The sequence below is a fragment of the Vibrio sp. 10N.222.55.C6 genome (assembly GCF_041473395.1).
In the GTDB taxonomy this organism is placed as follows: Bacteria; Pseudomonadota; Gammaproteobacteria; order Enterobacterales; family Vibrionaceae; genus Vibrio; species Vibrio crassostreae_C.
Genome location: NZ_JBFRSD010000015.1, coordinates 1 through 56,984 on the forward strand (window position 1 = coordinate 1; position 56,984 = coordinate 56,984).

59 protein-coding genes, 1 tRNA gene and 1 riboswitch (1 of these 61 running past the window's edge) are annotated in these 56,984 nt (G+C 44.8%); of the genes, 33 read left to right on the forward strand and 27 right to left on the reverse strand.

Annotation, left to right across the window (positions count from 1 at the left end; translation table 11 throughout):
- Nucleotides 1-155 precede the first annotated feature (155 nt).
- From AB4486_RS11840 to AB4486_RS11850, 3 genes are all read right to left on the reverse strand, one after another.
- Nucleotides 156-1,409 (reverse strand): HD-GYP domain-containing protein, encoded by a 1,254-nt coding sequence (locus AB4486_RS11840; protein WP_017063746.1) that lies wholly within the window; start codon nt 1,407-1,409, stop codon nt 156-158.
- Between the two features lie 83 nt (nt 1,410-1,492).
- Complete coding sequence (locus tag AB4486_RS11845; RefSeq protein ID WP_017055297.1) at nt 1,493-1,900, reverse strand: VOC family protein; 408 nt, start codon at nt 1,898-1,900, stop codon at nt 1,493-1,495.
- 356 nt (nt 1,901-2,256) lie between these two features.
- Nucleotides 2,257-2,341: transfer RNA gene (locus AB4486_RS11850), tRNA-Leu, on the reverse strand.
- 194 nt (nt 2,342-2,535) lie between these two features.
- Here AB4486_RS11850 and AB4486_RS11855 point away from each other — a divergent pair.
- Complete coding sequence (locus AB4486_RS11855) at nt 2,536-3,012, forward strand: RDD family protein (protein WP_102394274.1); 477 nt, start codon at nt 2,536-2,538, stop codon at nt 3,010-3,012.
- A gap of 64 nt (nt 3,013-3,076) precedes the next feature.
- Here the strand turns inward: AB4486_RS11855 and lptG are convergent, their stop codons facing one another.
- On the reverse strand, nt 3,077-4,147 hold the full coding sequence (gene lptG, locus AB4486_RS11860; RefSeq protein ID WP_017058938.1) for an LPS export ABC transporter permease LptG: 1,071 nt from the start codon (nt 4,145-4,147) through the stop codon (nt 3,077-3,079).
- Nucleotides 4,148-4,150: 3 nt separating this feature from the next.
- A complete protein-coding gene (gene lptF, locus AB4486_RS11865) occupies nt 4,151-5,251 on the reverse strand; it encodes an LPS export ABC transporter permease LptF (protein WP_017058937.1) in 1,101 nt (366 codons plus the stop codon).
- Nucleotides 5,252-5,443: 192 nt separating this feature from the next.
- Here lptF and pepA point away from each other — a divergent pair, with 192 nt between their 5' ends.
- The 5 genes from pepA to AB4486_RS11890 all read left to right on the forward strand — a co-directional run bounded on the left by pepA (nt 5,444) and on the right by AB4486_RS11890 (nt 11,664).
- On the forward strand, nt 5,444-6,964 hold the full coding sequence (gene pepA / locus AB4486_RS11870) for a leucyl aminopeptidase (RefSeq protein WP_017058936.1): 1,521 nt from the start codon (nt 5,444-5,446) through the stop codon (nt 6,962-6,964).
- A 99-nt stretch (nt 6,965-7,063) separates the two neighbouring features.
- A complete protein-coding gene (locus AB4486_RS11875) occupies nt 7,064-7,513 on the forward strand; it encodes a DNA polymerase III subunit chi (RefSeq protein WP_017066664.1) in 450 nt (149 codons plus the stop codon).
- Nucleotides 7,514-7,615: 102 nt separating this feature from the next.
- Complete coding sequence (locus AB4486_RS11880; protein ID WP_372117241.1) at nt 7,616-10,489, forward strand: valine--tRNA ligase; 2,874 nt, start codon at nt 7,616-7,618, stop codon at nt 10,487-10,489.
- 228 nt (nt 10,490-10,717) lie between these two features.
- Nucleotides 10,718-11,122 carry a DUF2061 domain-containing protein gene (locus AB4486_RS11885; protein WP_017058933.1) on the forward strand — a complete coding sequence of 135 codons (405 nt, stop codon included), beginning with the start codon at nt 10,718-10,720 and terminating at the stop codon, nt 11,120-11,122.
- Between the two features lie 47 nt (nt 11,123-11,169).
- Nucleotides 11,170-11,664: a GNAT family N-acetyltransferase gene (locus AB4486_RS11890; protein ID WP_017066666.1), complete on the forward strand. Its 495-nt coding sequence runs from the start codon at nt 11,170-11,172 to the stop codon at nt 11,662-11,664.
- Between the two features lie 49 nt (nt 11,665-11,713).
- Here the strand turns inward: AB4486_RS11890 and AB4486_RS11895 are convergent, their stop codons facing one another.
- Nucleotides 11,714-12,508 (reverse strand): glycosyl hydrolase 2 galactose-binding domain-containing protein, encoded by a 795-nt coding sequence (locus tag AB4486_RS11895; RefSeq protein WP_017058931.1) that lies wholly within the window; start codon nt 12,506-12,508, stop codon nt 11,714-11,716.
- A gap of 125 nt (nt 12,509-12,633) precedes the next feature.
- Complete coding sequence (gene rraB, locus AB4486_RS11900; RefSeq protein WP_017058930.1) at nt 12,634-13,050, reverse strand: ribonuclease E inhibitor RraB; 417 nt, start codon at nt 13,048-13,050, stop codon at nt 12,634-12,636.
- A 577-nt stretch (nt 13,051-13,627) separates the two neighbouring features.
- On the opposite strand from rraB, the gene arcA reads away from it, so the two are divergent.
- From arcA to AB4486_RS11925, 5 genes are all read left to right on the forward strand, one after another.
- Complete coding sequence (gene arcA / locus AB4486_RS11905; RefSeq protein ID WP_372117243.1) at nt 13,628-14,848, forward strand: arginine deiminase; 1,221 nt, start codon at nt 13,628-13,630, stop codon at nt 14,846-14,848.
- A gap of 157 nt (nt 14,849-15,005) precedes the next feature.
- Nucleotides 15,006-16,010 carry an ornithine carbamoyltransferase gene (locus AB4486_RS11910; protein WP_017063738.1) on the forward strand — a complete coding sequence of 335 codons (1,005 nt, stop codon included), beginning with the start codon at nt 15,006-15,008 and terminating at the stop codon, nt 16,008-16,010.
- 287 nt (nt 16,011-16,297) lie between these two features.
- Nucleotides 16,298-17,227 carry an aspartate carbamoyltransferase gene (gene pyrB, locus AB4486_RS11915; protein WP_012604860.1) on the forward strand — a complete coding sequence of 310 codons (930 nt, stop codon included), beginning with the start codon at nt 16,298-16,300 and terminating at the stop codon, nt 17,225-17,227.
- A 12-nt stretch (nt 17,228-17,239) separates the two neighbouring features.
- Nucleotides 17,240-17,701 carry an aspartate carbamoyltransferase regulatory subunit gene (pyrI, locus tag AB4486_RS11920; protein WP_017058927.1) on the forward strand — a complete coding sequence of 154 codons (462 nt, stop codon included), beginning with the start codon at nt 17,240-17,242 and terminating at the stop codon, nt 17,699-17,701.
- Nucleotides 17,702-17,837: 136 nt separating this feature from the next.
- The gene (locus AB4486_RS11925; RefSeq protein WP_004735319.1) at nt 17,838-18,227 is read left to right on the forward strand and encodes a RidA family protein; all 390 of its coding nucleotides are present in this window, start codon (nt 17,838-17,840) and stop codon (nt 18,225-18,227) included.
- Nucleotides 18,228-18,352: 125 nt separating this feature from the next.
- Here AB4486_RS11925 and AB4486_RS11930 read toward each other — a convergent pair whose 3' ends face one another.
- The 8 genes from AB4486_RS11930 to mlaF all read right to left on the reverse strand — a co-directional run bounded on the left by AB4486_RS11930 (nt 18,353) and on the right by mlaF (nt 23,832).
- Nucleotides 18,353-19,078, reverse strand: a complete 726-nt coding sequence (locus tag AB4486_RS11930; RefSeq protein ID WP_017058926.1) for a 1-acylglycerol-3-phosphate O-acyltransferase — start codon at nt 19,076-19,078, stop codon at nt 18,353-18,355.
- Between the two features lie 152 nt (nt 19,079-19,230).
- Nucleotides 19,231-20,496 carry a UDP-N-acetylglucosamine 1-carboxyvinyltransferase gene (gene murA, locus AB4486_RS11935; RefSeq protein WP_017058925.1) on the reverse strand — a complete coding sequence of 422 codons (1,266 nt, stop codon included), beginning with the start codon at nt 20,494-20,496 and terminating at the stop codon, nt 19,231-19,233.
- Nucleotides 20,497-20,504: 8 nt separating this feature from the next.
- On the reverse strand, nt 20,505-20,759 hold the full coding sequence (gene ibaG / locus AB4486_RS11940; protein WP_017058924.1) for a BolA family iron metabolism protein IbaG: 255 nt from the start codon (nt 20,757-20,759) through the stop codon (nt 20,505-20,507).
- 13 nt (nt 20,760-20,772) lie between these two features.
- Nucleotides 20,773-21,081, reverse strand: coding sequence for a lipid asymmetry maintenance protein MlaB (locus AB4486_RS11945; RefSeq protein ID WP_017058923.1), 309 nt, complete (start codon nt 21,079-21,081; stop codon nt 20,773-20,775).
- Nucleotides 21,081-21,710: a phospholipid-binding protein MlaC gene (locus AB4486_RS11950; protein ID WP_120459707.1), complete on the reverse strand. Its 630-nt coding sequence runs from the start codon at nt 21,708-21,710 to the stop codon at nt 21,081-21,083. The genes AB4486_RS11945 and AB4486_RS11950 overlap by 1 nt, the downstream gene beginning before the upstream one ends.
- 52 nt (nt 21,711-21,762) lie before the next feature.
- Nucleotides 21,763-22,254 (reverse strand): outer membrane lipid asymmetry maintenance protein MlaD, encoded by a 492-nt coding sequence (mlaD, locus tag AB4486_RS11955; RefSeq protein ID WP_017058921.1) that lies wholly within the window; start codon nt 22,252-22,254, stop codon nt 21,763-21,765.
- Nucleotides 22,255-22,256: 2 nt separating this feature from the next.
- Nucleotides 22,257-23,036 (reverse strand): lipid asymmetry maintenance ABC transporter permease subunit MlaE, encoded by a 780-nt coding sequence (gene mlaE, locus AB4486_RS11960; RefSeq protein WP_017058920.1) that lies wholly within the window; start codon nt 23,034-23,036, stop codon nt 22,257-22,259.
- Between the two features lies 1 nt (nt 23,037).
- Nucleotides 23,038-23,832: a phospholipid ABC transporter ATP-binding protein MlaF gene (mlaF, locus tag AB4486_RS11965; RefSeq protein WP_017058919.1), complete on the reverse strand. Its 795-nt coding sequence runs from the start codon at nt 23,830-23,832 to the stop codon at nt 23,038-23,040.
- A 264-nt stretch (nt 23,833-24,096) separates the two neighbouring features.
- Between mlaF and AB4486_RS11970 the strand changes: the two genes are divergently transcribed.
- The 12 genes from AB4486_RS11970 (at nt 24,097) to mgtE (ending at nt 33,369) form a co-directional block, all read left to right on the forward strand.
- Nucleotides 24,097-25,062, forward strand: a complete 966-nt coding sequence (locus tag AB4486_RS11970; protein ID WP_017063737.1) for a calcium/sodium antiporter — start codon at nt 24,097-24,099, stop codon at nt 25,060-25,062.
- A 34-nt stretch (nt 25,063-25,096) separates the two neighbouring features.
- Complete coding sequence (gene kdsD, locus AB4486_RS11975; protein WP_017058917.1) at nt 25,097-26,068, forward strand: arabinose-5-phosphate isomerase KdsD; 972 nt, start codon at nt 25,097-25,099, stop codon at nt 26,066-26,068.
- Entirely contained in the window at nt 26,068-26,625 is a 558-nt protein-coding gene (gene kdsC / locus AB4486_RS11980; RefSeq protein WP_017058916.1) for a 3-deoxy-manno-octulosonate-8-phosphatase KdsC, read from the forward strand. The genes kdsD and kdsC overlap by 1 nt, the downstream gene beginning before the upstream one ends.
- Entirely contained in the window at nt 26,622-27,185 is a 564-nt protein-coding gene (gene lptC, locus AB4486_RS11985; protein WP_017058915.1) for an LPS export ABC transporter periplasmic protein LptC, read from the forward strand. The genes kdsC and lptC overlap by 4 nt, the downstream gene beginning before the upstream one ends.
- Complete coding sequence (lptA, locus tag AB4486_RS11990; protein WP_372117245.1) at nt 27,166-27,660, forward strand: lipopolysaccharide transport periplasmic protein LptA; 495 nt, start codon at nt 27,166-27,168, stop codon at nt 27,658-27,660. Before lptC ends, lptA begins: the two co-directional genes overlap by 20 nt.
- A 2-nt stretch (nt 27,661-27,662) precedes the next feature.
- Nucleotides 27,663-28,388, forward strand: a complete 726-nt coding sequence (lptB, locus tag AB4486_RS11995; protein ID WP_004735304.1) for an LPS export ABC transporter ATP-binding protein — start codon at nt 27,663-27,665, stop codon at nt 28,386-28,388.
- A gap of 54 nt (nt 28,389-28,442) precedes the next feature.
- Nucleotides 28,443-29,903 carry an RNA polymerase factor sigma-54 gene (locus AB4486_RS12000; protein ID WP_017058913.1) on the forward strand — a complete coding sequence of 487 codons (1,461 nt, stop codon included), beginning with the start codon at nt 28,443-28,445 and terminating at the stop codon, nt 29,901-29,903.
- Between the two features lie 62 nt (nt 29,904-29,965).
- A complete protein-coding gene (gene hpf, locus AB4486_RS12005) occupies nt 29,966-30,253 on the forward strand; it encodes a ribosome hibernation promoting factor (RefSeq protein ID WP_009847742.1) in 288 nt (95 codons plus the stop codon).
- Nucleotide 30,254: 1 nt separating this feature from the next.
- Entirely contained in the window at nt 30,255-30,716 is a 462-nt protein-coding gene (gene ptsN / locus AB4486_RS12010; protein WP_004738707.1) for a PTS IIA-like nitrogen regulatory protein PtsN, read from the forward strand.
- Nucleotide 30,717: 1 nt separating this feature from the next.
- Nucleotides 30,718-31,587: an RNase adapter RapZ gene (rapZ, locus tag AB4486_RS12015; protein ID WP_017063735.1), complete on the forward strand. Its 870-nt coding sequence runs from the start codon at nt 30,718-30,720 to the stop codon at nt 31,585-31,587.
- A 2-nt stretch (nt 31,588-31,589) separates the two neighbouring features.
- Complete coding sequence (locus tag AB4486_RS12020; RefSeq protein WP_017066670.1) at nt 31,590-31,865, forward strand: HPr family phosphocarrier protein; 276 nt, start codon at nt 31,590-31,592, stop codon at nt 31,863-31,865.
- A 148-nt stretch (nt 31,866-32,013) separates the two neighbouring features.
- Complete coding sequence (mgtE, locus tag AB4486_RS12025; RefSeq protein ID WP_017058911.1) at nt 32,014-33,369, forward strand: magnesium transporter; 1,356 nt, start codon at nt 32,014-32,016, stop codon at nt 33,367-33,369.
- Nucleotides 33,370-33,465: 96 nt separating this feature from the next.
- On the opposite strand, the gene pmbA is transcribed toward mgtE, so the two are convergent.
- A complete protein-coding gene (pmbA, locus tag AB4486_RS12030; RefSeq protein ID WP_017058910.1) occupies nt 33,466-34,809 on the reverse strand; it encodes a metalloprotease PmbA in 1,344 nt (447 codons plus the stop codon).
- A 118-nt stretch (nt 34,810-34,927) separates the two neighbouring features.
- Between pmbA and yjgA the strand changes: the two genes are divergently transcribed.
- Nucleotides 34,928-35,452 (forward strand): ribosome biogenesis factor YjgA, encoded by a 525-nt coding sequence (gene yjgA / locus AB4486_RS12035; protein WP_017058909.1) that lies wholly within the window; start codon nt 34,928-34,930, stop codon nt 35,450-35,452.
- Nucleotides 35,453-35,560: 108 nt separating this feature from the next.
- Here the strand turns inward: yjgA and thiQ are convergent, their stop codons facing one another.
- The 5 genes from thiQ to mpl form a co-directional block, all read right to left on the reverse strand.
- Nucleotides 35,561-36,265 (reverse strand): thiamine ABC transporter ATP-binding protein, encoded by a 705-nt coding sequence (thiQ, locus tag AB4486_RS12040; protein WP_017058908.1) that lies wholly within the window; start codon nt 36,263-36,265, stop codon nt 35,561-35,563.
- The gene (thiP, locus tag AB4486_RS12045; RefSeq protein ID WP_017058907.1) at nt 36,265-37,878 is read right to left on the reverse strand and encodes a thiamine/thiamine pyrophosphate ABC transporter permease ThiP; all 1,614 of its coding nucleotides are present in this window, start codon (nt 37,876-37,878) and stop codon (nt 36,265-36,267) included. Before thiP ends, thiQ begins: the two co-directional genes overlap by 1 nt.
- Before the next feature lie 91 nt (nt 37,879-37,969).
- Nucleotides 37,970-38,962 carry a thiamine ABC transporter substrate binding subunit gene (thiB, locus tag AB4486_RS12050; protein ID WP_372117247.1) on the reverse strand — a complete coding sequence of 331 codons (993 nt, stop codon included), beginning with the start codon at nt 38,960-38,962 and terminating at the stop codon, nt 37,970-37,972.
- 53 nt (nt 38,963-39,015) lie between these two features.
- A riboswitch (TPP riboswitch) is annotated at nt 39,016-39,135 on the reverse strand.
- 43 nt (nt 39,136-39,178) lie between these two features.
- Nucleotides 39,179-39,802, reverse strand: a complete 624-nt coding sequence (locus AB4486_RS12055; RefSeq protein ID WP_016787846.1) for a flavin prenyltransferase UbiX — start codon at nt 39,800-39,802, stop codon at nt 39,179-39,181.
- Nucleotides 39,803-39,840: 38 nt separating this feature from the next.
- Entirely contained in the window at nt 39,841-41,199 is a 1,359-nt protein-coding gene (mpl, locus tag AB4486_RS12060; protein WP_372117248.1) for a UDP-N-acetylmuramate:L-alanyl-gamma-D-glutamyl-meso-diaminopimelate ligase, read from the reverse strand.
- A gap of 270 nt (nt 41,200-41,469) precedes the next feature.
- Here mpl and fbp point away from each other — a divergent pair, with 270 nt between their 5' ends.
- A complete protein-coding gene (fbp, locus tag AB4486_RS12065; RefSeq protein WP_008220458.1) occupies nt 41,470-42,480 on the forward strand; it encodes a class 1 fructose-bisphosphatase in 1,011 nt (336 codons plus the stop codon).
- Between the two features lie 87 nt (nt 42,481-42,567).
- Here fbp and AB4486_RS12070 read toward each other — a convergent pair whose 3' ends face one another.
- Genes AB4486_RS12070 through AB4486_RS12080 form a run of 3 tightly spaced genes read right to left on the reverse strand, consistent with a single transcriptional unit; the run spans nt 42,568 to nt 48,410 of the window.
- Nucleotides 42,568-42,924: a gamma-glutamylcyclotransferase gene (locus AB4486_RS12070; protein ID WP_017069403.1), complete on the reverse strand. Its 357-nt coding sequence runs from the start codon at nt 42,922-42,924 to the stop codon at nt 42,568-42,570.
- An 18-nt stretch (nt 42,925-42,942) separates the two neighbouring features.
- The gene (locus AB4486_RS12075; RefSeq protein ID WP_372117250.1) at nt 42,943-46,701 is read right to left on the reverse strand and encodes a translocation/assembly module TamB domain-containing protein; all 3,759 of its coding nucleotides are present in this window, start codon (nt 46,699-46,701) and stop codon (nt 42,943-42,945) included.
- On the reverse strand, nt 46,698-48,410 hold the full coding sequence (locus tag AB4486_RS12080; RefSeq protein ID WP_372117251.1) for an autotransporter assembly complex family protein: 1,713 nt from the start codon (nt 48,408-48,410) through the stop codon (nt 46,698-46,700). The genes AB4486_RS12075 and AB4486_RS12080 overlap by 4 nt, the downstream gene beginning before the upstream one ends.
- A gap of 195 nt (nt 48,411-48,605) precedes the next feature.
- Between AB4486_RS12080 and msrA the strand changes: the two genes are divergently transcribed.
- Nucleotides 48,606-49,235, forward strand: coding sequence for a peptide-methionine (S)-S-oxide reductase MsrA (gene msrA / locus AB4486_RS12085; RefSeq protein ID WP_017058899.1), 630 nt, complete (start codon nt 48,606-48,608; stop codon nt 49,233-49,235).
- Nucleotides 49,236-49,345: 110 nt separating this feature from the next.
- Here the strand turns inward: msrA and AB4486_RS12090 are convergent, their stop codons facing one another.
- Nucleotides 49,346-49,546, reverse strand: a complete 201-nt coding sequence (locus AB4486_RS12090; protein WP_017058898.1) for a DUF1107 family protein — start codon at nt 49,544-49,546, stop codon at nt 49,346-49,348.
- Between the two features lie 253 nt (nt 49,547-49,799).
- Here AB4486_RS12090 and AB4486_RS12095 point away from each other — a divergent pair, with 253 nt between their 5' ends.
- From AB4486_RS12095 to AB4486_RS12125, 7 genes are all read left to right on the forward strand, one after another.
- Nucleotides 49,800-50,351 carry a YtfJ family protein gene (locus AB4486_RS12095; protein ID WP_017058897.1) on the forward strand — a complete coding sequence of 184 codons (552 nt, stop codon included), beginning with the start codon at nt 49,800-49,802 and terminating at the stop codon, nt 50,349-50,351.
- A gap of 91 nt (nt 50,352-50,442) precedes the next feature.
- A complete protein-coding gene (locus tag AB4486_RS12100; RefSeq protein WP_017063722.1) occupies nt 50,443-50,733 on the forward strand; it encodes a DUF2607 family protein in 291 nt (96 codons plus the stop codon).
- Nucleotides 50,734-50,773: 40 nt separating this feature from the next.
- Complete coding sequence (locus AB4486_RS12105; RefSeq protein ID WP_372117252.1) at nt 50,774-51,514, forward strand: DUF2796 domain-containing protein; 741 nt, start codon at nt 50,774-50,776, stop codon at nt 51,512-51,514.
- A gap of 141 nt (nt 51,515-51,655) precedes the next feature.
- On the forward strand, nt 51,656-52,372 hold the full coding sequence (locus AB4486_RS12110; protein WP_372117253.1) for an ABC transporter ATP-binding protein: 717 nt from the start codon (nt 51,656-51,658) through the stop codon (nt 52,370-52,372).
- Nucleotides 52,369-53,628, forward strand: a complete 1,260-nt coding sequence (locus AB4486_RS12115; RefSeq protein WP_017067558.1) for an FtsX-like permease family protein — start codon at nt 52,369-52,371, stop codon at nt 53,626-53,628. The genes AB4486_RS12110 and AB4486_RS12115 overlap by 4 nt, the downstream gene beginning before the upstream one ends.
- Before the next feature lie 14 nt (nt 53,629-53,642).
- Nucleotides 53,643-54,158 carry a DUF3299 domain-containing protein gene (locus AB4486_RS12120; RefSeq protein ID WP_017058892.1) on the forward strand — a complete coding sequence of 172 codons (516 nt, stop codon included), beginning with the start codon at nt 53,643-53,645 and terminating at the stop codon, nt 54,156-54,158.
- A gap of 514 nt (nt 54,159-54,672) precedes the next feature.
- Nucleotides 54,673-55,581 carry a TIGR03899 family protein gene (locus AB4486_RS12125; RefSeq protein ID WP_102320277.1) on the forward strand — a complete coding sequence of 303 codons (909 nt, stop codon included), beginning with the start codon at nt 54,673-54,675 and terminating at the stop codon, nt 55,579-55,581.
- A gap of 163 nt (nt 55,582-55,744) precedes the next feature.
- Here the strand turns inward: AB4486_RS12125 and cysC are convergent, their stop codons facing one another.
- Both cysC and AB4486_RS12135 read right to left on the reverse strand, forming a co-directional pair.
- The gene (cysC, locus tag AB4486_RS12130) at nt 55,745-56,365 is read right to left on the reverse strand and encodes an adenylyl-sulfate kinase (RefSeq protein ID WP_017083764.1); all 621 of its coding nucleotides are present in this window, start codon (nt 56,363-56,365) and stop codon (nt 55,745-55,747) included.
- 24 nt (nt 56,366-56,389) lie between these two features.
- Nucleotides 56,390-56,984 carry the 3' end of an SLC13 family permease gene (locus tag AB4486_RS12135; protein ID WP_372117254.1) on the reverse strand. Its footprint extends 1,130 nt past the window's final position, so only the last 595 of its 1,725 coding nucleotides appear in the window; its start codon lies beyond the right edge, outside the window — the gene reads right to left on this strand; its stop codon occupies nt 56,390-56,392.

The following is a 56,984-nucleotide window of genomic DNA, read 5'->3' on the forward strand; positions in this document are numbered from 1 at the left end:
GAGGCGGCATTATAGAGATGCCGCTCATATTGGCAAGCAATAAATGCGTTTTTTATTAAAAAAAGAGGTTAAGCGAAGACATTTCAACCAAGGGCTTATTTATACCACTTTCACCCCAAGTTTCGAACAAATTACCCACAACGACCTGTGGATAACTACTCTCCACTATCAAAAAAGTAAGATAAACGAGCCCTAGGGTTTAGATACTCTCGAACTTGTTCAGGTAATTTGCTTGGATGAACGGCATTAACGATTTTGATCTCTTTAATAAAGAGGTCAATGATCGGAGCTTGGGTTCTTGGCACGCTAGGATCATAGATAAGTACATTTGGATAAAGCATATGTTTAGCGTTAACGGATATCACAATCCCAATCGAGTCATTTGAAAGCTGTACTACAGTTCCTGGTGGATAGACTCCCATGAACTTAACTAACAGCCCCAAGTTATCTTGGCTATATAGATGCTTGCAGCTCTTATATAGGTGGGACAGTGCCAAATACGGGATCATTTGTTGAGATTGCGTTTTACCATGGCAAAGGTTATCAAATGCATTAGCCACGGCGACTATCTTGGCAAATTCATCAATCTCATGTTCTTTTAAGCCCTCGGGGTAGCCAGAACCATCATTCATCTCATGATGTTGAGCGATCACCTTTTTAGCACTTTCAGGAAAGTCATCAATTGCCGATACAATATCCGCACCGTATTTAGTATGAAGCTTCAGGTAGTTCTCTTCTGGCACCGTTAGTGCACTCTGCTTTCTTAGTATCGCGACTGGTATTTTGATCTTGCCTACATCGTGAAACAACGCTGCGAATGAGAGGTCTTTCAATTGCTGTGTGTTATAGCCTTTGGCCTTTCCTATCATCAGTGCAACAACCGAAACATTTAGAGTATGAAAGTAAATATCTTCGAAATCTGCTTTAGCATTCATAAGGTGCAAGGTGACGTTATCATCGCTCACTAGAGTTTCAACGATATCATCAACAAGAGCCTTAACCTCCCCTACCGCATCTAAAGGTCTGTTACGGATCTTGGTCATCACAGATCGCATTCGAGCAAGCGAACGTTCAAACTCTCTCTCACAATGACTCACCCTGCGGCGGTAAGAGCTAAGGGTTTCGATACGCTCATGCTTATCTTTCCACATTCTTTCCGTTTCAAGGCTTACCTGTGAATCAATATCGACTTCTTGTTCACCTACGTGATTAACAGGTAAAGGTGAGGTATCACTTTGACTCAGGTTTATATAGACGTGCTTAATCCCAAGATGTCGAATTACTTTTACTTGAGCGTCATCTTTGATTTTAAAGCTGTTGAATAAAAATGGGTGTTCATTCCATTTTACGGGGAGTCGTATATGCAGACCGGGCTGAATGCGATCTACGGTAATCTTTATGCTGCCCATTTTTATATATAATATTGATGATTAATCTCTATTTATAATTCTAATAAAACCAAGCAGCAATTTCACTATCCAATTTCACAGGCTCAACTTAAAGAGTCGCAGTGCACCATCCAGCGTATACCGAATTTATCTTCTACTTTGCCAAATCGAGCCCCCCAAAAAGTATCTGCGAGTGGAGTCATTATCCGCCCTCCCTTCTTGAGCTTTTCAAAGATTTGTTCTTGAGTCGCGGTATCTTCAGTCACAAGAGAGAGAGCGAGATTGTTGCCTTCAAGTTCTTTTGCCTTAACACCATCAGACATCATCAGCTTCATACCAAACGCTTCGAACTCAGCATGCATAACCCAATCAGGTTGAGCGCCCTCGATTACCTGTGGTGCATCACTAAAAAGCTGCTTAGATAAAACCACACCACCAAAGCACTTGTGATAAAAATCCAACGCTTCATTACAACGACCATCAAAAAACAAGTAAGGGGTTACTGTCAGCATATCTATCTCCTCTGTTAGTCCTTTAAACATAGACAATAGAAAAGAGAATGACAGGTAACATCATGATTTAAGATAATTAATTCATTATCAGATCGAATAGCGAAGGGAAATTATGAGATTTATGAGTGAAACATCAAGATCTGTCTGATTGAAGAGCAACTGCAACGACACGCCGGATTTCAAATTCACATACGTCCAAAACATAGAAAGGTCGCTATAAAAGCGACCTTTCTATGTTTGGTACCGATAGGCGGACTGATTGGACAGGCATTCTTGCCGCCACCGCGAAGGCAACGCTTCCTATATCCCAGATACAACAAAGCCCCGACTTTCGTCGAGGCTTTGTCATTTAAATATGGTACCGGTAGGCGGACTTGAACCGCCACGCCCGAAGGCAACGGATTTTGAATCCGTCGTGTATACCAATTTCACCATACCGGCATTATCTTGGGGCATTGCCCTTTCGATGTTTGGCATTATACGTATGCGAACTGATGTGGCAAGTATAAAAACTTGAATTCATGTGTGTTTGCCGATAATTTCGCCACTAAGTCATAAGCTGTGCGTCATGTCTCTTTTCAGGCTAAGCCTTAAACTATATTCTGACGCCTCAATTTTTAAAGAAGTAATAACACATGACATCAACAAACACTCTGCCACCAGCAGGAGTCATGCGCCGATTTGGTGCCTTGTTCTACGACGCTCTGATCGTAATCGCTATTGAAATGTTGGCGGCTGGCGTCATTGTCGCTCTACTGCACGCGCTCATGGCTCTCGGCATTTTTAACCACAGCGGTTATGCCGATGTTAGTGACTTCTTAACCAACCATCCGATTTGGAGCCCTGCATATACCTTTTACTTAGTCGCCGTTTGGGTATATTTCTTCGTGTTCTTCTGGACTAGAGCTGGTCAAACTCTCGGCATGAGAGCTTGGAAGCTGCGCGTTCAAAACAAAGATGGCTCAGCGCTCACAGTAACTCAGGCGCTGATTCGTTTAGGTACTTCAGGTTTTGGACTGGCAAACCTATGTGTTCCATTCGATCCTGAAAAACGTGGCTTTCACGATATCTGGGCAAAGACCGAAGTCGTTGTGTTACCACAAGCACGATAATGTGATTTAAGTTAGCTCCAATCAAGATCAAAAAAGGAAGGCGTTATGCCTTCCTTTTTACTATTTACAGTTTCCGCCTCAAGAGCATGATGGCAATTCCAAGGAACACCACGCTCGGGGCTATTGCGCCAAAGGCGGGTGGTATTTGATAAACCAAACTCACTGGGCCAAAGAACTCACTGGATATATAGAAGGTAAAGCCAGCAATAACACCTGACAAAATCCTCGCACCCATGGTCACACTACGCAAAGGACCAAAGATAAACGACAGTGCCATCAACATCATAACCGCGATCGAAATTGGCTGGGTTATCTTTCTCCACAGCGCCAATTCATAGCGTGATGCATCTTGCTCTGACGCCTTCAGATAAGAAACATAATCATACAACCCACTTAACGATAGCTCTTCTGGTTTAACCGTTACTATCGCCAACTTATCTGGAGCTAATGACGTTTCCCAAGAGTAAGTCGGTAAACTTTCTTTAGTAATTTGAAGTTCGTTTTCAAAAGACGTGATCTCTACATCCTTCATCGTCCACACGTTGTCTCCAACGTAATCAACTTCGTCAGAATAAATAGCGGTTTTAAGTGCCTTGTTTTCATCAAAGCGCCACATGTTCATTCCATATAGCTTCTGGTCATCGATTTTGACAATGAAGATGAAGTCATTGGCATCACGAGCCCAGACACCACTTTGCGTCGAAATAATATTACCACCAGCAATCGAGATAGTTCTTAAATCACGAGCCATTTTCTGCGCTTGCGGTGCTCCCCATTGACCAAGCAATGTCACCACGATCATCAGTGGAATAGCTGTTTTAAGTACTGATAGGCCGATATCTAACTTAGAGAAACCAGCTGCCTGCATAACGACAAGCTCAGAACTTGCAGCAAGCATACCAAGCCCTATCAATGCGCCAAGCAATGCAGCCATTGGAAAGAACATTTCGATATCACGAGGGATACTCAATAAAACGAAATACAGCGCTTGTAATAGATCGTATGTACCACGGCCAACTTTTCTTAGCTGTTCTACATATTTGATGATCCCAGAGAGACCAACAAACGTCACCAATACCAGTGACGTCGTTGCGATGATGGTTCTGCCTATATATAAATCGAGAATCTTAAACACGGCTTAAGCCAACCTCTTATTCTTGAATTTTTCTTTCAAACGCCTTACTGGCACGCTATCCATAAAGTTGGCACCAATCGCGACAAATAACAATAACGCATTGATTGGCCACATGCCGATTACCGCAGGAATGCTCCCCTCTTCGATTGAAGACTTGGTTGCACTGATTGCTAAGAAATAGGTGAGATAAATCAGTATTGCTGGGCCGATTTTCGCAAAACGACCTTGTCGAGGGTTTACCGCAGACAGTGGCACGACAAGCATGGTCAACAATGGAATACAAAGTACCAAAGAAATACGCCACTGCAACTCTGCTTTCGCACTATTATTTGAGTTACCAATCAGTTCAAGCGTAGGGATCGCTTCCCAGTCTCGACCTTTCTTCTCAACTTCACGCTGACCAATCAGGCCTTCGTATTCTTCAAAGTGCGTCACCCTGTAGTCGAGGCGAGTCGGAATGCCTTCATGACGAGTACCATCGTACATTACGATCACTTGGCGACCATCACTGAGCTCTTTTACATCACCTGACTTCGAGAACATCACACTTGGCAGTACAGAATCACGCGGACGCATTTGAGCTACGAACACGTTTTCTAACTTATTACCGTCGATATCATCAATAAACACGACAGAAGAGCCATCCGGCGTACCTTCAAACTTACCTTTTGGTAGCAAATCAACGCTGTTCTCTGCAGCTACTTCTTCATACATTTGTTCAACTTTGTCTTGTGACCAAGGAGATAACCAAAATGAGTTAAAGGCTGCAACAGATGCCGTAATTAAAGCGAGGTAAAGCGCAGATTGGATCAGGAATTTATTACCGATACCGGTGGCGTTCATGACCACTATTTCACTTTCAGCGTAAAGGCGGCCAAAAGTAAGCAAAATACCAATATAGATACTGAGTGGAAGCATCAATAGGCCCATCGCTGGCATATTTAAGCCAACAATCGACAATATAAGACTCGCAGGGATATCACCATCAGAGGCATCCGCTAAAACACTGATGAATTTTTGGCTGAGAAACACGAGAAAGAGAACAAAAAAGATCGCAAATTGGCTCTTGATTGTCTCGCGGATCAAATATCTAACAATAATCACGCTCAAATTACCTATACAAAACTTGTTTTTTTGATTGAATCACTATAATTTCCCGTTGAACCTTTTATTTTTTTAAATTTTTAGCTAAGTGTTAGCGTTCTTCTTTAAGGTTAGTTCCATTATAGGATCCAACAAGTAAGAACCCATTATCTAACATTTAGTTCGATTTGTCTTCAGGATGTAGGAGTACGCATGGAGTTCAGTGTAAAAAGTGGCAGCCCAGAGAAACAGCGCAGCGCATGTATCGTTGTCGGTGTATTCGAACCGCGCCGCCTTTCTCCAGTCGCCGAGCAATTAGATAAGATTAGCGATGGCTACATTAGTTCACTGCTTCGTCGCGGTGATCTAGAGGGTAAACCTGGCCAGATGCTACTACTGCATCAAGTACCTGGTGTACTTTCAGAACGTGTTCTACTGGTAGGCTGTGGTAAAGAACGTGAGCTAGGCGAGCGTCAATACAAAGAAATTATCCAAAAAACCATCAGTACACTAAACGAAACAGGTTCTATGGAAGCTGTATGTTTCCTTACAGAACTTCACGTTAAAGGTCGCGACACTTATTGGAAAGTTCGCCAAGCGGTAGAAGCGACTAAAGATGGTCTTTACACATTTGACCAATTCAAGAGCAACAAGCCAGAGACTCGTCGCCCACTACGTAAATTGGTATTCAATGTACCAACACGTCGCGAATTGAGCCTGGGTGAGAAAGCAATCTCTCACGGCCTTGCTATTGCTTCAGGTGTAAAAGCGTCTAAAGATCTAGGCAACATGCCACCAAACATCGCAAACCCTGCTTACCTTGCTTCTCAAGCTCGTCGTTTAGCCGACGATTACGAGACAGTGAAGACTAAGATCATTGGCGAAGAAGAGATGGAAAAACTGGGTATGACATCATACCTAGCAGTTGGCCGTGGCTCTAAAAATGAATCGATGATGTCTATCATGGAATACAAAGGCGCTCCGGATCCAGATGCGAAGCCGATTGTATTAGTAGGTAAAGGTCTGACTTTCGATTCAGGCGGTATCTCGCTTAAGCCTGGTGAAGGCATGGATGAGATGAAGTACGACATGTGTGGTGCGGCGTCTGTATTCGGTACAATGAAAGCACTGGCTAAGCTGAACCTGCCTATTAACGTGGTTGGTATCCTAGCCGGTTGTGAAAACATGCCGGGCAGCAATGCTTACCGTCCAGGTGATATCCTAACGACAATGTCAGGCCAAACGGTTGAAGTACTCAACACTGATGCTGAAGGTCGCTTGGTTCTATGTGATGCTCTAACTTACGTTGAGCGTTTTGAACCTGACTGTGTTGTCGATGTTGCTACGCTAACTGGCGCATGTGTTATCGCTCTAGGTCACCACATCAGTGGCGTTCTATCGAACCACAACCCACTTTCTCACGAACTTGTTAATGCTTCAGAGCAAGCAAGTGACCGTGCATGGCGTCTACCAATGGCAGACGAGTACCATGAGCAGCTAAACAGCCCATTCGCTGATATGGCGAACATCGGTGGCCGTCCTGGCGGCACAATCACTGCTGGTTGTTTCCTGTCTAAATTCACTAAGAAGTACCACTGGGCACACATCGACAGTGCTGGTACAGCTTGGAAGTCAGGCGCAGCGAAAGGCTCGACAGGTCGTCCTGTCTCAATGCTAGTCCAATTCTTATTGAACCGCAGCGGCCAAGAGACTGAAGAGCAATCTTCAAAATAATAAAAAGGGCCTACGGGCCCTTTTTTAATAAGCGCTATTTGTTAGACCCTGTTAACCAAGTAACATTGATATCCACGATTTTCAGTTCGAGTATTAAGTATGCAGACTGCTACATTTTACATTGTGCCTTCAGACAGCCCGCAAGCCAGCGAAGATGGTTTTGCTCACTATGTGCTGTTTCTTGCTCAGCACTTTGCAAAACAAGGCGCTAAACTTTATCTCAACTGTAATGACAAAGAGCATGCCGAGCGTATTGCTGAAGTTTTCTGGCAAGTCGAACCCTGTGATTTTATTGCGCACAACTTGGTTGGCGAAGGCCCGAAGTATTCAACCAACATCGAAATTGGCTATCAAGGCGTAAAACATAATTGGAATCGTCAGCTAGTAATTAATCTGGCCGATAATCATACAACCTTTGCGAACGCCTTTGCTCAGGTGATAGACTTCGTCCCTTGCGAAGAAAAAGCTAAGCAACTCGCTCGAGAAAGGTATAAAATTTACCGTCAAGCTAGATATCAGCTACAAACTATCGAGATTCAACATCCATAGTCAAACCTCATAGTTAAAGCTATCTTTGGATTTAGATTCAAGAAGCTTCACTTATGAAGTTTGACCACGATTAACCATTCACAGTATCCGTTTAAGAGCACTATGGAAAAGACATACAACCCAACATCAATCGAACAAGCTCTGTATAAGACTTGGGAAGAGAAAGGCTACTTTAAGCCACACGGTGACACATCAAAAGAAGCTTACAGCATCATGATCCCGCCACCGAACGTCACTGGCAGCCTACACATGGGTCACGCGTTCCAAGATACGATCATGGATACGCTTATCCGTGCTCAACGTATGAAAGGCAAAAACACGCTTTGGCAAGTGGGTACTGACCACGCAGGTATCGCAACTCAAATGGTTGTTGAGCGTAAGATTGCTGCCGAAGAAGGCAAAACAAAACACGACTACGGCCGTGAAGCTTTCATCGACAAGATCTGGGAATGGAAAGGCGAATCAGGTGGCACGATCACTCAACAACTTCGTCGTCTTGGTGCATCTGTAGATTGGGATCGTGAACGATTCACTATGGATGACGGCCTATCGGCTGCGACTCAAGAAGTGTTTGTTCGTCTATACGAAGAAGACCTAATCTACCGTGGTAAACGTCTAGTAAACTGGGATCCTAAACTGCACACTGCAATCTCGGATCTTGAAGTTGAAAACAAAGACAAAAAAGGTTTCATGTGGCACTTCCGCTACCCGCTAGCGAACGGTGTTAAAACGGCAGATGGTAAAGACTACATCGTTGTTGCGACTACTCGTCCTGAAACCATGCTTGGCGATACTGGTGTTGCTGTTAACCCAGAAGATCCTCGTTACAAAGATCTTATCGGCAAAGAAATCCTACTTCCTGTTGTAAACCGTCTTATCCCTATCGTAGGCGATGAGCACGCAGACATGGAAAAAGGCACGGGTTGTGTGAAGATCACTCCAGCTCATGACTTTAACGATTACGAAGTGGGTAAGCGCAACAACCTACCAATGATCAACATCCTAACGTTCAATGCTGATATCCGTGATGCTGCTGAAGTCTTCACGACTAACGGCGAAGAAAGCGATGTTTACTCAACAGGTATCCCTGCTAAGTACCAAGGTATGGAGCGTTTTGCTGCACGTAAAGCTATCGTTGCTGAATTCGATGAGCTTGGTCTTCTTGAAGAGATCAAAGATCACGACCTGACTGTCCCTTACGGCGACCGTGGTGGCGTGGTTATCGAACCAATGCTGACTGACCAATGGTACGTGCGCACAGCACCTCTTGCAGAACCTGCAGTTAAAGCGGTTGAAGATGGTCAAATCCAATTCGTACCTAAGCAGTACGAAAACATGTACTTCGCGTGGATGCGTGACGTACAAGACTGGTGTATCTCTCGTCAACTTTGGTGGGGCCACCGTATCCCAGCATGGTACGACAACGATGGTAAAGTTTACGTAGGTCGCACTGAAGAAGAAGTTCGTGAAAAGAACAACCTAGCGCCTGTTGTTGTGCTTAAGCAAGACGACGACGTACTGGATACTTGGTTCTCTTCTGCACTTTGGACGTTCGGCACACAAGGCTGGCCTGAAGATACTGAAGCACTGAAAACATTCCACCCATCTGAAGTACTAGTATCTGGTTTTGATATTATCTTCTTCTGGGTTGCTCGTATGATCATGATGACCATGCACTTCGTGAAAGACGAAGATGGCAAGGCTCAAGTACCTTTCAAAACTGTTTACATGACAGGTCTTATCCGTGATGAAAACGGCGATAAGATGTCTAAGTCGAAAGGTAACGTACTTGACCCAATCGACATGATTGACGGCATCGGCCTTGAAGAGCTAGTAGAGAAGCGTTGTGGCAACATGATGCAACCTAAACTGGCTGCTAAGATCGAAAAGAACACACGTAAAACATTCGAAAACGGTATCGAACCCTACGGTACTGACGCACTGCGTTTCACTCTTGCTGCTATGGCTTCAACTGGCCGTGACATCAACTGGGACATGAAGCGTCTTGAAGGTTACCGTAACTTCTGTAACAAGCTATGGAACGCAAGCCGTTACGTACTGATGAACACAGAAGAGCACGACTGTGGCATGTCACTGTCTGTAGAAGACCGTGCAAACATGGAATTCTCTCTAGCCGATAAGTGGATTGAGTCTCAGTTTGAAGTTGCAGCGAAAGAGTTTAATGCTCACCTAGACAACTACCGTCTAGACATGGCAGCAAACACGCTTTACGAATTCATCTGGAACCAATTCTGTGACTGGTACTTAGAGCTAACTAAACCTGTTCTTTGGAAAGGTACTGAAGCTCAACAACAAGCGACTCGTTACACGCTTATCACGGTTCTTGAGAAGACTCTGCGTCTTGCTCACCCTGTTCTTCCTTACATCACTGAATCTATCTGGCAGAGCGTTAAGCCGCTAGTAGACGGCGTTGAAGGCGAGACAATCATGACTCAAGCGCTTCCTCAGTTTAATGAAGCTAACTTCAATGCTGAGATCGTTGACGACATCGAATGGGTTAAGACTTTCATCACTGCTATCCGTAACCTACGTGCGGAATACGACATTGCACCAAGCCAAGGCTTAGAAGTAATGATCAAGGTTGCTGATGAGAAAGATGCCGCTCGTATCGAAGCGAACAAGATCGTTCTTACTTCTCTAGCTAAGCTAGACGATATTAAAGTTCTAGCAGACGGCGAAGCGACTCCAGCTTGTGCAACTAAACTGGTTGGCAAATCTGAGTTGATGATCCCAATGGCGGGTCTTATCGACAAAGATGCAGAGCTTGCTCGTCTAGATAAAGAAGTCGCTAAGACTCACGGCGAGATTAAACGTATCGAAGGTAAGCTAGGTAACGAAGGTTTCGTTGCTAAAGCACCAGAAGCAGTTATCGCGAAAGAGCGTGAAAAGCTTGAAGGCTACAAGGAAACTCTTGTTAAGCTTGAAGAGCAAAAAGCGACAATCGCTGCGCTTTAAAACCGAGTGAACGAGAAGGCTTCAAACTTCTCGGTCTAAATAGAAAGGTTGGTCTTGGTGACCAGCCTTTTTTTATGTCCCTGATTCCAATATTCCAATGCTTCTCACTCTAGCCGCACTGATTGATAGGTTTCATCTATCAAATTAATCTCTACTTCCCATTATACTTAATGATAATAATTCTCAATAATAGACCTATCAAAACAACACAACGACTGAGTAATTATCATGAAAAAGACACTAACCTTTGCTGCATTACATTTTACTATCGCATTTAGTGTCGCTTATGTACTAACAGGCGACATCTTAATTGGTAGCTTAATCGCTATGATTGAGCCCTCTGTGAATACTGTTGCCTTCTATTTTCATGAAAAGGCGTGGGCTCAAGTTCCAGCTCTTAAAGCTCGCCAGTGGATGACCAAATTAAAAACAGCAAGCTTTGCTACCATCCACTTTAGTGTTGCCTTTACCGTTGTCTACTTGTTGACTGGAGATGCTTTCATAGGCGGCGTGATGGCTTTGCTAGAGCCAACTTTAAATACCGTTGCTTACTACTTCCACGAGAAAGTCTGGTTACGTAAATCAGGCGACCAAATGGCACAACAACAATTCTGTTTGCACCAACATGCTTAGTCACCATATATTGGGTCACATATTAGTGACCCTTTCATAGGCAGATCATGGAACAAATTGCTGAGTTCACCCTTAGACCCATTACACCGCAAGACAACCCAAGCATCGCACAAATCATTCGCCAAGTTTCGGCTGAGCATGGACTCACAGAAGATAAAGGTTATGGCGTAGCCGACCCAACACTCGATGATATGTACTCTGTCTATAGCCAAGCGAATGCAATGTACTGGGTTATCGAACACAACGGAAAGATCGTCGGAGGCGGTGGCTTTGCCCCTCTAGCAGGTAAACCCAATGTGTGTGAGCTACAAAAGATGTACTTCTTACCGCAAACTCGAGGGCATGGCCTAGCCAAGCGAATTGTCGCTTTGAGCTTAAAGCAAGCCAAGCAACTTGGGTATCAACACATGTATTTAGAAACGACGAAGTGCTTGGGTGCTGCGGTCAAACTCTATGAGAAGCTTGGGTTTGAGCATCTTGAGTCAGCTTGGGGAGAAACAGGCCACGACGCTTGTGAGGTTGTCATGGCCAAGTCGTTATAAGCAGAATGCGCCGCTATAGCGAAAGAAGATAACGCTAAAATATACGGAGTTAACGTAGAAAGTTACTGACGCAAGAAGTTGGGTTCAAGGCAACAAAAGAACTCTCTTCTTGCCCATCAAGTACCACTTCTAATGGGTATAGATACTTGGGGTTAGGATTCTCAATATCAAAAATGATAGGAGCTTCGACCTGGAACACGACGCCAGTATGTTCAGCGCGTACATCAATCGGCATCACGAGAGTCATACCATTAAACTTGATGGATGCCGATACTAACCCCGCCTTTAGCGTTTGATAGATAACATCCACTTTAAACTCACAGCCACCACCGTGGTGCCAGATCTGCTCTGTGACAACTTGCTCTAGCTTGACGTTTCGAACGAACTGCAGGTATGGCGCTTGCCAAATCCCGATGCGTGAATCAGATTTAGCGATAGCCTGTGAAGATACAGAGTCATCCATGTCTTCTTCAAGCAATAGGCTCTCCTCTTCTTCAAGGAAAAGGATCTCGAAACGGTTTCGGCCGGACTGCATATAAGGACGGATATCTTTACGGTATTCAGCTTGGCTACCATCACAATCAAAAACAGCCACACCATTAAGTCGAACTTCAGCAAAATAATCGACTCCAGCCATCACTAACTCAACAAATGGACACGCTAACATAGCGTCATCCACTTCGATGTCGTGCATCAGGTGCCACTCTTGCTCTGCAATTTGACTTTCACTCAAGCTATCAGGGAGCTTTGAGCTTAACGGAGCCGGAAAGGTGATGTCATCTTGTGGGATAGAGAGATCCGTCAGTGGCGAAATTTGCCAAAGACCATCGAGAAGCAACCGCATATCATTCCTTGAGCTAGATCAATTTTGACCGCATTATAATGAATGAATGCATATAAAGACATTTATTTTTCTGAGGGTAAAAAAATGCCAGCTCGAGGCTGGCATTTTTTAAAATTGGGAAAGAATTACTCTTCGCCTTCATCATCTTCGTCTGGGTAGATAGCATCTTCACCTTCGTAGTAAGTGCCCCAACCGTCGTAGATAATGTCAAACTTCTCTGCAAGGTTTACAAGCTTCTCAACTTGCTCATCAATCGCTTCTGCATTCAGAGTACATTGCATCGTTGCATCACAACAAAGTAGCTTATTGCCATCTTCGTCTTCTGTCTCTTCAGCTTCAAGCACTTCAAAGCCCATTTTGAATGCTTCAACAACCGCTTTCTCAAGCACATCGAAATCTTCAGCAAATAGGTGATGCTCGATATCGTATAGAGCTTCAGGATCGCTACCATCTTCAATTAATGCTGTAATGATGTCGCGAGTCTCTTCCTTTTGAAATTCAATTAATTCCGCTACTGATAGATATTCATCTTCGTGAGACATGTGTCTGCTCCAGAGTGTTGACTATGAAAAGATCAAATTTGATTGCCACGAAATATGGCACGGATCGTCCAGAAAAGCCACCCAGATCAGGCCTAGAAAGGTAAGTTTATCGCGAGATCGCAGCGCCAATATCAATTCAAAAGTGAAATCAAAATCACAGAAACAAATTTTCAACATTTTATTAACCAACGTGTGTTTTAGCATTTCATTTTTATTGTTACTTTTCGCCTTACTTCTCTAAAACTGAGTGGTTAGTCATATCAAATGCATACTGACGATCACTTCATTGGTGCATAAGATCTCATTTAAAAGTAGATAATTGCATAAATTTTGAATGAAAAATCATGTTCACCAAGCAAAATGGATTATCGAATTACTGAAATTTGAGCATAGAACCGCAAAAAGTTTGTTCTAGCATTGAGTCTTTCAATTGGATTTTAATATTGCTAATTTTCAATTAATTAGCATTAAAAACCAATAACTGAGAAATAACACAACCTTTACACAATTTTCAAAACTTGCATATTACGAACAAGCTTGTCATAAATAGACGCTGGATTAATAGTAAGGATGCAAAATGAGTAAGCTGTACGTTGGCTCCGAAGTCGGTCAATTAAGACGAGTTCTCCTAAATCGACCTGAAAGGGCACTCACCCACCTCACCCCTTCTAACTGTCATGAGTTACTCTTTGATGATGTACTTGCAGTAGAAGCCGCAGGTGAAGAACACGATGCCTTTGCGACAACACTTCGTAACCAAGACGTTGAAGTGTTATTACTGCATGACCTACTGGTTGAGACTCTCGCTGTGGCTCAAGCTCGTGAGTGGCTACTGACTACTCAAATCTCTGATTTCCGTTACGGCCCTACATTCGCACGTGATTTAAGAGAATACCTTGCTCAAATGGACAATGAGCACTTGGCTACGATCCTACTTGGTGGTTTAGCCTACTCTGAGCTTCCTATTAAATCTTCTTCAATGCTACCGAAGATGCACCGCCCACTTGATTTTGTTATTGAGCCGCTGCCCAACCATCTATTTACCCGCGATACTTCTTGCTGGGTTTATGGCGGTGTCTCTCTTAACCCTATGATGATGCCTGCTCGTCAACGAGAAACGAATCACTTGCGAGCAATTTACCGCTGGCACCCTGTATTCGCAGGCCAAGATTTCATTAAGCACTTTGGTGATGAAGATCTTCACTATGACAACGCGAATATTGAAGGTGGAGATGTTCTGGTTATCGGTAAAGGTGCGGTACTGGTTGGTATTTCAGAGCGTACGAAACCACAAGGTGTCGAAAACCTAGCGGCTAGCCTATTTAGATCAGGCCAAGCGAGCGAAGTGATTGCGATCGATCTACCAAAACACCGCTCTTGTATGCACCTTGATACGGTGATGACACACATGGATATCGACACGTTCTCTGTCTATCCAGAGATCGTTCGTAAAGACCTCGACACTTGGCGCTTAACGCCAAAAGAAAACGGCGAAATGCGTGTCGAGAAAGCTGAAAACTACCTGTCAGCGATTGAAGGCGCACTAGGCCTTGATCAACTGAAGATCATCACTACCGGCGGTGATAACTACGAAGCTGAGCGTGAACAGTGGAATGACGCTAACAACGTACTGACAGTGAAACCTGGTACCGTGATTGGTTATGAGCGTAATGTTTACACCAATGAGAAATACGACAAAGCGGGTATCGAAGTTCTAACGATTCCTGGCAACGAGCTAGGCCGTGGTCGTGGCGGCGCGCGCTGTATGAGTTGCCCTATCGAAAGAGACGGTATCTAAGTCAAAGAGCTCAGTCAAACAGACTCAATAGTCTTATCTAGGCCAGTATTCATTTACTGGCCTTTTTTATCAAATTAATAAAATAAATATTCACAAATATAGCATTTTTATGTTTAACTAAGTTCTTCATTGATTCTATATACGCAAGGAGCGAGAGATGGCCTTTAATCTTCGCAATCGTAACTTTCTAAAACTTCTCGACTTTACTCCTAAAGAGATTCAGTTTTTACTCGACCTGTCTGCTGACCTAAAAAAAGCTAAGTATGCAGGCACTGAGCAGAAGAAACTCAACGGCAAAAACATTGCTTTGATCTTCGAGAAAGCATCAACTCGAACACGATGTGCGTTTGAAGTGGCCGCCTTTGATCAAGGTGCTCAAGTCTCTTACCTTGGCCCTTCTGGTTCTCAGATTGGTCAAAAAGAATCAATGAAAGATACGGCGCGTGTATTGGGACGCATGTACGATGGCATTGAATATCGTGGCTTTGGCCAAAGTATCGTTGAAGACTTAGGCGCTTATGCGGGCGTGCCGGTTTGGAATGGCTTAACCGATGAGTTCCACCCTACTCAGATCTTGGCTGATTTCCTCACTATGCTTGAGCATGGCCGCGGGAAGCATCTACACCAAATCAGCTTTGCTTATCTAGGCGATGCACGCAATAACATGGGTAACTCTCTGTTAGTCGGAGCCGCGAAGATGGGCATGGATATTCGCCTTGTCGCGCCAAAAGCCTTTTGGCCAGAAGAGCAGCTTGTTGAAGAGTGCCAAACCATTGCGCAAAACACTGGCGCAAAAATCACGTTAACTGAAGACGTTGCTGAAGGCGTGAAAGGTTGTGATTACCTATACACCGATGTTTGGGTTTCGATGGGCGAAGCCCCTGAAGCTTGGGACGAACGTGTGGCGGTAATGAAACCATACCAAGTGAATATGGATGTCATTAAGCTAACTGGTAACCCTCAAGTGAAGTTCATGCACTGCCTACCCGCTTTCCACAACAATGAAACTGTGATTGGTCAGCAAGTCTCTGACAAGTATGGAATGAACGGCTTGGAAGTGACTGACGAAGTGTTTGAATCTGACTACTCGATTGTATTTGATGAAGCTGAAAATCGCATGCACACCATCAAGGCGGTGATGGTCGCGACGCTTGGTCAATAGACAATAATGAAAGTAAACAAAAGCTTGATGTAATCGCTTGCGCTCACAAATTGAAAGCGTATAATTCTCGGCAATTTGTCTGAGAGTAGTGAAAATGACGCCAAGCAATGTTGTGATAAAACATAATGATATTGTGAAAACACATAGTAATATTGTGAAAACACCAAATATTGCTCGTAAGCTAAGATGCTTACCAGGCCGTCTATTCTGCTTTTCAGCACTTTTTTAAAGCCTCCCATTATGGGGGGCTTTTTTATGGCCAATACATTATTGTGGGGAAGAAGATCATGGCGAATTCGCTCTATCAAAAGCACATCATCTCAATTCCAGAGCTTTCTCGTGAAGAGCTAGAATTAATTGTTCAAACGGCAGGTCAGCTAAAGGCTGAGCCAAACCCAGAACTCATCAAGAACAAAGTTGTTGCCAGCTGCTTCTTCGAACCTTCTACGCGAACTCGTCTCTCTTTTGAAACTGCGATTCAACGCATCGGTGGTGATGTGATTGGTTTCGACAGTGGTGGTAACACTTCTTTGGCAAAGAAAGGCGAAACGCTAGCGGACTCGGTACAGGTTATCTCTTCATACGTTGACGCTTACGTGATGCGTCACCCTCAAGAAGGCGCAGCGCGTCTGGCTTCTGAGTTCTCAAACGGTGTACCTGTTATTAACGCAGGTGACGGCGCAAACCAACACCCAACACAAACGTTACTAGACCTATTCTCTATCGCTGAGACACAAGGCCGCCTCGACAACCTAAACGTTGCATTCGTTGGTGACCTTAAGTACGGCCGTACGGTTCACTCATTGACTCAAGCACTAGCGAAGTTCGACAACATCTGTTTCTACTTCGTGGCTCCAGAAGCTCTAGCGATGCCAGACTACATTTGCGAAGAGCTTGATGAAGCGGGCATCAAGTACCAACTATTGACGGACATGGAAGATGTGATTCCTGAGCTCGATGTCTTGTACATGACTCGAGTTCAAAAAGAGCGCTTCGATGAGTCAGAATACGCGCACATAAAATCCGCATACATCCTGACCGCTTCGATGCTGGAAAATGCACGCGATAACCTGAAGGTTCTGCACCCTCTTCCTCGCGTTGATGAAATTACTGTCGATGTCGATAAAACACCTTACGCTTACTACTTCCAGCAAGCAGAGAATGGTGTTTACGCCCGTGAAGCATTGCTAGCCCTTGTTCTTAACGAAACGCTGTAGAGGAGAGATATAATGTCTAAAGAGACTCAATTAAAAGTTGAAGCAATCAGAAACGGTACTGTTATCGACCATATCCCAGCCAATATCGGGATCAAGGTTCTAAAACTGTTCGACATGCACAATTCTCATCAGCGCGTGACGATTGGCCTGAATCTACCGTCTTCTGCACTAGGCGGAAAAGACCTGCTCAAGATTGAGAATGTGTTTATCACAGAAGAACAGGCGAGCAAGCTGGCACTTTATGCGCCTCACGCAACAGTGAATCAAATCGAAGATTACGAAGTGGTTAAGAAACTACCACTAGAACTTCCTGAGCAAATCAACGATGTGTTCGAGTGTCCAAACACCAACTGTATTACTCACAATGAACCGGTTGAAAGTAGCTTTAAGATCTTTGAAAAGAAAGAAGATATTCGATTGAAGTGTAAGTATTGCGAAAAAGTCTTCTCTCGCGAGATCGTAACAGAAAGATAACGTCATACGGCAAAGCAGACCGAATGTAAAAACTATCAAATACCTCGCCTGTGCGGGGTATTTTGCGCTTTACCTATCCAAAGTTTGAAGGCACACTGAAAATTGATTTTTATCTAATAACTGATGGAATAAACCAATGACTAAAGTACTTCACACAGAATCTGCTCCAGCTGCAATCGGCCCATACGTACAAGGCGTTGACCTTGGCAACATGGTACTGACTTCTGGTCAAATCCCAGTAAATCCAGCAACTGGTGAAGTATCTGCTGATATCGCAGAGCAAGCTCGCCAATCTCTAGACAACGTTCAAGCGGTTGTTGAAGCTTCAGGCCTGACTGTAAAAGACATCGTAAAACTAACGGTATTCGTTAAAGACCTAAACGACTTCGGCACAGTAAACGAAGTTTACGGTAAATTCTTCGATGAGCACGGCGTTGCAAACTACCCTGCACGTTCATGTGTTGAAGTAGCTCGTCTGCCAAAAGATGTAGGTATCGAGATCGAAGCTATTGCGGTTCGCAAATAGGTTTTAATCTTTAGATTAAACACCTTCTAATAAACGACTTAGCGTAATACTGGGTGTTTATTAGATACAAAAAAAGGTTGCCCAGTTGGCAACCTTTTTTATTGTTCATCGTTTCGCTTAGATAATTACTTTTTATTAAGCTCAACCACTTCTTTGTCTAACTCTTCAAGTTTCGCAGCCATCTGCTCACGAGCTAGGTTAGCCAGTTCACGAACATTAGACTTGTCGTAGCCTTCAGTGCTGATTGGTGGCAGCATTTCAACAATCACGTGACCATTGTTCCAACGGTTTAGCTTCACGCCACCGGTTGAGCTACACACGATAGGGATGATAGGCAAGCCAGCACCAATCGCAGCATGGAATGCACCTGTTTTGAATGGCAGCAGACCACGGCCACGAGAACGAGTGCCTTCAGGGAACATCCAAACTGAAACATCGCTCTCTTTTAGACTCGTCACGACCTGATCAATCGTACCTACCGCTTTGCTACGGTTAGCACGGTCAATTAGGATGTTACCCGTCAACCAGTAAAGCTGACCAAATAGAGGCATCCACACTAGGCTTTTCTTACCAACAGTTACCACTTTTGGCGTTACCGCTGATGAAATCGTGAATAGATCCCAGCTGTTTTGGTGGTTCGCCACATAAACATGTTGGCCGCGAGAGTAGGCATCTTCTGGGATGCGAAGCTCTAACTTCATGCCGAAGATCTTCGACATGCGACCGAAATAACGGCCAAAGGTAAATACGTGTTTCGGGTTGCGTGGACTTAATAGGCAGTAACCACAACCAAATACAAACATAAGAATCGCAAATATCGCCACTGCGAAAATACGTAATATTGCTATCATTTTGTTCCTCACCGACCGCCAAGTTGATTCATCTATTCGCGCAAAAATGAGCAATAGATTTACTCGCGGTAAATACAACTATAAAAAAGCCGAAACCAAGGTTCCGACTTTTATGTTTTCATCTTACTGATTCATGAATCCACTAACCTAGGTTAGTTCGACTCACTAAATCGTGTAATGTTTGCGCCTAAGGCTGACAATTTATCTTCAATCTTATCGTAGCCACGATCGATGTGATAAATACGGTCAACGATGGTTTCACCTTGAGCAATACAGCCAGCAATAACAAGGCTCGCAGATGCGCGAAGGTCCGTTGCCATTACTTGAGCGCCGCTCAGTTTTTCCGTTTCACCACAGATAGCCGTGTTTCCTTCGATTTCCGCTTTTGCACCCATTCGCTGTAACTCAGGAATGTGCATAAAACGGTTTTCAAAGATAGTCTCAGTGATAACACCACTGCCCTTCGCCATCATGTTAAGCAGAGTAAACTGTGCTTGCATGTCGGTTGGGAAACCAGGGTGAGGTGCCGTTACGATTTTCACCGCTTTCAGTTCACGACCCGTCATATCAAGACTGATCCAGTCTTCGCCCGTTTCAACCTTCGCACCCGCTTCTTCAAGCTTCGCTAAGGCAGCTTCAAGAAGATGAGCGTTGGTGTTGCGACAAACCACTTTACCGCCAGAAACAGCAGCAGCAACCAGGAAAGTACCTGTTTCAATACGGTCAGCAACCACAGAGTGTTGGCCACCACCAAGACGTTCAACGCCTTCGATAGTAATCGTATCTGTACCTGCGCCAGAAATTTTAGCACCCAGTTTGTTTAGGAAGTCAGCCGTATCAACAATCTCAGGCTCACGCGCTGAGTTATCGAGTACTGTTGTTCCTTCCGCTAGCGTTGCTGCACACATGATAGTAATGGTGGCACCCACACTTACTTTATCCATCACGATGTGCGCGCCTTTCAGACGGCCATCAACACTTGCTTTCACATAGCCATCTTCCAACTTAATGGTCGCACCTAGTTGCTCTAGGCCGTGGATATGCAGATCAACAGGTCGAGCACCAATTGCACAACCGCCTGGAAGTGACACTTGGCCTTCACCAAAACGAGCGACTAGAGGACCTAAAGCCCAGATAGAAGCACGCATTGTTTTCACTAAATCGTAAGGCGCACAAAATTCATTAATTTCGCTGCCATCAACATGAACACTACCATTACGCGATACTTTTGCGCCTAAACGCTTAAGCAGTTCCATCGTAGTATCGATGTCACGTAGGTGAGGAACGTTACTTACTTCCACTGGCTCTTCAGCAAGAATTGAAGCAAATAAGATAGGTAGCGCTGCATTTTTTGCGCCTGAGATCGTCACTTCACCGCTTAGCGGCTTATCCGATCCAATAACTCGAAACTTTTCCATCATAAACCTTAAAGTGACATCAGTTTCTTATCACGTTCCCACTCTTCCGGCGTGAAAGCCTTAATAGAAAGAGCATGGATGTCATTGCGTTGAATGTATTCCATTAGTGGGCCGTAGATTAGTTGCTGCTTCTTAACTCGATTCATGCCGTCAAAACATGGATCAACCGCAACAACTTCGTAATGACTGCCTTCCCCTTTCACGAAAATTTCCTGAAGGTTCAGTGCTTCTGCTAATAATTCTTGTACTTTTGTGCTGTCCACAAATAGCTCCTGCCTAATTTTTTATGTGTTCTGCCATCATTGGCTGGATATTGCTCAATTGGAACAACGTTCGTAATTGTTCTGGCACGAAACTGAGCATTATATGACAGTTTTGATTTTTTGCATGCTCTAATAAGTGAATTAGCATCACCATTCCTGCTGAATCGACTCGATTTATATGGCTAAGGTCAATTTCAACGCTCGATTCCGTCGTTTGCCACTTTTCCAATATACGCCAGATTGCAGGGACACTGTCTCGGTCTAAATCACCGAACAGTTGATACTCTTTAGAGCTTAGTGCTTGCCATTGAGAATGGCTCATTATTTGTTACTCTCAAAACGAATCGGTTGTGCGGCTAATTTCTCTAGTTCGTCTGCAACTTGTAAGATGCCTTCTTGACGAATCTTAGTATTCCACTCCGATTGCTTGCTCGACAACAAGCTAATACCTTCGGCAACCATATCAAATGCTTTCCACTCGCCAGATTTCTTGTCTTTGCGAAGCTTAAATTCAAGCTTAATGTTTGGTCGCGGCGTATCGATGATGTCGACCTTGATACTGGTAATGCGGCTATCCGCTTTGATTTTTGGTTCTGGACCAAATTCAATCGTCTGATCTGTGTATTGAGTCAGCACTTGGGCATAAGAAGAAACAAGGTATTTACGGAATGAATCGATAAACACGCCCACGTCTTTTCTATCCGCGCCTTTCAAGTTTGGTCCAAGTAACTTAAGAGCTGCATATTGTGCATTCACATAAGGCATCAACTCTTCTTCCACGATGACCTTCAATAACTCTGGATCTTGGTGGATGTTGTCTTGTTCACTCTTCAAACGCTCAAATGCCACTTCGGCAACTTGAGTCATCATCTGGTAAGGCTGAGTACGGTCAATCGATTCTGCAGCAAAGGCTTGGGTAGAAATAAGCAACGCCATTGCCGCCATAAACATTGATTTCAAGTAACCAATAGCTTTTAAATAACTAATAGTTTTCAACATTATCTTATTCCTTAGCTTCGCTGTCATTAGAACCACCAACGCTATACAGCACTTGGCCAATCAAATCTTCTAGTACCAATGCTGACTTAGTGTCTTCAATTGAATCACCATCGACCAACATCTCTTCATCATCAAAAATGAAGCCTGGAACCAGACTAATGTACTGCTCACCAATTAAGCCAGATGTTAAAATTTGAGCACTAGAGGTATCTGGAAATTGTGAGTACTTCCCGTCAATAGACAGTTCAACGACAGGAAGGTAGCTCTCGGTATCAAGCTCAATGCTTTTAACTCGTCCAACAACGACGCCACCCACTTTCACTGGAGAACGAACTTTTAGGCTGCCAATGTTGTCAAAGGTCGCTTTTAGATTGTAAGTATGGTTCGAACCTATGCCTTTTACGTCAGCGACTTGAAAGATCATGATTAAGATTGCGCAAATTCCGGCAATAACAAAGGTGCCGACCCATAATTCTAATTTTCGAGTTTGTTGCATGATTAATTCCCAAACATCAATGCGGTAAGAACAAAATCTAGCCCTAGTACCGCTAGAGAAGAGTGCACTACAGTGCGTGTGGTTGCCTGACTGATACCTTCTGAAGTCGGTACTGCGTCATAACCATTGAAAAGTGCGATCCAAGTTACGGTGATAGCGAAGACCATACATTTGATCATGCTGTTACCAATATCTCGGCCAAGTTCTACTGAAGACTGCATCGCAGACCAGAAACTGCCGTGATCAATGCCTTTCCAATCAACACCAACCAGTTGACCGCCCCAAATACCTACCGCCATAAAAATCATAGCAAGCAATGGCATTGAGATAAGCCCGGCCCAAAGACGTGGTGCAATAATGCGTTTAAGAGGGTCAACGGCCATCATCTCAAGGCTTGAGATCTGCTCTGTTGCCTTCATTAACCCAATCTCTGCCGTGAGTGCTGAACCGGCTCGACCTGCAAATAATAACGCAGTCACCACAGGCCCCAACTCACGTAACAGTGAAAGCGCGACCATTTGACCAAGGTTTCCCTCAGCGCCGTAGTCAATTAACACGACATAGCCCTGCAGGCTGAGCACCATGCCGATAAACAGACCCGAAACTAAAATAATAGCCAATGACTGAACGCCAACGCTATAAAGTTGTTTTACTAATAAGGGGAAGTTTTTTAGTCGCGGGATGCCAAACAAAGCCCCAAATAACATCAGGCTTGCTCGACCAAATGACTCACAGCTCGCAAGTGTACGCTTACCGACACCCGCAATAGTTTTAACAATCATATTAAAACAAATCCTTTTCTAAGCTCTTCGCAGGGAATCTAAATGGTACTGGACCATCGGCTTCGCCTTGCAAAAATTGCTGCACTCTCGGATCGCTATTGTTGTACAACTCATCAGGTGTTCCAGCGGCAATAATCTTGCTATCTGCCATGAGGTAAACCCAATCAGCAATACTCATCACCTCTGGCACATCGTGAGAAACAACAATCGAGGTTAAGCCCAAGGCTTGATTGAGATTTCGTATCAATTCAACCAATACGCCCATGGTGATGGGATCTTGGCCAACAAACGGCTCATCGTACATGATAAGTTCTGGATCCAGTGCGATTGCGCGCGCCAGTGCGGCACGCCTAGCCATTCCGCCAGACAACTCACTCGGCATCAATTGCGCAGCACCACGTAATCCTACCGCTTCAAGCTTAAGTAATACGATGGTACGAATGAATTTTTCATTAAGTTCAGTGTGCTCTCGCAGCGGAAACGCCACATTATCAAAGACATTGAGATCCGTAAAAAGCGCACCCGATTGGAATAGCATGCTCATTTTCTTACGTGCTTGATACAGCTTTCGGCGTGATAATGCAGGGATATTGTCACCATCAAACCAAACTTCGCCTTCATCTGGCGGCAGTTGCCCACCGATCAAACGCAGTAAAGTCGTTTTGCCGATCCCAGACGGCCCCATGATGGCGGTTATCTTGCCTTGAGGCACCTCTAAACTGATGTCATCAAAGATAACGCGGTCACCGCGTGAGAAGCTGAGGTTCTTAACTTTCACAAGCTCAGTGTTCAACATATTTTTGTTGTTTCCTTGCTTTAAAAAACGCCAATTATGGCTGCAATAATAATGAGTCTACTTTAGAATTAAAAGCACTGTTCAATTAATTCATATTAAACAGGAATCTATGCAGGGATTTGAAAGCATTAGGAAATTATCTATTGATCTCTCTTTCTTGCCTGCTAACTGGTAATTAATTTGCCGAGTGACTTCCCTTTTATCTAGCAACAGGTCAAAATTAGCGGTTAATTCTCCGTTTTTATTAATTTTTTAGGAATCATCATGCTTGAAGCGATTGCGTTTCTTATTATCGGTCTAGGTTTTTTGGTGTGGAGTGCAGATAAGCTGGTTTACGGTGCCGCTGCTCTTGCTCGCAACTTCGGTATTTCACCACTAGTTATCGGTATGACGATCTTAGCAATGGGGTCTTCGGCTCCTGAAATGATGGTTTCTGCGACAGCAGCCCTTGATGGCAAAACAGATACAGCTGTAGGCAACGTACTGGGCTCTAACATCGCCAACATCGCGCTGATTTTAGGTATTACAGCCCTTATCAAGCCGTTATCGATTAGCTCAGGCGTGATTCGTCGTGAACTACCATTAATGATCGGTGTCACTCTGCTAGCGGGCGCCCTATTGTGGGATAACCATTTAGGCTTCTATGAAGGCGTGTTGTTGTTTGTTCTTTTTGCCGCGTTTTTGTTTGCTATGTTGCAAATCAGCCGCAGCGAGAAAAAGAACGGCGATGCTTTCCTTGATGAGCAAGAATCAGAGATCCCTGAAGGCGTAAGTAACCCTAAGGCTGCAATGTGGGTCGTGATTGGTCTAATCGTCCTACCTTTAGCTGCTGATATGCTGGTAGATAACGCTGTGATCATCGCGAAGTTCTTCGGCATGAGCGACCTTGTCATTGGTTTAACCATCATTGCTGTTGGTACTAGCCTTCCTGAACTTGCAGCATCACTAGCCGGCGTTATGAAGGGTGAAGATGATATGGCTGTAGGTAATATCATTGGTTCAAACGTATTCAACATCCTTGCTGTTATGGGTATCCCGGGCATCCTAAACCCTTCGATCTTGAGCGAGTTCGCTATGGGTCGTGACTTCTGGGTAATGCTAGGCGTATCGCTACTACTTGTTGTGATGGCACTAGGAAAATCTCGTAGTGTGAATCGTATTGAAGGCGGCGTGTTAATTGTGACGTTCGTGGCCTACCAAAGTTACCTATTAATGAACATGTCGGCTTAATTGTTGATTTAACTTCCCGTACTTGGAGTATTTGATGTCTCAGCCATTTGATTACCGCAGCGTTGCAAAACAAGTTTTGGAAACCGAAGTTGCAGGTCTCACTCAATTAGACCAATATTTTAATGATGATTTTTGTAAAGCTTGCGACCTTATCCTGAACAACAAAGGCAAAGTCGTTGTGATGGGCATGGGTAAATCAGGCCACATTGGCAACAAAATCGCAGCAACATTGGCAAGTACCGGGACATCGGCTTTCTTTGTTCACCCAGGCGAAGCGGCGCATGGCGACTTAGGCATGATCGAACCTGGTGATATTGTGATTGCAATATCCAACTCCGGCGAATCGGGAGAAATCCTCAGCCTATTTCCTGTGTTAAAGCGTCTGAGCATCAAGATCATCAGCATGACAGGCAAGCCAGCATCAAACATGGCAACCCTGTCTGATATCCATTTACAAATTTCAGTACCGGAAGAAGCTTGTCCGCTGGGCTTAGCACCAACAACCAGCACAACAGCTACCTTAGTAATGGGTGATGCATTAGCCGTTGCACTTTTGCAGGCTCGAGGCTTCACCGCTCAAGACTTTGCCCTGTCTCATCCTGGTGGCGCTTTAGGTCGTCAGCTGCTGTTGAAGCTCGACGACATCATGCACACAGGCGATTCACTTCCTGTTGTAGCACCCGACGCACTAGTAAGAGACGCTCTACTAGAGATATCTCAGAAAGGCTTAGGCATGACAGCAATCGTTGGTGAAGATGGCCAAATGGCCGGTATTTTTACCGATGGTGATTTACGCCGTATCTTAGACAAACGCGTTGATATCCATAACACGCAGATCGGTGATGTGATGACGCTAAACCCGACGGTAGCCGAGCCAAACATGCTCGCGGTTGAGGGCTTAAACTTGATGCAAGCGAAGAGCATCAATGGCCTGATGTTATGCCAAGAAGGTAAATTAGTCGGAGCGTTAAACATGCATGACTTACTGAAAGCAGGAGTAATGTAATGACACAGACAGTCGAAACTCTATACGGCACTGTTAATTCAGATGTATTTGCAATTGCAAAAGAGATCAAACTGCTGATTTGCGATGTCGATGGTGTCTTCTCTGATGGTCGCATCTACATGGGCAACAACGGTGAAGAGCTGAAAACCTTCCACACTCGTGACGGTTACGGTATCAAATCACTGATGAACGCAGGCATTGAAATCGCGATCATCACGGGTCGCAAATCTCAAATTGTTGAGAATCGTATGACCGCTCTAGGCATTAAGCTGATTTATCAAGGTCAAGACGATAAAGTTAAGGCATACCAAGATATTTGCGATAAGCTTTCTGTAAACCCTGAAAATACAGGTTACATCGGAGACGATCTGATTGACTGGCCTGTAATGGAAAAAGTTGGCTTGAAGGTCTGTGTGGCAGATGGGCACCCGCTACTTGCAAAGCGTGCAAACTACGTGACAACCATTAACGGTGGTCATGGCGCGGTACGTGAAGTCTGTGACCTTATTTTACAAGCAAGAAATGAACTCGACGTGCATAAAGGTTTAAGCATATGAGTTTTACTCGTATTATCTATTTAATACTCATATTTATTGCCTCTTGGTCGACCTATTACTTGTACGACAAAGAGCAAACATCAACGATACAAGTGGCTCCAAATTTGGAGCTGCCCGCGTTTAGTGGCAAAAGCCTGAACAACATTAGCTACGACGAAAGCGGTATTCGCAGCTATCAGGTTGAATCGACGTATTTAGAACACTACTCAGTAGTTGGCGATACGCACTTTCAAAACCCAGTTCTTTCGGTATTCCGTGAAGGGCACACGATTGAATGGCAAGTCACCGCTGATCGCGCGATTATGGATGAGAATCAAGTTGTCACGTTTTATGACAACGTCGTGGCAAAGAACCTGTTGCCAGAAGCCAGCTTCGATACAATGACCACAGATAAAATGGTTGTTGAGCTGCCTAGCCGAGATTTTTATTCAGAGACTCCGGTCCATATGATCGGTACATTTTTTGAAACTGAGGGACAAGCAATGAAAGGTAACTTCGGTACCAACAATGCAATCCTCTTTAATTCTGTTCAAGGTAGATATGAAACTCTTACACCTTAGTTTATTCGCTTTGACCCTTGCGGCACCTAATGTCTATGCTCTGTCTTCGGATAGTGAGCAACCTGTCTACATTGACTCAGACAGCCAGCAATTGGATATGAAAAGTAACCAAGTGACTTTCCTTGGTGATGTGAACCTTAAACAAGGCAGCATCAATATCAATGCCGATAAGGTTATTGTTACCCGCAACGCCGTAAACGGTGAGATTGAAGAAATTCAAGGCTTCGGTAAGCCAGCGACCTTCTCTCAACTGACTGACGACGGGAAGACACTCTACGGTGAAGCTGATGACTTACATTACCAGCTTGTTGCCGACAAATTGATCATGACTAAGAATGCAATGCTATCTCAAGATGGCAGCATCATTCGTGGCTCTAAGATCACCTACCAGATCGGCTCTCAAAAATTAGTCGCTGACAGTGATGAAAACAAACGAGTGTCAACGGTTTTACAACCAACGGAAGTGAATAAGTAACGATGGCTGTTCTTAAAGCAAAAAACCTAGCGAAAACCTACAGCAAGCGCAAAGTTGTTACCGATGTAAGCTTGCAGGTAGAGTCAGGCCAGATCGTTGGTCTGCTTGGCCCTAACGGTGCGGGGAAAACGACCTCTTTCTATATGATAGTTGGCCTGGTTGCGCGTGATGAAGGAACTATCAGCATTGACGACCGTGACATCAGTATCTTACCAATGCACAGCCGCTCTCGTCTTGGTATCGGTTACCTGCCTCAAGAAGCATCGATTTTCCGTAAGTTGTCCGTAGAGAACAACATCATGGCGGTTTTACAAACCCGTGATGAAATGACCAACGAACAACGCCAAGATAAGCTGGAAGACCTGCTAGAAGAGTTCCACATCCAACATATCCGCACCAGCAATGGTATGGCTCTGTCGGGTGGTGAGCGTCGTCGTGTAGAGATTGCTCGTGCACTAGCAGCAAACCCGCAGTTCATTCTATTGGATGAACCATTCGCCGGTGTTGACCCGATCTCAGTAATCGATATCAAAAAAATCATTGTTCACCTGCGTGATCGCGGCTTGGGCGTTTTGATTACCGACCACAACGTTCGTGAAACATTAGACGTGTGTGAAAAAGCTTACATCGTAAGCCAAGGACACCTGATCGCTGAGGGTACTCCTGAAGATGTTCTCAATAACGAACAAGTTAAACAAGTTTATCTAGGCGAACAATTCCGTCTATGATTATATAGAGAGTATCGAGAGTTCTAAGAATAATAACTAGGTAAGTCACACTGAATGAAACCCTCATTACAACTTAAGCTAGGCCAACAGTTAGCAATGACTCCTCAATTGCAGCAAGCGATTCGTTTGTTGCAATTGTCTACTTTAGATTTGCAGCAAGAGATTCAAGAAGCACTTGAATCTAACCCACTACTCGATGTCGAAGAAGGCAATGAAGATACGCCAACATCGGAAGAAAAACCTAGCAGTGACGAAAAAGAAACTGTTGAAGCCACAGAGCAAGACTTACCTGATAGCTCAGACTTAATCGAAAAATCAGAGATTGGCAACGAACTAGAAATCGACACAACTTGGGAAGACGTCTACAGCGCGAACACCGGTAACACGGGTATTGCGATTGATGACGACATGCCGGTTTATCAAGGCGAAACCACTCAAAGCCTGCACGATTACCTACTTTGGCAACTCGACTTAACGCCATTCACTGACACCGACCGAAGCATCGCTTTTGCATTAATCGATGCCATCGACGACTACGGCTACCTCACTGTAACTTGTGAAGACATCCTTGAAAACTTCGACAATGAAGAGATCGAGCTTGATGAAATTGAAGCGGTACGTAAACGAATTCAGCAGTTTGATCCGCTAGGTGTCGGTTCAGTCAACCTGCAAGATTGCTTGTTACTGCAACTGGCAACCTTTCCCCAAGATACGCCTTGGCTTAACGAAGCTAAGTTAGTACTTACTAGCCATATCGACCAACTCGGCAATCGCGATTACAAACTGGTTATCAAAGAGACCAAGTTGAAAGAAGCAGAACTACGTGAAGTTTTGCAACTGATTCAACAGCTGGACCCTCGTCCTGGCAGTAAGATTACTCCGGATGAAACTGAGTATGTGGTTCCAGATGTATCTGTCTTCAAAGACCTTGGCAAATGGTTAGTGACCATTAACCCTGATAGCGTGCCTAAGTTGAAAGTGAATCAGCAGTACGCTGATCTGGGCAGTAAAGGCAACAGCGCCGACAATCAATACATCCGCTCAAATTTGCAAGAAGCAAAGTGGTTAATTAAAAGCCTAGAGAGCCGAAATGAGACGCTACTCAAAGTTGCGCGATGTATTGTTGAACATCAGCGTGATTTCTTCGAACATGGCGAAGAAGCGATGAAGCCAATGGTTCTTAATGATGTTGCGTTAGCTGTTGATATGCACGAATCCACGATCTCTCGTGTGACGACTCAAAAATTCATGCATACGCCACGTGGCATCTTCGAGCTCAAATACTTTTTCTCAAGCCATGTCAGCACTGACAATGGCGGTGAATGTTCATCTACAGCAATTCGCGCACTCATCAAGAAGCTTGTCGCAGCGGAAAATACCGCGAAGCCTCTAAGTGATAGTAAGATTGCTGCTTTACTGGCTGACCAAGGAATTCAGGTAGCTAGACGTACCATAGCGAAATACCGTGAGTCTCTGGGCATTGCCCCATCGAGTCAGCGTAAACGCCTGCTATAAGCTCATTTAGTCGCTAGTTACTTAGCAACTATGATCAGGCAACCAACTGAAAAGGAAAGTCTATGCAAATCAATATTCAAGGCCATCACGTTGATCTTACCGATTCAATGCAAGACTATGTTCACACCAAATTCGACAAACTTGAGCGCTTCTTTGATCATATCAATAGCGTTCAGGTTGTTTTAAAAGTTGAGAAAATCAATCAAATCGCAGAAGCTACCCTGCATATAAATCAGGGGGAAATCCATGCGACAGCAACAGATGAAAGCATGTATGCCGCGATTGATTCATTGGTTGATAAACTCGTCCGCCAACTCAACAAGCACAAAGAAAAGCTAAGTAGTCACTAACATGCAATTAAGCGAAGTACTTTCATTGGACTGCACCAAAAGTGCAGTCCAATGCACAAGCAAAAAAAGAGCCCTTGAGCTCATCAGCCAGATAGCAGCTGAGAGCTGCGGTCAAGATTCAACAGAGCTATTTGAGTGTATGTTGAGCCGTGAGAAGATGGGCAGTACCGGTATTGGTAATGGTATCGCGATTCCCCATGCTCGTATGAATGTCAGTGATAAAGCGATAGCTGTATTACTGCAATGCCAAGATCCTATCGAATTTGATGCGATTGATAATCGTCCTGTCGACCTACTATTTGCCCTGCTTGTTCCTAGCGAACAATGCAAAGAGCATCTAAAAACCCTTTCTTGTATGGCAGAACGACTAAACGACAAGCAGACTCTTAAACAGCTGCGTAATGCTCAGAGCGATCAAGAGCTTTACGACATCATGATTCAAGTGCCAACTTGCGAGCAATAACATGCGATTAATCGTGGTTAGTGGCCAATCAGGGGCCGGTAAAAGTGTTGCGTTACGAGTCCTAGAAGACTTGGGGTATTACTGTGTCGATAATCTACCAGTAAACCTGCTCAACAACTTTGTCGAATCGGTACGCGAAAGCAACCAAAACGTTGCGGTAAGTATTGATATACGTAACCTACCGAAAGAGCCTCAGTTAGTCACCGACACGCTCGAGCAACTCGAGTCAGCTACAAACATCGATGTTGATGTATTGTTCCTCGATGCCAGCAAGCAGACACTCCTTAAGCGCTACAGCGAAACCCGCAGAATCCACCCTTTATCAATTGGCCAAGAAAAGCTCTCTCTTGAGCAAGCGATTGATTTAGAGAAGACACTTCTGACACCTCTCGCAGAGCACGCCAGCATTGTGATCGACAGCAGTGACTGCAACCTCTACGAATTGAGTGAAAAGGTTCGATTTAAAGTTGAAGGCAAAGAGAAGCAAGAGCTGATCATCGTCTTTCAATCTTTCGGTTTTAAGTATGGCTTGCCAAGTGATGCCGACTACGTGTTTGATGTTCGCTTTTTGCCGAACCCTCACTGGGAACCTGCACTACGACCACTAACCGGGCTAGATGCACCAATTCACTCCTTTCTAGAAGAACACTCAGAAGTTCTGGAACTCAAGCAACAGATCCAAGGCTTTGTTGAACAGTGGTTACCAATGTTAGAGAAGAACAATCGCAGTTACCTAACGGTCGCGATTGGCTGTACTGGCGGCAAACACCGCTCGGTTTATCTAACCCAGAAAATTGGTGAGTACTTTGAGCAACTTGGCCATCAAGTTCAAATCAGACACGCCTCCCTAGAGAAGCACCAACAGGGCTAACCATGGAATTAACTCGAACTGTACTGATCCAAAATCGCTTGGGTCTTCACGCTAGAGCAGCCGTAAAGTTGGTTGAGCTTGCACAAAGCTTTGATGCAACCATCACTATCCATAGCGAAGAAGATAAAACAGCAACAGCAGACAGCGTAATGGGGTTACTTATGCTGGAATCAGCGCAAGGGCAACATATTACGATTCAAGCTGCAGGTACCGATTCACAGCAAGCACTGGATGCCGTCTGTCATCTCATTGAAGACAAGTTTGATGAGGGTGAGTAGCGAAAACGCTTCACTCACAACGCTTAAGACTCAAACAACGAACCAACCAATATTAAATCTTAGTTCTATCTAAGTTTATGATTTAAATAAGCCCCAGAATTAAGTTACTATTCCAACCATTGTTAGAATAATGAGATAGGAGGAAAATATGGCAGAGCAATTAGAATTCGACCAAGCTCACCAAACCCTCCAAGAAGTCAGCGAAGCCCTAGAAAACGGCCGATTTGTTCACGTACGCCGACAACTTCAGGACATGGAGCCTGAAGATATTGCACACCTTTTAGAAGCCTCCCCTCGCAAAAGTCGTGACGTACTCTGGCAACTCACCGATCCTGAAGACTACGGTGAAATTCTTGATGAACTAAACGAAGACGTCAAAGATGCTCTTGTGTCGAAAATGGCACCTGAGACCTTGGCAGAAGCAACCGAAGGTATGGAAACCGATGACGTCGCGTACGTACTTCGAAGCCTACCCGACGATGTTTCTCGCGAAGTCCTTTCTCAAATGGACTCCGTCGATCGTGCGTTAGTTGAAACCGCCCTGTCGTACCCTGAAGATTCAGCGGGTGCGATCATGAATACCGACGTAATCACGATTCGTGGTGATGTCGATGTCGACGTTGTATTGCGCTACATGCGTATGCGTGGCGAACTGCCAGATGCAACTGATGCTCTGTATGTTATTGATGAAGAAGAACGTCTTATCGGTAACCTATCACTTACCACGCTAGTAACGACTCAACCTGATGTCCCTGTTTCAGAAGTGATGGATGATGCCGACGAAGCGATCGCGGTAGAAACCAGTGCGTCAGATATCGCGAGCCTGTTTGAACGTCGTAACTGGGTTTCTGCGCCTGTCATCGATAGTAACCAGCACCTTGTTGGTCGTATCACCATCGATGACGTGGTTGATGTTATCCGTGAAGATGCCGAACACTCAATGATGAGTATGGCGGGTATGGACGATGACGAAGATACCTTCGCACCGGTCGTCAAATCGGCTCGTCGTCGTAGTGTGTGGCTTGGTGCTAACGTACTCGCAGCACTGGCGGCAGCATCTGTATCAAACATGTTTGAAGCAACGCTCGATCAAATGGCAGCGATTGCGGTTCTGATGACTATCGTGCCTTCGATGGGGGGTGTTGCGGGTAACCAAACCGTTGCTCTGGTGATTCGTGGTTTGGCACTCGGTCATATCGGTGACAGTAACAAACGCGAACTGCTACTCAAAGAGGCAGCCATCGGCTTCCTAAACGGCGTTCTATGGGCCGTTATCATTGGTGGTATCGTTGTAGCTTGGAAAGGTAACTGGATACTGGGAGGCATCATCTCAGCGGCGATGATGACCAACTTGATTGTCGCAGGTATTGCTGGTGTAACTATCCCAGTGATGTTGAAGAAGATGAATATCGATCCAGCCCTTGCTGGCGGTATGGCACTGACCACAGTAACCGATGTTATTGGCCTATCGGTGTTCCTAGGCTTAGCGACCATACTGATCTAGTTAGCATAAGCAGTTAGCCAATTTTTGGCGAAATACAGAAAACAAAAAGGGAGCCACGGCTCCCTTTTTTAATTCATCAGATTCGCTTTAATTGAATTACTCACCCGCGACTTTCATCGACTCAAGCAGGATAGAACCCGTTTGAATTTGCGAACGTGTTTCTACGTCGTTACCCACAGCAACAATCTGAGTAAACATGTCTTTTAGGTTACCTGCGATTGTTACTTCTGATACTGGGTATTGGATCTCTCCGTTTTCAACCCAGAAACCTGCAGCGCCACGTGAATAATCACCCGTTACGGTGTTTACGCCTTGGCCCATCACTTCAGTGACTAGGAAGCCAGTACCCAACTCTTTTAGCATCTGCTCAAAGTTTTGACCGGTCGATTTAACGAACCAGTTATGAATACCACCAGCATGACCGGTTGGCGTCATATCCATCTTACGTGCGGCATAGCTCGTTAGTAGGTAAGTTGCTAGCACACCGTCAGTGATGATTTCACGATCTTGAGTGAACACACCTTCGCTATCGAATGGGCTTGAAGCCAAACCACGCAAGATATGTGGTCGCTCAGAAATGTTAAACCAGTCAGGTAGGATTTTCTGACCGAGATGATCCAATAGGAATGACGACTTGCGGTAAAGGTTACCGCCACTGATCGCCATAACAAGGTGACCAATCAAGCCAGTTGCCACATCATTAGCGAACATAATTGGGTACTGGCCTGTTGGTAGCTTTTTCGCATCCAAGCGGCTAATGGTCTTTTCTGCAGCTTCTTGACCTACACGCTCAGGCGTCCACAGCTCGTCACGGTGACGTGCAACGGTGTAGCTGTAGTCACGCTCCATCTCACCGTTAGCGCCTTGTCCAATTACACAGCAGCTCGTGCTATGACGACTAGAAGCATAGCTTGCTAGTAAGCCATGGCTGTTACCATAAACCTTAACGCCATAGTGGCTGTCGTAGCTTGCGCCATCACTCTGTTTGATCTTATCGCTATAAGCTAACGCTTGCTTCTCAGCAGCAATCGCAATCTCAGCGGCATAGTCAGGGTTTGGTTCATCAGGGTGAAAAAGATCCAAATCGGGAATTTCTTTTACCATGTATTCTTTTGCCGCAGGACCGGCAAATGGGTCTTCAGAAGTGTACTGAGCGATATCAAGTGCGGCCGCGACGGTTTGAGCAATCGCCTTTTCACTCAGATCAGATGTAGATGCGCTGCCTTTTTTCTGGCCGCGATAAACAGTAATACCTAGCGCACCATCACTATTAAATTCAACGTTTTCCACTTCACACATACGTGTTGAAACACTTAAACCCGTTGACTTAGTAATAGCGACCTCAGCTGCGTCTGCACTCACTGATGCCATATCCAACGCTTTAGCTACTGCGGCTTCTAGCTCAACTCTTTGCTGGGCGACTTGCTGTTTTACATCCATATCTATTCTAATTTTTTAGGTCAATATTACGTAGGATAACAAGAATTTCGCTTTCTCCCCAAGATTCTTGCTAAAATAGGCAATATATTCGTTTGAGATAGTGACATAGGCAGAAAAGATGGCTCGCAAAAACCAAAAAGCCCCATGGGAACCAGAAGAAGAAATCATCTGGGTAAGTAAGACAGAAATGAAAACGGACATGGATGCCCTGCAAAAGCTGGGAGAAGAGCTTGTTGGTCTAAAGCCTTCTGTATTAGATAAATTTCCGCTGTCTGAAGATTTGGCACAAGCGATTAAAGATGCACAACGCTTTAAAAATGAAGCGAAGCGTCGTCAACTTCAATACATTGGTAAAGTAATGCGTAATGTCGATCCTGAGCCAATTCAAGCGGCTTTGGATAAAGTACGTAACAAGCACTCACAAGCAACAGCTGAACTACATAAGCTTGAGCAACTGCGTGATCGTGTTGTTGCTGAAGGTGATGCGGCTATTTCAGAAGTAATGGAAATGTACCCTGAAGCAGACCGTCAGCGTCTTCGTCAGCTAGCTCGCCAAGCTAACAAAGAGAAATCAGCGAACAAGCCTGCAAAGTCTTCTCGTGAGATCTTCCAAATCTTAAAAGAGCTAAAGCTAGAAGACTAATCGTTATCTCGCTTTACTCATAGAGTGAATAAAAGACCTAGCACATGCTAGGTCTTTTTGTTTTTGACGCACTCGATATCAATAAATACTCACAGGAGTGATGAGTCGTCACTCACCCGCTTTAACAAATGAGCTTAATTCTGTCTGTGGATGATCCGCCGTCAGTGCCTCTATCGAGTCTTCAACCAACACCTTACCTAGCGCCACAAACACAAACTTATTCGCGATACTGCGTGCGTCACCTAAATGGTGAGTCACCATCAAGACCGTAATATTTCGCTCTGCCGCTAATCGCTTCACTAAGCTAAGCATCTCTTCACGCAGCAAAGGGTCAAGCGCAGAGAAAGGTTCATCAAGCAGCCAAATATCATGAGGTTGGACAAAACAACGCGCTAACGCGACACGCTGGCGTTGACCACCGGATAAGTGCTCAGGCAATCTATCCAAATACTCTGCAACACCTACTTGTGCGGCTGCTTGCTCAACTTTGAGCTTTTGGGTTGCCGTAAGCTTTAATCCCGGGTGCAGACCTAAACCAATATTTTCACGTACCGTGAGATGGGCAAACAGGTTGTGCTCTTGAAACAACATCGCCAACGGACGCTGATGTGCTTCTTTACCAATAAGCGACTGCCCAGCCACTGATATCTCACCCGATGTAGGCTCGATGAAACCAGCAACTAGCGCCAACAGTGTAGACTTACCCGCACCACTCGGCCCCATAAGCGCAACAATATCGCCCTGCTCAGCTTGAAAATCAAAGCTAAACAACTCTCTGTGATAATGGTAATCCACATCTTTCATCACTAACATCATCGGTTCCTTAATTCTTTAGCATCGAGCTTAGATCTTCGAGTAAATAAGAATTCTATTAAGCTAAAACTGCCGACACTCAGTAACAGTAAGCTCACAGAAACTACCGCCGCCGCTTCCATTTGATAGCTGCCTAACAATTGGAATAGGTACAAAGGCAGAGTTCTAAAATCTTGGCTACCAAACAAAGCAATCGCGCTTAAGTCACCCATCGCCAACATAAAGCTAATCGAGAAGGCTTGCGCCATCGGCTTACGCAATGCTCGCCACTCCACTAACCTAAAACGCGTGAAACCTGTCATACCCAAGCTTGCACACACATACTGGTACTGCTGAGACAAATGCAGCATAGGTTGAGCTAGGGTTTTAATTACGTAAGGCAGCGCCATTAAGCTGTTGACGGCAATCACGATAAAGAAAGCTAAACTGAATACATCGGTGAATGAACGCAGTAATAAGAAGATACCCGTACTGATCACCAGCCCCGGAGTCACCAAGATAATAGTGCCAATCAGCTCGATTTTATCGGCTCGAAAATTCTTGTTCTGTAAACGCCATGCTCGGCTAGTCAGTAGTATGGCGATACCAATACCAACTGCGATAACACTTGCTAATGACGCGACTTTAACCGAGGTCATTAACGCCGCCCAAAACGGCTCGCTGCTGAGTACGGTTAATGCCTGCGAGTTAATTCCACTGACGATAACCATAGCTAATGGCGGCAATACCAGCATTGAGACTATGATGATCCAAAAGCTATCCCAAGCTTTTGACCACCAGCTGTCCTTAACCAAATATTTCTCTTCAGACAACTGACTGGCCGTCACTGAAATAGGCTTCGATAGGCGTTGAATGCTCACCGCTAGCACACCACACAGCAGCATTTGCCATATCGCGAGCAAGGCACCAGCTTGAAGGTCAAAGTCGAATTTAATCGCCTGATAAATAGCGAGCTCGATAGTGGTTGATTTAGGTCCACCGCCTAGCGCCATCACGGTAGCAAAGCTGGTAAAACACAACATGAAGACTAAGCCACACACATGTGGTAATTGCTGTCTTAAGCGAGGCCATTCAACCCATCTGAATTTGTTCCAATGACTCATACCCAAGTGAGCACAAAGCTTGTGTTGCTCGGCAGGCACGGTATCTAACGCTTGCAGAAGTAAGCGACTGGCATAAGGCAAGTTGAAGAAAACGTGCGCCAGCAAAATACCATTCAATCCGTATATGGAAAATGGCAATTCAATATCGAAGTTCGCCAAAAACTTAGCTAACCAACCACTATTGCCATAGATCGCAAGTAAGCCAAATACACCCACTAACACTGGCAGGACTAAGGTCGACGCGAACAGCCTTAACAACAAAGCGCGTCCAAAAAATTGTCTACGACACAGCGCATGAGCAATAGGTATAGCAAAGCCAACACTCAGCACCGTTGAGAGTGTCGCCTGATAAAAACTGAATTTCGTTACATGCCAATAGTAGGGATCGGACCATACTTGGCTGATATCAAGAGAAGGGGCATTGCTAAGCAATGCCCCAACTGCTGAAACCACGAAGGCGGTAATGAGTATCGCTACCCAAATCCCAACCTTAGGTGTTTTCTTTATCATAGATTGATTTTTACCGTAAATGGTTCGCTCAGTTAACATCGAACAAACCTTTAAATACAGAAAGTTAGAAAGCTAATTTTTTAAAAGCAAATTAAAAAGTAAGTGCACTCTGCCATTCACGAATCCATGGCTTACGCTTAGCTGCAATTTCTTCGGGCGTAAAGCTTAACGCTTGCTGAGGAACCGTAAGTTGCTCGAACCCTTTTGGAAGCTCAATATCGGTCACTGGGTACATCCAGTTGCCTGTTGGCATCGCCGATTGGAATTCATCACTTAGGATAAACGCCATAAACTCATCAGCAAGCTTTTCGTTCTTGCTGCCTTTAACCTTAGCGGCCACTTCCACTTGAGTGTAATGCCCTTCTTCGAAGCTTGCTGCTGCATACTTAGAATCGCTTTCAGCAATAATGTGGTAAGCCGGAGACGTTGTATAAGACAACACTAAATCCGACTCGCCTTCTAGGAACATAGAGTAAGCTTCAGACCAGCCTTTGGTTACAGTCACTGTTTTCTGAGCAAGATTCTTCCATGCTGCTGTCGCTTCATCACCGTATACTGATTTCATCCAAAGCATCATGCCTTGGCCTGGTGTTGATGTACGTGGATCTTGGTAGATGACCTTAAGATCATCACGCTGCTCAACCAGTTCTTTCAAGCTCTTCGGCGGGTTTTCCAGTTTCTCTTTATTGTAAACAAAAGCAAAGTAGCCAAAGTCATAGGGTACAAAAGTGCTGTCGTTCCAACCATTAGGAAGCGTTACCGATGACGTATCAACATTATGCTCAGCCAATAAGCCCGTCGCTTTCGCTTCAGCCATCAGGTTGTTGTCTAGGCCTAATACGATGTCAGCTTTGCTGTTGCCGCCTTCGAGACGCAAGCGGTTAAGAATAGACACGCCATCTTCAAGCGCGACAAAGTTCACATCACAACCACACTTCTCTTCGAATGCTTTTTCAACGGCAGGACGAGGGCCCCAATCCGCAGCAAAAGAGTCATAGGTGTATACAGTCAAAGTGTTGTCTGCAGCAAAGGCAGAAAAAGAAATAGCTGTAGTAACAGCAAGGGTAGTTAATGTGAATTTCACTGGACGCTCTCCATGGTCTGAGCGGCACAGGTTTGAGGGAGGAGAACGGTAGAGGTTGTTCCTAACTCAATTCCTACGCCAGCATTATCTGGTTCAGGTTTACGGGTCCCAAGCACCTGCTTGATCTCAGCTCGCATTCATTATTTGAATGGTTCGCTCCCCGATGAGTGTTCAGAATTGTAATTTGATTTTTAACAATAAGCTATCAAGTTTGGATCAATTACGTTGATCGTAACCCCAACGTGGCACTAAACCTTGTTCGATACCAAGGTGATCTAGAATACGCGCCACCATAAAGTCGACCAGATCTTCAATTGACTTGGGTTGATGATAAAAACCCGGAGCTGCAGGCATGATCGTTACGCCCATGGTCGAAAGTTTGTGCATGTTCTCGAGATGAAGCGTCGAAAATGGCGTCTCGCGAACCACCAACAACAATTGGCCTCGCTCTTTCATGACTACGTCTGCTGCTCGCTCAATCAGGTTATCTGATAGACCATGAGCAATCGAAGCCAAGCTTCCCGCTGAACATGGACAAACGACCATCTGTTTAGGTGCTGCTGAACCAGAGGCAACCGGCGAGAACCAATCATCTTTGCCACACACCACCAGCTTTTCAGGGTCGCAGCCAAGATGTTTAACCAAAGCTTGTTTCGCCGCATCTGGCCCAGCAGGTAACTTAAGTTCATGCTCGGTCGCCAATACCACTCGCGCTGCCGATGAAATCAGCAAGTAGACCTGATAATCGGCTGCCAAAAGGCATTCAAGTAAACGCAGGCCATAAGGCGCACCAGATGCGCCAGTGAAAGCAAGGGTTATCGCTTTATCGTGTTTTGTCATGTTCTCAATTACTTCAAATTATAAGGTCGTGGATGCCGTTAGCCTTTGAGTGCCAATCCATCCAACAGTTTTTGATGAATGCCACCAAAGCCACCATTACTCATTACCAAAATTTGGTCGCCAGCTTGTGCCTCTGAGACAATTTTAGCAACGAATGCATCCATGTCATCACTCACGTGTGCCGGTTGGTGACAAGCGTCTGCAACATCTTGAACTGACCAATCAATGTTATCCGGTTGGAATAAGTAGGTAGAATCCGCCTGCTTCAACGAATCAGCCAGTATTTCTTTGTGCACACCACGTTTCATGGTGGCAGAACGAGGCTCTAAAACGGCAATGATTTTCTTAGTGTCGACCTTATTACGTAATCCCCCGAGCGTAAGTTCAATCGCCGTTGGATGATGAGCAAAATCGTCATAAACAGACACACCTGCCACCTCGCCTTTAAACTCCAAACGGCGCTTAGTATTAATAAAGGTAGCTAGTGATTCACAAGCAAGGTCAGGTGTCACGCCCACATGACGTGCAGCTGCAATCGCCATCAAAGCATTATTTACGTTGTGGTCGCCCACTAAATCCCAATTTACGGTTCCAACACATTCATTTTGGAAGTAAACCTCAAATTGAGAGCCATCTTTGACCAGTTTCTTGGCATCCCAGTCGCCTTGCTCGCCACTCGATTCAGTTTCACTCCAGCAACCGCGAGCTAGAACATCTTCAATAGCGCTGTCTTGCTTAGGTGAGAAAATGCGACCATTGCTTGGCACAGTACGCACCAAATGATGAAATTGTCGCTTAATCGCTTCAATATCGTCAAAGATGTCCGCATGATCAAACTCTAGGTTATTCATCACTAAGGTTCTTGGGTGGTAATGAACGAACTTAGATCGTTTATCGAAAAAAGCACTGTCGTATTCGTCGGCTTCTACCACGAAGAACATGCTTTCACCAAGGCGAGCAGAGATACCAAAGTTACCCAACACTCCGCCAACTAAGAAGCCCGGTGCATAGCCACAGTCTTCCAAGATCCAAGCCAACATGCTTGATGTCGTGGTCTTACCGTGCGTTCCCGATACCGCTAACACCCAACGGTCATGCAGTAAGAACTCTTGCAACCACTGAGGACCAGAGGTGTATCTAAGATTGTTATCCAACACATACTCAACACACGGATTACCGCGGCTCATTGCGTTACCGATAACCACGAGATCTGGCCTTGGTTCTAATTGGCTAGGGTCGAACCCTTCAATAATTTCAATCCCTTGTGATTCCAACAAGGTGCTCATTGGTGGGTAAACATTCGCGTCACTACCCGTAACCTTGTGACCTAATTGACGAGCCAATACCGCAGCACCACCCATGAAGGTGCCACAAATTCCTAAGATATGAATATGCATAAATTGCTTCCAAACGCTTGGCTAAATAAACAGTGCCTAATTAAAACGGCTTGCACTCATTATCATTAAATGGCGATTAAAAGCGAGCGGCAATGCAAAACAAATTGAGTCGACATAGTAAGTGAGATCTGTGTCGCTTAGTTCATTACCATTAAAAAGATCTAACCTTTAGAATTTAGGTAAGCGTCTAGATGAATAAAGCCCACTCAAGAGGCCGAATCTACAGTGCTCAAATCCCCCCTAATATTGAGAGAAGTTTAAGGAAATAACATGTCTGAGATGCGCACCCTTGGTGAGTTCATTGTTGAGAAACAGAGTGACTTCCCCCATGCAAGCGGTGATCTATCATCCCTTTTGTCGTCTATTCGACTTGCTGCAAAAATTGTTAACCGTGAGATCAACAAGGCTGGCCTAGTCGACATCACTGGCGCTGTTGGTACAGACAACGTGCAAGGTGAAGAGCAGCAAAAGCTAGACCTTTACGCGAACGACAAATTTAAAGCGGCTCTAGAAGCCCGTGACCAAGTTTGTGGTGTTGCAAGTGAAGAAGAAGACGAAGCTGTCGCCTTCAATAAAGAGCTCAACAAAAACGCAAAATACGTTGTACTGATGGATCCACTAGATGGCTCATCAAACATCGATGTAAATGTATCGGTTGGTACAATTTTCTCTATCTACCGTCGAGTATCACCGATCGGTACACCACCAACACAAGAAGATTTCTTACAGCCCGGACACAAGCAAGTAGCCGCGGGTTACGTGATTTACGGTTCTTCAACCATGCTTGTATACACAACTGGTGCTGGCGTAAATGGTTTCACCTACGATCCATCTCTGGGTACTTTCTGTCTATCTCATGAAAACATGATGATTCCAGACGAAGGCAAGATCTACTCGATCAACGAAGGTAACTACATCCGCTTCCCAACCGGTGTTAAGAAGTACATCAAATACTGTCAGGAAAGCGAGCCAAGCGATAACCGCCCTTACACGTCACGTTACATTGGTTCTCTTGTGTCTGATTTCCACCGTAACTTGCTAAAAGGCGGCATCTACTTATACCCAAGTACAGAGAGCCACCCTCAAGGTAAATTGCGTTTGCTTTATGAATGCAACCCTATTGCTTTCCTTATGGAGCAAGCTGGCGGTATTGCATCAGACGGTGCACAGCGTATCATGGATATCAAACCAACTGAGCTACACCAACGTGTGCCTTTCTTCGTTGGTTCAACAAAAATGGTACGTAAAGTAGAAGAGTTTCTTGAGCTGAACCCTGAGTAACCCTCTCATTTCATTCTCAAACTAACGCTATTAAAAAGCCAGCACCTCAGTGCTGGCTTTTTGTTGTCTCGTAAGGTGATTAACTAGTTAGGAATCATTGTTCCGCTGACACCAGTTACCCGAAAGTATTTCTTTATTAGCTGTTAGATCAAGCTGATACAAATATACCCATGCTAATCCAAATATAGTCTCTATTTGCTCACGACGATACTCAACAGGAACATCTTCTAGCCGATCGAGCGACTCTAAAATTTCGTCGTTAATGATATAGACCTCACCAGCGACACTTTTCTTTCCCAAAATCATCGCCGGATAGGCACCTAAATCAAAAAGTGCGTATTCCTTAGGTGTATCAAACTGCCCTAATAAATCGCAGCCCTGCAAATAATGGTGATTGGACTGACCTTGCCTCAAGGTTCCATAGACAAAAACAAGATGCTGCATATGCCCTCCCATACGGCTCTACTCGAACTCAAATTGATAGAGAAGATCCACAGCACTGTCTAGGCCAGAAACAGCTTCAACATAGAGATCCTGCATCAATCTATAACGAACGGTAAACTCACCTAACGAGTTAAAGATACCCACACCATACTTCACCTGTAAGCCAGGCAGGATGTAACCACTTACCGTCACTTGAGAGTCATCGCCAGAGCCTGCAGTATCCAGTTGCAAGTCCTTTACACCAAAGGCTTCACCGATTTCACCAACAACCTTACCACTCTTCGCTAAACTCAAACCGATTAAAGTCGTTGTCATCGAACCGCTCGACTCACCGTCGATATCTTGGCCACGCAAAATATAAGACAGTGCGTTCGCTTGTGGCATCGCTGGGTCAGAATAAATCTCGATGGTAGGCTCTGTCGCAGGGCCAGTCACTCGAATACCAGCGGTCACGTCATCCTGAGTATTATCAGGATTACGAATCGCGTTGATGGCTACGTATGGCTGATCCGGTGGTCCATTCATTAGGATCTTACCCTCTTCGATCAAGAGGTCTTGCCCGAATGATTGATAAGTACCATCGACGATGTTCACTTCACCTGTAATAAATGGACCTTGGTCTTTTTGAGCCACGTTGAGCTTACCGACCAAATCACCTTCAAGACCGAAGGCAGACAGTTTAAAGTCATCACCAATGGAGATATTAATATTCGTCATCACATTGAATGGAATCGTATCTTCGTTTTCTGGCTCTAGATCTTTATTCAAAATAACCTGATCAGAAGAGACGCCAACCGCTGACGGTGGTAAATCTTCAACAACAATTCGTCCCCATGGTAATGCAATATCACCGGTGATTTTCGCCAGATCTGGTGTGACATCAATAGTCATATCAGGTACGACCTTCACCTTAACCATCGGTGGGATATCAACCATCAACTCATCAGCGAAAACTCTAACGTTCGAATGCCATGCTTTAAGATCTTGCCAATCTCCGGTTCCTTCAATATCAAGGTGACCATCAGGTGTTTCGACATTCGCATCCAGTTTTGCACTATAACCATCAAAGTCGAGGTCGATGCGGCCATCTTTCACATCAACAGGCGTAACATCGCCTTTGACTTGAATACCATCAACAGAGAATTGACCAAAGACTTGAGGGTGCATCAGAGAGCCTTTAACTTGAAGATCACTCTCAAGGTCGGCTTTCAATAAGCTGTATTCACCTAGAATTGGTTGTAAGAAATCAAGATGGAACGTGGTCAGCTTAATTGCCGCATCGACCATTTTGTCTTCGGCAAGAATATCCGGTAACGACACCGTGCCAGACAGGTCACCATTGTCGGAAACATCCAACTTAAAATCGGCATCCAGTTTGTTGTCTTTCAGTTGGGCATTCAATGCAACGCTTTCCCAACCCAGTGTGATTGGCTCACCCACTTGTTGAACAACCTGACCTTTCGGCATATCAACGCTTACCGTGACTTCAGGCTCATCTTGTTCAGACCACTTTGCATGAGCAGTCGCATTGACTAAGCCCTGTAATTGCGTCTCTTTAGGCACAAAGGCTTTAATCTGCTCGAAATCGAATTGATTGATGGCTACTTTGGCCTCACCCGATTTTCCGACACGAACGTCTTCATCCAAACACACGCTCGAACCCGATTGTTTCCAACAGTGCGCTTGAACATCGGCAAACTGTTTATCAACATCCGCATTTATCGCGACAGGTTGATCTAACACCCAAGGACCTTGCTGAGTAGTGATTTTGACTCTGTCTAACGATCCATACCAAATAAGAGAAGGCTTTTGAATCAACTCTCCGGAAATAGCTAAGCTTGTAGACACGATGTCGGATATCACATCAAGTGTCATTGTGTGTTTCTTCTCACCACCACTCACCGTGAGAGCAATGCTTTCTACGCTTTGATCTTGATAGGTTAAGTTCTTAGCTTTTAAGTCAAGATCAGCTTGAGCTTCAGGCAATGGCAGAGGAATCACAGAGCCATTAAGCGACAAGGATTCTAGTGTTGCTTCGCTATTCCAATCTACCTTATCCACATTTAGAGCGAGATCGACTTCAGGCTCTTTCGTTGGACCGCTTAGCTGGATGTTACCAATCACTTTACCTTTCAAGTCAGGGACGCTTTTTACAAGCTCAGGGAAGTAAATCTCAACACCCATGTCCCATTTCTTATCAAGCTCACCCTGAGCCTTAATCGAGTTAACACCGTGAGCTAAGCTCAAACCACTGGTTTTCAGTTTTGGTTCACCGCTCGCGCTGCGATCCGACGCTGACAACTGACCTTCGATATCCAGAGGGTATTCTCGCAAGATCCCTTCAATATCCAATTTAGGCAGTTCAATCGCCCAGCCGCCCGCTTCCGTCAACTCACCTGAGGTGACGATGTTTCCACTAATGTTGCCCTCAGCTTCTGGCCACTGCAGACCCGGTTGAATATCTTTGAGTGTCACGTCAGCTTGCCAGTTAACGAGACTCTTCCAGTTCGCTTTAACGACACCGTTAAGCTCACCGCCTAGCGTGTTGAGCTTTAGACGCTCGAGATCAATTTGTTCCGTCGTGCCTTTACCCTGTAGATCGATGGCTAATTCAGGGATTTCCTTACCATCGGCTTCACCTTTAAGAAGAACATTAAAACCATCTAGTGAGCCATCAGCTTTAAATTGCTCAATTGTCGCTTGGTAATCGCTTTTTCCGGTAAGGGGCCACTGTGCTTGTCCGCCCTCTAAAAGAAGGTCAAATGGCAGAGTCGGTTCTAAGGGTTGAATATCCCCAGACAACTTTGCCTCAATCAGCTCAGAAAATTGGGAGTCTAGGTTTAGCTTAGCCACGCTGCCTTGTGCTTTCAGAGACAACTTCTGCCCAACAAGGTCGGTTTCTTTCACCAACGCATCCAAAGAAAGTTCTAGCGGGTAACCGCCCTTGAGCTCAACCTTCGTGGTTAGATTGGCGCTTGCTTGTGGCATATCGAGTTCGAGAGTTGAAACATCAACCGTGTGTTTGCCCGCGCGAGCTTCTAGCCCAAGGTGGTTAACAACGATTGGTGTTTCTTGTTCTAAGGTGAAACGGTTGAGGTCAAAACGCTCCAACACAACCTGCAGAGGAATCCAGACTTCCGGCAATTCGATAGCCGTTTTAACGGCAGCTTTTGGCTCAACCTTTTCTGCTTGCGGTTCTTCTGTCGACTCCGCGAGTTTAACCTTAAGATCATTGAATAAGGTTGGCGATACAGTTAGCTTTTCGCCCTGCATACTCAAAGCCGTAGAGAACAAGCTCCATTCAATTTCATGCCCTAAGATATTCAACTTGATATCAGACAAAGCGATACGGTTGATTACGATTGGCAACGGTGTTTTTACCGATGTTACGGGCGGAGTAGGTTCTGTTTCTTCTGTAGAGGCCGGAGGCAGTTCAGTAAATGCGAAGTCCAATCCTTGAATCGCTAAACGATCGACACACAACTTAGGGTCGAGCAGACAGCGAGGATTAATCGCCAAGTTCAACTTTTGAACTTTGGTGTCTATATGCAGGCTGTCATCTTTAAACTGAACATTATTAAGCGTAAAGCTCGGGAACAGAGCCCCTTTAGTGCTTTCCACTTTAAGCTGTGGCAACGCTTTTTCAGCGCCCCACAACACAGTGTTCAACCCTGGATTGGTGAACAAAACAAAACCTAGCAAGGCTATCAACAACAGCAAAATAGACGTCAATGAGATCGACGTCCACTTGATGTACTTGCCCATCACTTTGATCATAATTCTGGCCCTAAACTAAAGTGTAACTGGAACTCATCACCTTTTTCTGCATCTAGACCCCAAGCAAAATCTAAACTCACTGGACCAACAGGTGACGCCCAACGAACACCGATGCCGGTGCCGTGTTTCCATTCGGGTTTGTCATTAAATGCATCACCAATGTCGTAGAATGCTGCGCCCCACCAGTTTCCAACCAAGCGGTATTGGTATTCAAACGAGCTGGTTGCAATGAATTTGGCACCCGTTAGTGCGCCACTTTCATCTCGAGGAGAGATCGACTCATAACCATAACCACGAATGCTATTGTCACCACCAGCAAAGAATCTTAGGGAGGGAGATAGCTTATCAAACTCGTCGGCAAAGTTGCCGCCAAATTGAAGTCGAGTTAAGCCTCGGTGATTGTCGCCAATGCTTCGAATCCAAGCGGTTTGACCTTGAAAACGAACAACCTTAGTTTCAGATAACAAGGTATCATCACCCGCTTCAACCATAATGGTTTGTTTATCGCCCCACATCGGCATCGAACCGCCTCGCGTTCGAGTGCGTGAGAAAGAGATACCCGGCAGCACAAATTGCGCTAAATCATCCTGCAAACCTTGCTCATAGTTTTCGACCAAGTATCGAATGAAGACCGTGCGTTGCCAACCGTTATCCAGTCGCCAATATCTTTCTAGCGCTAAGTTTGACTCCAAACTCTTGGTATCACGATTATCCAAGTTTTTCATACCGTACTTAACTTGATAGTAGTCGTTCAGCACGTCATCCAGAGGGATTTTATAGGTAGCGGTAATCGTCTGTTCAGGTTTAGAAATCGACAGGCTGCTATTGAAGCTATGGCCTTGTTCATTAACCCAAGGTTTTTTCCACTTCAGAGTGCCTTTTACGCCAAGGTCGGTGGATACACCGATACCCGTTTCGATTTGGTTACGAGCTTGCGGAGCAAGGCTAACCTTCATCGGGATCTCTCGGCCTTCGCCTAACTGGCTTAAACCTGGTTCAACAAATACCGAGGAGAACCAATCCGTATTGGACAGGTTTTGGTTGTACTCACCGACTTTGGTGATTGAGTAAGGTTCGCCATCCTCAAATGGTTTAAGTGACTGCACCTTATCTTCTTCTATCTGGCTACCAGTAACCTGAGTAGTACCAAAGTGATAGCGGATACCACTGTTATAATGAAGACGAACATAAGCGCGGTTCAATTCAGGAGCGACTTCTAGCTTACTAAGATCATAAGCACCATCGAAGTAGCCTTTCGCTAAGCCAAGGTTGCGGATCGACGATTTCAAAGAGTCATAATTACCATGATTCAGAGTCGAACCTTTAGACAAGCTACTCTTCGCTATCAAGGCTAAAAAGTCTGGGTCATCCTTGGCTTCACCAGTTAGAACGATATCTGAAGTATAAATAACAACAGGCTCTCCCGGCTCAACCGTAACGGTCATTTCGGTATCATCTTCGGAGTGAGTAAATGTGATTTTAGGGTGGTAGTAGCCTAACGCATTCAGGGCTTCTTTAATCATAGATTCCAAGCGGGATTGGAATCTTAGTGAAACCGAATACTCTTCTTCAGGGATCGCACTCAGATAAGCATCAACATTATCCTCAAGCGCTCCATCTAGCCCTTTGATTTCAAGGGAAACGTCAGCGAAAGCGAGCGTCGATGACAATAGAGTGCCAATCAGAACTGGTAAAGTTTTTCTTATCATGTTTAATTGGTGAAGAAGTTATCAATACGTTAATAAGTGAAAAGAAATAATACCGCTAAATAGGCATTGAGTCTGTAATAAATCCTGGAATAACACGGTCTAATTTAAAGACTTATTCAATATTGACCAACAGTTAATATGAACCCACGTTAAATAAAAGCCAGCGCGGTAAACGTATGCGAAAAGGAATATAACATGCTAAACAAACAACAACTGGTTTCTGCAGCAACCGCACTACCGGGAAATGCTGACCCAATTCGAATCACTGAGCGCCATTTCGTCAATCAAACCGACCTGCTCGATGCACCCACGGGCTCTCAACAAGAAGTCCTGTTTGGTATGGGGTGCTTCTGGGGAGCTGAGCGTTTGTTTTGGCAATTGGATGGCGTTATTTCAACATCCGTTGGTTACGCTGGCGGATACACAGTTAATCCCACTTATGAACAAGTATGTACTGGGCAAACCGGCCATACCGAGGTCGTTCGTGTCATATTTGATAGTGAACAAACCTCTCTAGCTCGAATACTTGAAACCTTTTGGGAGCGTCATGACCCAACTCAAGGGATGCGCCAAGGCAACGATTTAGGGACTCAGTACCGTTCTGCGATTTACACCTTCAGTGAAGAACAACAATCTATCGCTGAGCACTCTAAACGTGAATATCAACGAGCAATGACTGAATCTTTAGGCAACGAGATCACGACGGAAGTTCTGCCTGCTGGAAAATATTTTTTCGCAGAAACCTACCACCAGCAATACCTAGCTAAAAATCCGAATGGGTATTGCGGGTTGGGTGGAACAGGTGTGTGCTTCCCTCCACAATAAAGTGCCGTTCGACATACCATCGTGAACGACACGCATTAAAAAAGGGCTTCCATCAGGAAGCCCTTTTCATTGTTAATCTATTCGGTGCAAGACAAATCGATAAAGCTCAGTTACACCGGCAACGCTGCAATGGTGCCGTTAACTTCTTTAAAAATAGTGAGCTTTTGTTTGTCTGAAACTTCAGGAAGTAGCACCTTGCCTTGGTCGAAGCGAAACTCTCCAACACCTTCAATAGCAAATTGGCCTTTGAACAGGACTTTAACGAAACGCGCCACCTGACGTGGACGGTAAGTAGAAAATTTTCTTAACATAATACAACCTCAATTCCATTTGAGTACTACAGTCACATACCTGAACAGCGTCGCTGTTCAAAGCACATTTAATCGCTAATTCCTTTAGCAAACAGCAAGATAATCTATTGTTCATCTTGATATTGATGCATTATACCTTTTGGTAACAAGCCTGCAACTTCTTTCTACGTCGTACGATAAAAAAGTTAAAGAGGCATTTTTCAAATTTCATATTATACTTCCTGTGCAAACCAATAAGCGGAACAAAAATATAATGAAAAACAAAACTCTACTGGCTTTTCTAGCCGCAGCCTCTCCACTCTTCGCCAATGCTCACAACCTATCAGTAGGCGCTACCCTGCCTGCCGTTGATGTGAGTAACTATGGTGAGATTGTTCTAAACGACGGAAATACTGGATATCAAGCTTGGGCAACCAATGATCTTCTAGGTAAAGTTCGCGTCGTTCAAGCTATCGCTGGCCGCAGCAGCTCTAAAGAGCTCAACGCACCACTGATGGCAGCCATTACCGCATCGAAATTCTCAGAAGACAGCTACCAAACCACCACTATCATCAACCAAGATGATGCGATTTGGGGTACTGGGTCTTTTGTTAAGTCGTCTGCCGAAAGCAGCAAAGAAGAATTTCCATGGTCTTCTATGGTCCTAGATGAAGACGGCGCCGTTGCGTCAACATGGGCTCTAAAAGAAGAAAGCTCAGCGATTATCGTTCAAGACAATCAAGGTAAAATCTTGTTTGTAAAAGAAGGTGCATTAAACGAATCAGAAGTCACTCAAGTCATTGAGTTGATTAAAGCGAGCCTTTAATAAGATATTCGCGTCTTTTTCGAGACCTAACCAAAGGATATTGTTATATTATAACAGTATCCTTTTTTTAATTCTGTGGTTAATCATCCTGATGTGGCAAAACACACCCAACAATGTGAAACGCAAAACAGGCTTCTTGCTTGGGCTTATGCTCATGTTAAGCGTGTTAGCCGCAACACACATTGTGGATATCGCACCAGAGCACCACACCTCACACCATTGTGAGCTGTTTTCGCTTAATCAGTTCATCACAGCGCACTCACTACCACAGATTCCAGAGTTCCATTCGGAATTTACTGTCGCTATCACAGAGTCAGTAACTTCACTACAGCGGCTATATTTCGCTTATTTGGCACGCTCACCTCCTGTAAATATCGCTTAATTACCACTACTTTTTAATTAACCTTTATTCAGGAAAAAACATGAAACCTACTTTTTTAGCCGTTGTTATCGGCATGACTGTCTCTACAAATGCTCTAGCTAACGAAGAATTCCGCTCTCATGATGCACACGTACATGGCCAAGTTGAAGTAAACATCGCGCAAGATGGGCAAGAATTGCTTGTTGAAGTAACAGCTCCAGGCGCAGATGTGGTTGGGTTTGAACATGCTCCAAAAACTGCAGAACAGAAGAAAGTGTTTGAACAGGCTATCGCACAATTAAACAAGCCAGAAGAGCTGTTTAGTTTTAACAATGCGAGTTGTACTCTGAAGTTCAAGTCAGTAGCAAACACCTTAGAAGGCGGTCATGACGACCATGAAGGCCATGACCATGCGGAACACGGTTATGGCGACCACAAAGACCATGATCACGCTGAACACGATCATGACGACCACAAAGACCATGACCACGCTGAACACGCTGAACACGATCATGATGACCACAAAGACCATGACCACGCTGAGCACGATCATGATGACCACGAAGGTCACGAAGGTCACGACCACCACGATCATGAAGGCCACGATCACTCAGAAGGTGGCCACGGTGAGTTCACTGTTGAGTACCACTATGAATGTTCAGATGTTGCTAAGCTAGACACAGTTGGCACTCAGTGGTTCTCTAAGTTCAGCAACACTGAAAAAATGACGGTGAACCTACTAACAGACACAGCTCAAGTACAAGAAGTGCTTAACGCAGAGCGTATTAGTTTCCGATTCTAATCACTCCTAGATCGGATTAAACGTAAAATAAACAGCCAGGTAAGTCATCGCTTACTTGGCTGTTCAAATCGGTGTGTTCCTGGGAATTTATGTTTCAAATTACTGTCCAGTAGATACACCGCTTTAATTATTGGAGCTAGCATGTCTTCTGACAGTTCATCACTTGTGGTCAAACTCGAAAATATCAGCTTTCGTTGGAAGCCTGAATTACCACCAACGCTAGAGATCCCCTCTCTTCACATCCAAGCCCAAGAGCACCTTTTTATTAAAGGGCCAAGTGGTTGTGGAAAATCAACTTTGTTAGGGCTACTGACCGGAATCAACCAAGCTGAGCAAGGAGAAGTCTCTATCCTTGATCAAGACCTCACTCAGCTTACACCTCGTCAAAGAGATAAATTCAGAGCCGATCATATTGGTTATATTTTCCAACAATTTAACCTGCTTCCTTATCTATCAGTTATCGATAACGTGACGCTTCCTTGCCAGTTTTCACAGATTCGTAAACAGCAAGTCGCTGAAAGCCAGAAAAGCTTACAAGAGACGGCTCGAGAGTTGTTACTCCGATTAAAGCTACCTCAAGCTTTAATGGACAAGCCAGTTACCGAGTTGAGCATCGGTCAACAACAACGTGTTGCTGCCGCTCGTGCTTTGATCGGCCAACCCAAAATCATTATTGCCGACGAGCCAACCTCGGCTTTGGATCATGACAACCGAGAAGCTTTTATCGAACTGTTGTTAGAACAAGCCAACCAGGCAGGTTCTACTCTTATCTTTGTTAGCCATGATCCAACACTAGAAAAGTTGTTCATTCGAACCATAGATTTAAAAACCGTTAACCAAGCTAAGGTTGTCGTATGAAAGTAATTACTCACTTAGCCTTAAAAAGCGTACTCAACCGTAAAGCCACAGCCATTCTAACTATTCTCACTGTGGCTGTATCCGTCATTCTATTACTCGGTGTGGAACGTGTAAGAACCGAAGCTAAGAGCAGCTTCGCCAATACGATTTCAGGTACTGACCTTATCGTCGGTGGCCGCTCTGGTCAGGTAAACCTGCTGCTTTATTCCGTATTTAGAATCGGTAATGCGACCAACAACATCGACTGGAAAAGCTATGAAGAATTTAGCCAGCACAACGCAGTAAAGTGGGCGATACCAATATCATTGGGCGATTCACACAAAGGCTTCCGTGTGATGGGTACAAATCATAGTTACTTTGAAAACTATCGCTATGGAAGTAAGCAATTACTTACTTTCCAACAAGGTAAAGAGTTTAATCAGCTATTTGACGTAGTGATTGGTGCCGACGTCGCGAAGAAGCTAGATTACAAAATAGGTGATCAAATCATTCTTGCGCACGGTATCAGTGATGTTGCGTTTAGCCGTCACGATAATCTGCCCTTCAAGATTGTGGGAATACTCGCGCCAACAGGAACACCAGTAGACAAAACCGTACACGTATCGCTAGAGGCAATCGAAGCAATTCATGTTGGCTGGGAATCAGGTGCCAACCTCGGGCACACACCGAATGCTGAAGCGCTAAAGCAACGTGACTTCCAACCGAAGCAGATTACCGCGATGATGGTTGGCCTTAAATCGAAGATCCAAACCTTCGCACTGCAACGAGAAATCAATAACTACCGCCAAGAACCTTTAAGCGCCATTATGCCGGGCATTGCGCTTCACGAATTGTGGGGAATGATGGCTGTAGCAGAACAAGCACTACTGATTGTTTCAGGGTTTGTTGTCGTCGCCGGTTTATTGGGCATGCTCAGTAGCCTACTCACTAGCTTGCAAGAAAGGCGCCGAGAGATGGCCATCCTACGTGCGATGGGCGCAAGACCTCGTCATGTGTTTGGTTTACTGATCAGTGAAGCCAGTGCGCTAACCTTCCTTGGCATTACATTAGGTGTTGCAGTATTGTTTGCGCTGATCGCAGTGGTTGCTCCTATTGTGCAACAAAGTTATGGTATCAACATATCGATATCCGCAATCACACCGCATGAGTGGAAACTGCTTATGCTGGTACAAGTTGCTGGAATCATTATCGGCTTTATTCCCGCTTTCAGGGCTTACCGCCAGTCATTGTCTGATGGCATGACGATTCGAATCTAAAATAGGAACCTACGATGCAACGCAAATTCCTACTGATACTTGGGCTACTTCTGTTCCCATTTATCAGTACAGCTCACGCTGAAACCACTCAGAATGACGAATCGGTATTAACACTTGAATGGATTGATTTGATTCCAGAATCAGAACGTGCTCAGCTAGATTCATTTGGTATGCCGATGGTTGACCACAATAGTATGGACAAACCTCAACAATCGACACTTGGTGCTGTTCGCCCAGAGCTGAATGGCAGCACAGTGAAGATTCCTGGCTTTGTGATTCCATTGGAAGGTGATGAGAATATGATCACTGAGTTTCTGCTGGTACCGTACTTTGGCGCATGTATCCACGTGCCACCGCCGCCACCGAACCAAATCATCTACGTGAAGTTCCCGAAAGGTGCACCAATACAGCAGTTATGGGATGTGATCTATTTGGTCGGAACGCTGAAAACTGAGTCAATCAGCCATGACTTAGCGCAAACCGGTTATCTTATTGAAGGTACTGCGATTGAAGAGTATGACGACATGTAGTCATTAGAAGGGTGGCTCAAGGATGAGCTGCCGTCACTGAACGAGTGTGATCATTCAATAACAGTTTAATAACGATAATTTTCTTCTGAATTACGCGATGTAATTAGATAAGTAAGCTAGAACAGCGACATAAATCGCGAGTAATAACCCTATACTAAGCTGTTTCTTCAGCTTGTTATCATTGACTTGATTCATAACTCCTCCTTGAGAATTACAACAAATTTAACATTTTATTATCATTAACAAAAGTAAAATTTTGTTGAAACCTTCAACTATGCTCGCAAAATCTAGCCACCAATAAGATAAAGAGTTACATTTTAGACAGTTATACCAATCACAATAAGTAAGTGTTCAGAAATAGCGTAGGAAAAAGCCTTGAGAACAAGGCGGAGCTTTTTGATAAGTAGTTATTCTACAATCAAAAATTGTAGCTCAGTTATCAAGCGTTTTAACAAGCTAGGCTGAGCAATTATTTACTACGATTGGTTTTGAGTCGTCTCCTAACGGTACTCTTATGTCAAAAACCAAACAGCCAGTGATCATTGAGCATGCTAGCGACACACAGCATAAGCATGAGAAAAAGCCTCATATTGCCGACAGTGCCAGCAGAATGCTGCACATCGCACAAAGCTTCGGCCTCGATTTCTTAATTAGTCATAGTGCCAAGCCAAAGGATAAAGCTGAGAGTACGCTTATCGAACGGGCACTATTGCGAGAGAAAAAACGTAGAGAGCTTCGCCAAAAGAACCTAGAACAGATTCTAAAGTTGGCGCACTCTTCATGTAAGGATGAAGCGGCTGGAGACCCGGATCAGGACTGGCTATACCGTTTCTTCGACATGGCACAAGAGATCCACAATACATCGATGCAGAGGCTATGGGCTCAAGTACTGAAACGAGAAGTCACCAACCCAGGCTCGACGTCGATGAAGGCACTGCAAATCTTAAAAGACATGACGCCAAAGGAAGCACTGACCTTACAAAGAGCAGCTTCATTAGGCTGCAGTTTTGGTAGCGATAACAGCAGAAAGCTCTTACTCGGCTTTAAATCTCATGCTGGGCTATTCAACTTTGGCAAAAGGGACACCACCAACACCATCAACCTTGGTGGGCACAACCTGCCCTACTCCAGCTTGCTCCACTTGATAGAGCTCGGGATTATTCTGGGCACAGAATTAGAATCCGGAGAGATTGATTTCGATCCAGCCCTGCACCTAACCTATCAAGGTAAGAGCATGTCACTGGCACCATTATCAAAAGGCGTGAAGCTGGTTTACTACCGATTCAGCCCTACAGGCAATGAGCTTTGTACCTTGCTCGGTAACAAGCCAAACACGCAGTATTACGATCAACTGATTGCACTATTGAGCCAGAAATTCACAGTACAGACAGAAGTGAAAAGCAGCGTAAATTACACCGTCTAGACACTCGACGGAGCTAAAATAGACGGTGTAAAAAGTGAAGTATAGAGAGGAATAAAGAGAATCTAGAGGATAGGTTTCTTGTCTCGGTAAACTAAGGCTGCACTATTTATCGGTCGTGAATAAACAGATAAACAGCTGAGTAGCCTTAGTCATACCAACGATCTCAGTTGGCTAAGATATTTCGCTTCTCCAACGCATCAATACACAGTTCGACCAATTCATCGAGTGTCTTCTCACCTGCAGGTAGATCAATCTCAGGGTTCTGAGGCGCTTCGTACACTGAACTAATACCTGTAAAGTTCGGGATCTCTCCGGCACGTGCTTTCTTATACAGACCTTTAGGGTCACGCTGTTCGCAAACCTCGAGTGGCGTATTGACGAACACCTCAAGAAACTCACCTTCCGGCAATAAATCACGCACCAACTGCCTTTCAGCTTGATGTGGAGAAATAAACGCTGACAACACGATCAAACCCGCATCTGCCATCAACTTAGCGAGCTCACCAATACGACGGATATTCTCTCGGCGATCCTGCTCAGAGAAACCAAGGTCGCTACATAACCCATGACGCACATTATCGCCATCCAATAAGTAAGTATGGTAACCAAGCTGTGCCAAGCGATTTTCTAATGCTCCAGCGACTGTCGACTTCCCAGAACCAGATAATCCCGTGAACCAGAGCACGGCTGGCTTTTGTGATTTCAGATCAGAGCGAAATGTTTTATCAATCGAGTGTTGATGCCACACAACATTCTCATCTTTTGGTTTGAGTACTGCGGTCATAATTAGTCCTTTAAATAAACAGCATTAAAATGGGAAAAAATAAGGAATTAGGGTCAGCACCAAACCCGAATAAACAATCGAGATTGGGACGCCGATGCGCAGATAATCCGTAAGGTGGTAATTACCTACGCTATAAACAAGTAAGTTGGTTTGGTAGCCGTATGGCGAAATAAAACTGGCACTGGCACCAAACAGAACCGCCATAATAAACGGCATTGGATCGACGCCATAACCGACGGCCATACTGTAGCCAATGGGGAATGAGAGTGCCGCTGCCGCATTGTTGGTCACCAACTCAGTCAGGACCAGCGTCATGAAATAGGTCGCGACTAGCGCTCCAAACACGCCCCAGCCATTAAAGGCCTCCATAAACATCAGCCCCATTCGCTCAGACAACCCAGATGAAATCATCAGTTGAGCAATAGAGAGTGCCGAACCAACGATCACAACAATATCGACGGGGAAGCGGCGGCGAAGCTCACCAAGTTGTACTACACCAAATGCCACCAGCAATAATAAAAATCCCGCTAGCCCTTTAATAATCGGCACGACTTCAGCGAGCGATAACCCAATCACACTGGCAAAGCCGAGCAAAACGAACGTCGATTTGTCGGCATCA

What these genes read in the sequence shown, in the direction of transcription:
- murA (WP_017058925.1), bottom strand. Translation starts at nt 20,496, where the DNA reads ATGGAAAAGTTTCGAGTTATTGGATCGGATAAGCCGCTAAGCGGTGAA.
- msrA (WP_017058899.1), top strand. Translation starts at nt 48,606, where the DNA reads ATGCTAAACAAACAACAACTGGTTTCTGCAGCAACCGCACTACCGGGA.
- pyrI (WP_017058927.1), top strand. Translation starts at nt 17,240, where the DNA reads ATGTCTAAAGAGACTCAATTAAAAGTTGAAGCAATCAGAAACGGTACT.
- AB4486_RS12100 (WP_017063722.1), top strand. Translation starts at nt 50,443, where the DNA reads ATGTGGCAAAACACACCCAACAATGTGAAACGCAAAACAGGCTTCTTG.
- ptsN (WP_004738707.1), top strand. Translation starts at nt 30,255, where the DNA reads ATGCAATTAAGCGAAGTACTTTCATTGGACTGCACCAAAAGTGCAGTC.
- pyrB (WP_012604860.1), top strand. Translation starts at nt 16,298, where the DNA reads ATGGCGAATTCGCTCTATCAAAAGCACATCATCTCAATTCCAGAGCTT.
- AB4486_RS11895 (WP_017058931.1), bottom strand. Translation starts at nt 12,508, where the DNA reads ATGCGGTTGCTTCTCGATGGTCTTTGGCAAATTTCGCCACTGACGGAT.
- AB4486_RS11925 (WP_004735319.1), top strand. Translation starts at nt 17,838, where the DNA reads ATGACTAAAGTACTTCACACAGAATCTGCTCCAGCTGCAATCGGCCCA.
- fbp (WP_008220458.1), top strand. Translation starts at nt 41,470, where the DNA reads ATGTCTGAGATGCGCACCCTTGGTGAGTTCATTGTTGAGAAACAGAGT.
- lptA (WP_372117245.1), top strand. Translation starts at nt 27,166, where the DNA reads ATGAAACTCTTACACCTTAGTTTATTCGCTTTGACCCTTGCGGCACCT.
- AB4486_RS11950 (WP_120459707.1), bottom strand. Translation starts at nt 21,710, where the DNA reads ATGTTTATGGCGGCAATGGCGTTGCTTATTTCTACCCAAGCCTTTGCT.
- mlaF (WP_017058919.1), bottom strand. Translation starts at nt 23,832, where the DNA reads ATGTTGAACACTGAGCTTGTGAAAGTTAAGAACCTCAGCTTCTCACGC.
- rraB (WP_017058930.1), bottom strand. Translation starts at nt 13,050, where the DNA reads ATGTCTCACGAAGATGAATATCTATCAGTAGCGGAATTAATTGAATTT.
- AB4486_RS11970 (WP_017063737.1), top strand. Translation starts at nt 24,097, where the DNA reads ATGCTTGAAGCGATTGCGTTTCTTATTATCGGTCTAGGTTTTTTGGTG.
- AB4486_RS12055 (WP_016787846.1), bottom strand. Translation starts at nt 39,802, where the DNA reads ATGACAAAACACGATAAAGCGATAACCCTTGCTTTCACTGGCGCATCT.
- hpf (WP_009847742.1), top strand. Translation starts at nt 29,966, where the DNA reads ATGCAAATCAATATTCAAGGCCATCACGTTGATCTTACCGATTCAATG.
- AB4486_RS11855 (WP_102394274.1), top strand. Translation starts at nt 2,536, where the DNA reads ATGACATCAACAAACACTCTGCCACCAGCAGGAGTCATGCGCCGATTT.
- AB4486_RS12020 (WP_017066670.1), top strand. Translation starts at nt 31,590, where the DNA reads ATGGAATTAACTCGAACTGTACTGATCCAAAATCGCTTGGGTCTTCAC.
- pmbA (WP_017058910.1), bottom strand. Translation starts at nt 34,809, where the DNA reads ATGGATGTAAAACAGCAAGTCGCCCAGCAAAGAGTTGAGCTAGAAGCC.
- AB4486_RS12075 (WP_372117250.1), bottom strand. Translation starts at nt 46,701, where the DNA reads ATGATCAAAGTGATGGGCAAGTACATCAAGTGGACGTCGATCTCATTG.
- lptC (WP_017058915.1), top strand. Translation starts at nt 26,622, where the DNA reads ATGAGTTTTACTCGTATTATCTATTTAATACTCATATTTATTGCCTCT.
- lptB (WP_004735304.1), top strand. Translation starts at nt 27,663, where the DNA reads ATGGCTGTTCTTAAAGCAAAAAACCTAGCGAAAACCTACAGCAAGCGC.
- AB4486_RS12105 (WP_372117252.1), top strand. Translation starts at nt 50,774, where the DNA reads ATGAAACCTACTTTTTTAGCCGTTGTTATCGGCATGACTGTCTCTACA.
- AB4486_RS11890 (WP_017066666.1), top strand. Translation starts at nt 11,170, where the DNA reads ATGGAACAAATTGCTGAGTTCACCCTTAGACCCATTACACCGCAAGAC.
- AB4486_RS12115 (WP_017067558.1), top strand. Translation starts at nt 52,369, where the DNA reads ATGAAAGTAATTACTCACTTAGCCTTAAAAAGCGTACTCAACCGTAAA.
- rapZ (WP_017063735.1), top strand. Translation starts at nt 30,718, where the DNA reads ATGCGATTAATCGTGGTTAGTGGCCAATCAGGGGCCGGTAAAAGTGTT.
- cysC (WP_017083764.1), bottom strand. Translation starts at nt 56,365, where the DNA reads ATGACCGCAGTACTCAAACCAAAAGATGAGAATGTTGTGTGGCATCAA.
- AB4486_RS12110 (WP_372117253.1), top strand. Translation starts at nt 51,656, where the DNA reads ATGTCTTCTGACAGTTCATCACTTGTGGTCAAACTCGAAAATATCAGC.
- AB4486_RS12070 (WP_017069403.1), bottom strand. Translation starts at nt 42,924, where the DNA reads ATGCAGCATCTTGTTTTTGTCTATGGAACCTTGAGGCAAGGTCAGTCC.
- AB4486_RS11930 (WP_017058926.1), bottom strand. Translation starts at nt 19,078, where the DNA reads ATGATAGCAATATTACGTATTTTCGCAGTGGCGATATTTGCGATTCTT.
- AB4486_RS12095 (WP_017058897.1), top strand. Translation starts at nt 49,800, where the DNA reads ATGAAAAACAAAACTCTACTGGCTTTTCTAGCCGCAGCCTCTCCACTC.
- mgtE (WP_017058911.1), top strand. Translation starts at nt 32,014, where the DNA reads ATGGCAGAGCAATTAGAATTCGACCAAGCTCACCAAACCCTCCAAGAA.
- AB4486_RS12000 (WP_017058913.1), top strand. Translation starts at nt 28,443, where the DNA reads ATGAAACCCTCATTACAACTTAAGCTAGGCCAACAGTTAGCAATGACT.
- AB4486_RS11945 (WP_017058923.1), bottom strand. Translation starts at nt 21,081, where the DNA reads ATGAGCCATTCTCAATGGCAAGCACTAAGCTCTAAAGAGTATCAACTG.
- AB4486_RS12120 (WP_017058892.1), top strand. Translation starts at nt 53,643, where the DNA reads ATGCAACGCAAATTCCTACTGATACTTGGGCTACTTCTGTTCCCATTT.
- AB4486_RS12125 (WP_102320277.1), top strand. Translation starts at nt 54,673, where the DNA reads ATGTCAAAAACCAAACAGCCAGTGATCATTGAGCATGCTAGCGACACA.
- yjgA (WP_017058909.1), top strand. Translation starts at nt 34,928, where the DNA reads ATGGCTCGCAAAAACCAAAAAGCCCCATGGGAACCAGAAGAAGAAATC.
- AB4486_RS12090 (WP_017058898.1), bottom strand. Translation starts at nt 49,546, where the DNA reads ATGTTAAGAAAATTTTCTACTTACCGTCCACGTCAGGTGGCGCGTTTC.
- mpl (WP_372117248.1), bottom strand. Translation starts at nt 41,199, where the DNA reads ATGCATATTCATATCTTAGGAATTTGTGGCACCTTCATGGGTGGTGCT.
- AB4486_RS11875 (WP_017066664.1), top strand. Translation starts at nt 7,064, where the DNA reads ATGCAGACTGCTACATTTTACATTGTGCCTTCAGACAGCCCGCAAGCC.
- AB4486_RS11845 (WP_017055297.1), bottom strand. Translation starts at nt 1,900, where the DNA reads ATGCTGACAGTAACCCCTTACTTGTTTTTTGATGGTCGTTGTAATGAA.
- AB4486_RS11840 (WP_017063746.1), bottom strand. Translation starts at nt 1,409, where the DNA reads ATGGGCAGCATAAAGATTACCGTAGATCGCATTCAGCCCGGTCTGCAT.
- kdsD (WP_017058917.1), top strand. Translation starts at nt 25,097, where the DNA reads ATGTCTCAGCCATTTGATTACCGCAGCGTTGCAAAACAAGTTTTGGAA.
- pepA (WP_017058936.1), top strand. Translation starts at nt 5,444, where the DNA reads ATGGAGTTCAGTGTAAAAAGTGGCAGCCCAGAGAAACAGCGCAGCGCA.
- thiP (WP_017058907.1), bottom strand. Translation starts at nt 37,878, where the DNA reads ATGATAAAGAAAACACCTAAGGTTGGGATTTGGGTAGCGATACTCATT.
- AB4486_RS11880 (WP_372117241.1), top strand. Translation starts at nt 7,616, where the DNA reads ATGGAAAAGACATACAACCCAACATCAATCGAACAAGCTCTGTATAAG.
- mlaE (WP_017058920.1), bottom strand. Translation starts at nt 23,036, where the DNA reads ATGATTGTTAAAACTATTGCGGGTGTCGGTAAGCGTACACTTGCGAGC.
- kdsC (WP_017058916.1), top strand. Translation starts at nt 26,068, where the DNA reads ATGACACAGACAGTCGAAACTCTATACGGCACTGTTAATTCAGATGTA.
- mlaD (WP_017058921.1), bottom strand. Translation starts at nt 22,254, where the DNA reads ATGCAACAAACTCGAAAATTAGAATTATGGGTCGGCACCTTTGTTATT.
- AB4486_RS11910 (WP_017063738.1), top strand. Translation starts at nt 15,006, where the DNA reads ATGGCCTTTAATCTTCGCAATCGTAACTTTCTAAAACTTCTCGACTTT.
- arcA (WP_372117243.1), top strand. Translation starts at nt 13,628, where the DNA reads ATGAGTAAGCTGTACGTTGGCTCCGAAGTCGGTCAATTAAGACGAGTT.
- AB4486_RS12080 (WP_372117251.1), bottom strand. Translation starts at nt 48,410, where the DNA reads ATGATAAGAAAAACTTTACCAGTTCTGATTGGCACTCTATTGTCATCG.
- thiQ (WP_017058908.1), bottom strand. Translation starts at nt 36,265, where the DNA reads ATGTTAGTGATGAAAGATGTGGATTACCATTATCACAGAGAGTTGTTT.
- AB4486_RS11885 (WP_017058933.1), top strand. Translation starts at nt 10,718, where the DNA reads ATGAAAAAGACACTAACCTTTGCTGCATTACATTTTACTATCGCATTT.